At 60.0% G+C, this 54822-nt stretch carries 44 protein-coding genes and 1 other RNA gene; 32 read left to right on the top strand and 13 right to left on the bottom strand.

The features are described from left to right. Positions 1-224: 224 nt before the first annotated feature. From ACQRAQ_RS05560 to serB, 4 genes are all read right to left on the bottom strand, one after another. Entirely contained in the window at positions 225-764 is a 540-nt protein-coding gene (locus tag ACQRAQ_RS05560; protein ID WP_427794181.1) for a TetR/AcrR family transcriptional regulator, read from the bottom strand. Positions 765-766: 2 nt separating this feature from the next. Then, the gene (locus ACQRAQ_RS05555) at positions 767-1696 is read right to left on the bottom strand and encodes a LarC family nickel insertion protein (RefSeq protein WP_427794180.1); all 930 of its coding nucleotides are present in this window, start codon (positions 1694-1696) and stop codon (positions 767-769) included. Between the two features lie 10 nt (positions 1697-1706). Then, positions 1707-2489, bottom strand: a complete 783-nt coding sequence (gene larB / locus ACQRAQ_RS05550) for a nickel pincer cofactor biosynthesis protein LarB (RefSeq protein WP_427794179.1) — start codon at positions 2487-2489, stop codon at positions 1707-1709. A 117-nt stretch (positions 2490-2606) separates the two neighbouring features. Beyond that, on the bottom strand, positions 2607-3242 hold the full coding sequence (gene serB / locus ACQRAQ_RS05545; protein WP_427794178.1) for a phosphoserine phosphatase SerB: 636 nt from the start codon (positions 3240-3242) through the stop codon (positions 2607-2609). A gap of 257 nt (positions 3243-3499) precedes the next feature. Between serB and aspS the strand changes: the two genes are divergently transcribed. From aspS to ligA, 14 genes are all read left to right on the top strand, one after another. Next, on the top strand, positions 3500-5287 hold the full coding sequence (aspS, locus tag ACQRAQ_RS05540; protein ID WP_427719815.1) for an aspartate--tRNA ligase: 1788 nt from the start codon (positions 3500-3502) through the stop codon (positions 5285-5287). 358 nt (positions 5288-5645) lie between these two features. Beyond that, a complete protein-coding gene (locus tag ACQRAQ_RS05535; protein WP_427719814.1) occupies positions 5646-5894 on the top strand; it encodes an HPr family phosphocarrier protein in 249 nt (82 codons plus the stop codon). A gap of 233 nt (positions 5895-6127) precedes the next feature. After that, entirely contained in the window at positions 6128-6370 is a 243-nt protein-coding gene (locus ACQRAQ_RS05530; RefSeq protein WP_427747574.1) for a FeoA family protein, read from the top strand. A 39-nt stretch (positions 6371-6409) separates the two neighbouring features. After that, on the top strand, positions 6410-6631 hold the full coding sequence (locus tag ACQRAQ_RS05525) for a FeoA family protein (RefSeq protein WP_427794177.1): 222 nt from the start codon (positions 6410-6412) through the stop codon (positions 6629-6631). 123 nt (positions 6632-6754) lie between these two features. After that, entirely contained in the window at positions 6755-9082 is a 2328-nt protein-coding gene (feoB, locus tag ACQRAQ_RS05520; protein WP_427794176.1) for a ferrous iron transporter B, read from the top strand. A 201-nt stretch (positions 9083-9283) separates the two neighbouring features. Then, entirely contained in the window at positions 9284-9484 is a 201-nt protein-coding gene (locus ACQRAQ_RS05515; protein WP_427794175.1) for a hypothetical protein, read from the top strand. 102 nt (positions 9485-9586) lie between these two features. Continuing rightward, positions 9587-11536 carry an NAD(P)/FAD-dependent oxidoreductase gene (locus tag ACQRAQ_RS05510; RefSeq protein WP_427794174.1) on the top strand — a complete coding sequence of 650 codons (1950 nt, stop codon included), beginning with the start codon at positions 9587-9589 and terminating at the stop codon, positions 11534-11536. 680 nt (positions 11537-12216) lie between these two features. Then, on the top strand, positions 12217-12744 hold the full coding sequence (locus ACQRAQ_RS05505) for a hypothetical protein (RefSeq protein WP_427794173.1): 528 nt from the start codon (positions 12217-12219) through the stop codon (positions 12742-12744). A 330-nt stretch (positions 12745-13074) separates the two neighbouring features. Beyond that, positions 13075-13767: a GntR family transcriptional regulator gene (locus ACQRAQ_RS05500; RefSeq protein WP_427719797.1), complete on the top strand. Its 693-nt coding sequence runs from the start codon at positions 13075-13077 to the stop codon at positions 13765-13767. Positions 13768-13891: 124 nt separating this feature from the next. Continuing rightward, entirely contained in the window at positions 13892-14914 is a 1023-nt protein-coding gene (locus ACQRAQ_RS05495; RefSeq protein WP_427794172.1) for a LacI family DNA-binding transcriptional regulator, read from the top strand. A gap of 134 nt (positions 14915-15048) precedes the next feature. After that, a complete protein-coding gene (locus tag ACQRAQ_RS05490) occupies positions 15049-16386 on the top strand; it encodes a glutamine synthetase family protein (protein WP_427794171.1) in 1338 nt (445 codons plus the stop codon). 50 nt (positions 16387-16436) lie between these two features. Next, positions 16437-17099 (top strand): response regulator transcription factor, encoded by a 663-nt coding sequence (locus ACQRAQ_RS05485; RefSeq protein WP_427794170.1) that lies wholly within the window; start codon positions 16437-16439, stop codon positions 17097-17099. Between the two features lie 209 nt (positions 17100-17308). Beyond that, positions 17309-18769: a S1C family serine protease gene (locus ACQRAQ_RS05480; RefSeq protein ID WP_427794169.1), complete on the top strand. Its 1461-nt coding sequence runs from the start codon at positions 17309-17311 to the stop codon at positions 18767-18769. A 448-nt stretch (positions 18770-19217) separates the two neighbouring features. Next, the gene (gene ligA / locus ACQRAQ_RS05475) at positions 19218-21446 is read left to right on the top strand and encodes an NAD-dependent DNA ligase LigA (protein WP_427794168.1); all 2229 of its coding nucleotides are present in this window, start codon (positions 19218-19220) and stop codon (positions 21444-21446) included. A 155-nt stretch (positions 21447-21601) separates the two neighbouring features. On the opposite strand, the gene ACQRAQ_RS05470 is transcribed toward ligA, so the two are convergent. Next, positions 21602-22948: an MATE family efflux transporter gene (locus tag ACQRAQ_RS05470; RefSeq protein ID WP_427794167.1), complete on the bottom strand. Its 1347-nt coding sequence runs from the start codon at positions 22946-22948 to the stop codon at positions 21602-21604. A 209-nt stretch (positions 22949-23157) separates the two neighbouring features. Between ACQRAQ_RS05470 and moaA the strand changes: the two genes are divergently transcribed. The 9 genes from moaA (at position 23158) to ACQRAQ_RS05425 (ending at position 33126) form a co-directional block, all read left to right on the top strand. Beyond that, the gene (gene moaA / locus ACQRAQ_RS05465; RefSeq protein WP_427794166.1) at positions 23158-24213 is read left to right on the top strand and encodes a GTP 3',8-cyclase MoaA; all 1056 of its coding nucleotides are present in this window, start codon (positions 23158-23160) and stop codon (positions 24211-24213) included. Positions 24214-24217: 4 nt separating this feature from the next. After that, a complete protein-coding gene (gene mobB / locus ACQRAQ_RS05460; RefSeq protein WP_427794165.1) occupies positions 24218-25522 on the top strand; it encodes a molybdopterin-guanine dinucleotide biosynthesis protein B in 1305 nt (434 codons plus the stop codon). 265 nt (positions 25523-25787) lie between these two features. Beyond that, the gene (locus tag ACQRAQ_RS05455; protein ID WP_427794164.1) at positions 25788-27074 is read left to right on the top strand and encodes an MFS transporter; all 1287 of its coding nucleotides are present in this window, start codon (positions 25788-25790) and stop codon (positions 27072-27074) included. Positions 27075-27373: 299 nt separating this feature from the next. Then, positions 27374-27685 (top strand): Asp-tRNA(Asn)/Glu-tRNA(Gln) amidotransferase subunit GatC, encoded by a 312-nt coding sequence (locus tag ACQRAQ_RS05450; protein ID WP_427794163.1) that lies wholly within the window; start codon positions 27374-27376, stop codon positions 27683-27685. Further along, entirely contained in the window at positions 27685-29199 is a 1515-nt protein-coding gene (gatA, locus tag ACQRAQ_RS05445) for an Asp-tRNA(Asn)/Glu-tRNA(Gln) amidotransferase subunit GatA (protein ID WP_427728665.1), read from the top strand. The genes ACQRAQ_RS05450 and gatA overlap by 1 nt, the downstream gene beginning before the upstream one ends. Next, positions 29199-30875, top strand: coding sequence for an Asp-tRNA(Asn)/Glu-tRNA(Gln) amidotransferase subunit GatB (gatB, locus tag ACQRAQ_RS05440; protein ID WP_427794162.1), 1677 nt, complete (start codon positions 29199-29201; stop codon positions 30873-30875). Before gatA ends, gatB begins: the two co-directional genes overlap by 1 nt. A gap of 821 nt (positions 30876-31696) precedes the next feature. Beyond that, positions 31697-32119 (top strand): hypothetical protein, encoded by a 423-nt coding sequence (locus tag ACQRAQ_RS05435; RefSeq protein ID WP_427794161.1) that lies wholly within the window; start codon positions 31697-31699, stop codon positions 32117-32119. A gap of 143 nt (positions 32120-32262) precedes the next feature. Next, complete coding sequence (locus tag ACQRAQ_RS05430) at positions 32263-32616, top strand: hypothetical protein (RefSeq protein ID WP_427794160.1); 354 nt, start codon at positions 32263-32265, stop codon at positions 32614-32616. Positions 32617-32733: 117 nt separating this feature from the next. Continuing rightward, entirely contained in the window at positions 32734-33126 is a 393-nt protein-coding gene (locus tag ACQRAQ_RS05425) for a hypothetical protein (protein WP_427728675.1), read from the top strand. A gap of 59 nt (positions 33127-33185) precedes the next feature. On the opposite strand, the gene ACQRAQ_RS05420 is transcribed toward ACQRAQ_RS05425, so the two are convergent. Beyond that, entirely contained in the window at positions 33186-33620 is a 435-nt protein-coding gene (locus ACQRAQ_RS05420; protein WP_427719414.1) for a hypothetical protein, read from the bottom strand. Positions 33621-33859: 239 nt separating this feature from the next. Here ACQRAQ_RS05420 and ssrA point away from each other — a divergent pair. The 8 genes from ssrA (at position 33860) to ACQRAQ_RS05380 (ending at position 43223) form a co-directional block, all read left to right on the top strand. Beyond that, positions 33860-34223: a transfer-messenger RNA gene (gene ssrA / locus ACQRAQ_RS05415) on the top strand. A gap of 555 nt (positions 34224-34778) precedes the next feature. Beyond that, a complete protein-coding gene (locus tag ACQRAQ_RS05410; RefSeq protein ID WP_427794159.1) occupies positions 34779-35657 on the top strand; it encodes a patatin-like phospholipase family protein in 879 nt (292 codons plus the stop codon). A 157-nt stretch (positions 35658-35814) separates the two neighbouring features. Continuing rightward, positions 35815-36258, top strand: coding sequence for a 50S ribosomal protein L13 (gene rplM / locus ACQRAQ_RS05405; protein ID WP_370450665.1), 444 nt, complete (start codon positions 35815-35817; stop codon positions 36256-36258). Between the two features lie 2 nt (positions 36259-36260). Next, positions 36261-36656 carry a 30S ribosomal protein S9 gene (gene rpsI, locus ACQRAQ_RS05400; protein WP_022094634.1) on the top strand — a complete coding sequence of 132 codons (396 nt, stop codon included), beginning with the start codon at positions 36261-36263 and terminating at the stop codon, positions 36654-36656. Positions 36657-36779: 123 nt separating this feature from the next. Then, positions 36780-38117, top strand: coding sequence for a phosphoglucosamine mutase (glmM, locus tag ACQRAQ_RS05395; RefSeq protein ID WP_427794158.1), 1338 nt, complete (start codon positions 36780-36782; stop codon positions 38115-38117). A 101-nt stretch (positions 38118-38218) separates the two neighbouring features. Then, positions 38219-38686, top strand: coding sequence for a PTS sugar transporter subunit IIA (locus tag ACQRAQ_RS05390; protein WP_427719420.1), 468 nt, complete (start codon positions 38219-38221; stop codon positions 38684-38686). Positions 38687-38958: 272 nt separating this feature from the next. Next, positions 38959-39687, top strand: a complete 729-nt coding sequence (gene nagB / locus ACQRAQ_RS05385) for a glucosamine-6-phosphate deaminase (protein WP_154517979.1) — start codon at positions 38959-38961, stop codon at positions 39685-39687. Between the two features lie 539 nt (positions 39688-40226). Continuing rightward, on the top strand, positions 40227-43223 hold the full coding sequence (locus tag ACQRAQ_RS05380) for an AfsR/SARP family transcriptional regulator (RefSeq protein WP_427794157.1): 2997 nt from the start codon (positions 40227-40229) through the stop codon (positions 43221-43223). A gap of 61 nt (positions 43224-43284) precedes the next feature. On the opposite strand, the gene ACQRAQ_RS05375 is transcribed toward ACQRAQ_RS05380, so the two are convergent. The 7 genes from ACQRAQ_RS05375 to ACQRAQ_RS05345 all read right to left on the bottom strand — a co-directional run bounded on the left by ACQRAQ_RS05375 (position 43285) and on the right by ACQRAQ_RS05345 (position 52174). Then, entirely contained in the window at positions 43285-43584 is a 300-nt protein-coding gene (locus tag ACQRAQ_RS05375) for a YhbY family RNA-binding protein (protein ID WP_117839974.1), read from the bottom strand. A gap of 157 nt (positions 43585-43741) precedes the next feature. After that, positions 43742-44425 carry a hypothetical protein gene (locus ACQRAQ_RS05370; RefSeq protein WP_427794182.1) on the bottom strand — a complete coding sequence of 228 codons (684 nt, stop codon included), beginning with the start codon at positions 44423-44425 and terminating at the stop codon, positions 43742-43744. A gap of 523 nt (positions 44426-44948) precedes the next feature. Beyond that, positions 44949-46313 carry a PFL family protein gene (locus tag ACQRAQ_RS05365; protein ID WP_427719427.1) on the bottom strand — a complete coding sequence of 455 codons (1365 nt, stop codon included), beginning with the start codon at positions 46311-46313 and terminating at the stop codon, positions 44949-44951. Positions 46314-46421: 108 nt separating this feature from the next. Beyond that, entirely contained in the window at positions 46422-48980 is a 2559-nt protein-coding gene (locus ACQRAQ_RS05360) for a homocysteine S-methyltransferase family protein (RefSeq protein WP_427794156.1), read from the bottom strand. Positions 48981-48998: 18 nt separating this feature from the next. Next, entirely contained in the window at positions 48999-50429 is a 1431-nt protein-coding gene (locus ACQRAQ_RS05355; protein ID WP_427794155.1) for a hypothetical protein, read from the bottom strand. Positions 50430-50501: 72 nt separating this feature from the next. Then, positions 50502-51302 (bottom strand): hypothetical protein, encoded by an 801-nt coding sequence (locus tag ACQRAQ_RS05350; protein ID WP_427794154.1) that lies wholly within the window; start codon positions 51300-51302, stop codon positions 50502-50504. After that, positions 51302-52174 carry a methylenetetrahydrofolate reductase gene (locus ACQRAQ_RS05345; protein ID WP_427794153.1) on the bottom strand — a complete coding sequence of 291 codons (873 nt, stop codon included), beginning with the start codon at positions 52172-52174 and terminating at the stop codon, positions 51302-51304. Before ACQRAQ_RS05345 ends, ACQRAQ_RS05350 begins: the two co-directional genes overlap by 1 nt. Before the next feature lie 494 nt (positions 52175-52668). Between ACQRAQ_RS05345 and ACQRAQ_RS05340 the strand changes: the two genes are divergently transcribed. After that, positions 52669-54756, top strand: a complete 2088-nt coding sequence (locus tag ACQRAQ_RS05340; RefSeq protein ID WP_154517961.1) for a glutamine synthetase III — start codon at positions 52669-52671, stop codon at positions 54754-54756. Positions 54757-54822: the final 66 nt, after the last annotated feature.

Genomic DNA, 54822 nt, shown 5'->3' with positions numbered 1-54822 from the left:
CACTTCGTGCGGCGGGGGTTCTTTCGTCCTGTGGAATGCGCTGGGAAGTCACCCCATGCGGCCAGCTGAGGGGTCTTTGCTGCGTTCGTACAAGCAACCCAACATATTTCTGAATTTGGATGGGAGGGGCTTGTCGCTGTTGGGGGGGGCGTTGAAGTGCGAGTGACACGTTGGGATGCGCGGGCGCCTTGGGTTGGGGCAATGCTCTGGGATGAGCCTCTTACTTAGGTGAAGAGGGGTTTTATGGCTGAGAGGTAGTCTTTGGCTACGTCGGCCTTATCTGCTTGGAAGTTGTGCCAGGCCCACCATTGGACGGTGGCTACGAAGCTTGAGGCTATGTGGTGGAGGAGGAAGTTGCGATCCATGGTGCTGGCGGGGCCTGCGGGGTCGACAGGGACGGTTTCGGCTGCGCGCGACATGATGGTCTTGCGGAGACAGTCGGCGAAGACGCGCGAGCCGGCGCCGGCTACGAGGGCGCGTACGCCCTGACGACGATCCCAGAGGTTGTTGAGGATATGTTCGACCTGTACGAGCGGGTTATTGAGGGGTGTACCGTCGTCGTCGAGGGCATGGGTGCAGATATCGCACACGAACTCAGCGAGCAGGTCATCTTTGCTCTTGAAGAGGCCGTAGAACGTTGCCCGACCCACATGGGCGCGAGCGATGATGTCGCCGACGGCAATCTTGCCGTAGTCCTCTTCGCGCAGGAGCTCGGAGAACGCCGCAACGATGGCAGCGCGGCTTTTTGCCTTGCGGGCATCCATGGCTATGCGTCCGCGTGAACGAGCAGACAGCGGAGCGTGCCGGAGCAACCCTCGTAGGGGCGTTTGCCGGCGCCGTAGCCGACGGCTTCGATGTGGTAGCGTGAGGGCAGTTGGTCGGACGTGCGCAGCGCGGTGACGATGGCGGCGCCCGTTGGCGTCACGAGCTCGCCGGCGACCGGTGCAGGCGTGAGGGCGATATTGCCTGCCTGGCACAGGTTGACGACAGCGGGGACGGGAATGGGCATGAGGCCGTGGGCGCAGCGGATGGTTCCGTGGCCCTCGGAGAGCGACTCGACCACAACATCCTCAATGCCCAGGTCGTCGAGGCAGATGGCGACAGAGCAGACGTCGACGATGGAGTCGATGGCGCCCACCTCGTGAAACAGGACGGTGTCGGGCGTTTTGCCGTGAGCTTTGGCCTCGGCAGCAGCGAGCGCGGTAAAGATGGCGAGGGCACGACGCTTGGCGCCATCGCTTAGCTGTGAGCCGTCGATGATGGCGGTGACGTCCGCCAAAGAACGGTGGTGATGGTGGTGGGCGTGGTGATGGTCCTCGTGGCCATGGCCGTGGGCCTCATGGTCATGCTCGTGCGTATGCTCGTGGCAGTGTTCGTGTTCGTGTTCGCCATGGTCATGATGGTGGTGCTCATGCTCGTGCGTGTGCTCGGCAGCTGTTTCGTTGCCGAAGAGCCAGGCCATATCGTGATCATGGTTCTCGAGATCCTCTGCCAGCTGAACGTCAAAGTCGCAGGCGTCGATGCCATGCTTGTTTGCACGCGTGACGGCAATCGTAAAGCCGTCGACCGGCAGCGTGGCGAGCTGTTCGCGCAGGTGCCCCTCGCTGGCACCCAGGTCGAGCAGGGCCGCGACGGTCATATCGCCGCTGATGCCCGAGGTGCCGTCGATGATAAGCGTATGCTGATGGTTGGACATGGAATGCTCCTTAACGGGCGCAGGGTGTTCCGGCGCTCAGATGATTGATAAGACTTGCCTGGTAGGCGGCACCAAAGCCATTGTCGATATTGACGACCGAAACGCCGCTGGCGCAGGAGTTGAGCATGGCGAGCAGCGCGGCTATGCCACCAAAGCTCGCGCCGTACCCCACGCTGGTGGGAACGGCGATGACCGGACAGCTCACCAGGCCGCCGATAACGCTCGCCAGCGCGCCCTCCATGCCAGCGATGGCGATGACCACCTGTGCCTGGGCAAGTTCCTCGGCATGCGCGAGCAGACGGTGCAGACCGGCGACACCTACGTCGTAGAGGCGGTCGACCTCGTTGCCGTAGAACTCGGCCGTCAACGCGGCTTCTTCGGCGACGGGCAAGTCGCTCGTGCCGGCGCAGGCGACAACGATGCGTCCGTTACCGGTAGGGGAGGGCTTACCGCCCACGAGGGCGAGCTGGGCGTTCGGGACATATCCCAGGTCGATCCCGTTGTCGAGAAGCTCCGAGGTGCGGGCTGCTTTTTCGGCATCCAGGCGCGTAACCAGGGTGCGCTCCTGACCGGCATCGCGCAGCGCTTTGATAATGGCGGCAATCTGCTCGGCGGTTTTACCGGCGCCGTAGACAACCTCACCGGCCCCCTGGCGCACCCCGCGCGAAAGATCGAGCTGCGCAAAACCCAGATCGGCGGTTGGCGCCGTTTGGATGCGCGTAAGGGCGACTGCCGGGGTGACTGCTCCGTCGGCAACATCGCTCAGTAACTGCTCAAGATCTCGCTTATCCATATATCTTCCCTTCGACGGCGCAAAGTCTAGCACTCAAAGGGTATGTTTCCGAACACTAAGACAAAATTGTTCGGAAACTAGATAAAGGGGATTTGATTCTGTTGTTAGATGGATCGGCTAGTCACGCAGGATGATGTCCATGGCGAGCATCAGGTTGCGCTCGTCGATGGCAAACGGGGCGGCTTCGCGCGTCTTGGGCTTGGCGCAAAATGCGATGCCCGTGCCCGCGGCCTGAATCATGGGGATGTCGTTGGCGCCGTCGCCGATCGCCACGGTATGGGCCATATCGACACCGCACTCAACCGCCCAATCCAGTAGCTGGATGAGCTTGGATTCCTTGGTCACAATGTCTGCCGCCAGCTTGCCCGTGAGCTTGCCGTCTACGACCTCCAGGCGGTTGGCCAGGCAAAAATCGATGCCCGCGGCAGCTACGATCTTGTCGGCGACCTCGTGGAAGCCGCCGCTTACCACGCCGACCTTCCAGCCCTTGCTGTGCGCCGAGCGCACAAGCTCCAGTGCGCCGGGGGTAAACGTCACGCGCTCAAAGGTGCGCTCGAAAACGCTCTCGTCCAGGCCGGCAAGCAGCTCCACGCGCTCCTCGAGCGCCTGCTTAAAGTCGAGCTCGCCGCGCATGGCGCGTTCGGTGATCCGCGCAACTTGCCCGCCCACGCCTGCCTCCTCGCCCAACAGGTCGATGACCTCCTGGTTGATGAGCGTGGAATCGATATCCATAACGATGAGGCGTGCAGTCATGGCGGGCCTTTCCGAGTGCAGTTGTATTGTAGGCACATTGTCGCACGTGACAAGCGCGGGCGGGCAGTGCGGTGCGCCAATTGTTTCGTCTCCGTCAAGTCTTTGAGCGGGAGCCACTTTTTCGCGGTACATCGGCGCGGGTGCGATAAGATAGAACGCCATGTCCGGCTGCGCGGTTTACGCAGGCTGGGCAAATCTGTACGACGCCGCCCGGAACGACACGGGGCGGCACAGATCCATAAAGGAGGATCACTGGTATGAGCCAGACCCGTCCCATCGACGAGCATTCCATGCACACCCATACCTGCGGCGAGCTTCGCCGCGAGAACGTGGGCGAAGAGGTCACCCTTACCGGTTGGGTGAGCCGTCGCCGCGACCACGGCGGCCTTATCTTCTGCGACCTTCGCGACCGCGAGGGCATCACGCAGCTCACCTTCGACCCCGAGCACTCCGACGGCGATGCCTTTAAGATCGCCGAGACCATGCGTCCCGAGTGGCCCATCAAGATTCACGGCGTCGTGCGCGCTCGTGGCGAGGAGACCACCAACGCCAAGCTCGCGACCGGCGAGATCGAGGTCCTGACCGACCACGCCGAGGTGCTCAACACCTCCGTCACCCCGCCGTTCCAGATCGAGGACGGCATCGAGACCAGCGAGGACACCCGTCTGCGCTATCGCTATCTGGACCTCCGTCGTCCCGAGATGATGGCCAACCTCAAGCTGCGCTCCGACTTCACCTTTGCCATTCGCGAGGCGCTTCACAACCGTGAGTTCATGGAGGTCGAGACGCCCTCCCTGTTCAAGTCCACGCCCGAGGGCGCTCGAGACTTCATCGTTCCCAGCCGTATTCAGCCGGGTAACTTCTACGCCCTGCCGCAGTCCCCGCAGCTCCTAAAGCAGCTGCTCATGGTCGGTGGCGTCGAGCGCTACTACCAGGTTGCCAAGTGCTTCCGCGACGAGGACTTGCGTGCCGACCGTCAGCCCGAGTTCACCCAGGTCGATATCGAGATGTCCTTCGTGGACCAGAACGACGTCATGAGCGCACTCGAAGAGGTCCTGGCCGATGCTTTCGGTCGCATGGGTGTCGAGATGCCCACGCCGCTGCGTCGCATGGACTACTGGGAGGCCATGGACACCTATGGCTCCGACAAGCCCGATACCCGCTATGGCATGCATCTGGTCGATCTGACCGACATCTTTGCCAACTCCAAGTTCAAGGTCTTTGCGACTGCCGCAAACGAGGAGGGCTCTGTCGTCAAGGCCATCAACGCCAAGGGCGCCGGTGCCTGGGCACGTGCCAAGATCGATAAGCTCGCCGGCGTGGCCTCCACGTTTGGCGCCAAGGGTCTGGCCTGGATCGCTTTCCGCGAGGACGGCTCCATCAACAGCCCCATCGTCAAGTTCTTCTCGGACGAGGAGATGGCGGCTCTGCGCGAGCGCATGAACGTCGAGCCTGGCGACCTCGTGATGTTCGCCGCCGGCCCGCGCCTGCTTTCTGACGAGATCCTGGGCGGCATGCGCTCTCACATGGCCAACGCACTCGAGATCAAACGCGAGGGTCACGACTTCCTGTGGGTCGTCAACTTCCCGCTGTTCCACTGGGATGAGGACCGCAAGGCCTATGCAGCCGAGCACCAGCCGTTCACTCTGCCGACCGAGACCGACATCGCCAAGATCGAGGCCGACCCGTTGGCTGCCGGTTCCTGCACCTACGACTTTGTCATGGACGGTTTTGAGGCCGGCGGCGGTGGCATGCGCATCCATAACGCCGAGATGCAGATGTCCATGCTCAAGCTCCTGGGCTTTACCGAGGAGCGCGCCGAGTCGCAGTTTGGCTTCCTCATGGAGGCGCTCAAGTTTGGTGCGCCCCCGATGGGCGGTTTTGCCCTGGGTCTGGACCGCGTGTGCATGCTGCTTACCGGCTCCGATTCCATCCGCGACGTCATGGCGTTCCCCAAGACGGCCAGCGGCTCCGACCTTATGTCGGGCGCCCCGAGCGCCGTTTCCGGCGCCCAGCTCAAGGACGTCAGCCTGCGCTTGATGTAGGCGAGCGGCTACATATTGTCTCTAACGAGGGAAGGACGCGTGCCTTCCCTCGTTTTTTTGTGCGCGGGCGTTGCGAGGGCATAGGGTGACCGGACGTCGCGGAAAGTGCGTCCCGGAATCTGCGTCCAGAATGGGCCGCGCTTTCCCAAAGGGGGTCCTCTGGGAAAGCGCGGCCCAGAATTCGGCAAAATAATGGGGCACAGTTTCCGGTTGAGCCTTCTGGCGGAAACTGTGTCCCATCGTTAACACTCGAAGTGGGATGTGGTTTCCGTCCCGCTCTCGACAAGCATCTAACGCTACAATAACTACCACGTGGCTGGGTTTGGCCGGCCAAATGTGCGATGCTGCGGGAGGGGACATGGTCGAGTTTACAAAGACGATTAAAGATCCGTTGGGACTACATGCCCGCCCGGTTGCGCTTCTCTATGACATTATCGCCAAGCATCGTAGTGACGTGTCGGTCAGCATCGGCGATCGCCACACGGATGGCCGCGATATCATGGGACTCATGGCCCTCTATGGTGAGTGCGGCGAGAGCGTTGTCTTTCGTGTTTCGGGCGTGGATGAGGCCTCCTGCGTCACATCGATCAGAAATCTCTCACTCTAAGCGGAACAATGTAAAAAGGGGAGAGTCCCCTCTGTTGCATACATTGGTATGACAAGGCACCGCAAAGAGACCGTCTTTGCGGTGCCTTTGTTTAATATGGGAAACTTTTTCGAAAACTGAATAGAGATACTTTCCAAAAAGTTAACCGCGTGTTAGTTTACTAGTTCGAACATAGATGCGGTTAACTTTTATCGCGTCGATGTTGAGGACGAACCGATGTTAGGAGCTCACTCATGTCTTGCGGACCGCAGATGCCGGCCATGCCGCTTTCGATGGTAAAAGCGGGCGAAACCGTGCACGTGTCTCGTGTAAAGGGCAATGAGGACATAAAGCACCGTCTCAAGGACCTCGGCTTTGTCGAGGGCAGCGAGATCCACGTGGTGAGCTCGAGTGGCGCCAATATCATCGTCACGGTGCTGGGCTCACGCTTTGGCATCGATTCCAAGGTTGCCATGCACATCATGACCGTCGGTTAATCTGCAGCATTTCATAAAAACCGAAAGGGGGATAAGAGGATGAAGACGTTGGGTGACGTTAAGGTGGGCGAGAGCTCTACCATCGTCAAGCTTCACGGTGAGGGCGCACTTCGCCGCCACCTTATGGACCTGGGGCTCATCAAGGGCGCTTCGTTCAAGGTCGTGAAGGTTGCACCGCTCGGTGATCCGGTCGAGATCAACGTGCGCGGCTACGAGCTTTCCATCCGCAAGGAGGAGGCGGCCGTCGTCGAGGTCCAGTAAGGGCCCACTGCGTATATTTCTGCAGATTAAGTTAGGCTTTTCTAACTTAATGCAGCAACTTTGAAGCACATTATCTAGCCCGCGCGGAGAAAGCAGCGCGGGCGCACAAGGAAGAAGGATTGAATGGCGGATTCTCAGATCCATGTCGCGCTGGCGGGTAACCCCAACTGCGGCAAGACCACGCTTTTCAACCTGATCACCGGCGCCAACGGCTACGTTGGCAACTGGCCCGGCGTCACGGTTGAGAAAAAGGAGGCCAAGCTCCTAAGCGACAAGAACGTTACCATCACGGACCTCCCCGGCATCTACTCGCTTTCCCCCTACAGCCCCGAGGAGCAATGCTCGCGCGATTACCTCATGAGCGGCGAGCCCGATGTGGTCGTCCAGGTGGTCGACGCCACCAACCTCGAGCGCAACCTGTACCTGGCGCTTCAGGTTATCGAGACCGGCCTACCCGTGGTCGTTGCCCTTAACATGGCCGACTTGGTCGAGAAGAACGGTGACAAGATCGACACGGACAAGCTCTCCAAGAAGCTCGGCTGCCCGGTCATGATGATTTCGGCCCTTAAGAACAAGGGTATTAAGGAGCTGTTCGAGCAGGTTAAGAAGTCCGCTGCTTCCAAGGGCCAGGTGCCGGAGCACAAGTTCGATTCCTCCATCGAGGACGTTCTGGACCACATCGAAAACAACCTGCCGGCGAGCGTTCCCGCCAACAAGCGTCGCTACTACGCGGTCAAGCTGTTCGAGCGTGATGCGGACGCCTGCAAGCTCATCAACCTCACCAAGGAGAAGGCCGCTCGCGTGGAAGAGCTGGTCGCCCAGTGCGAGCAGGACTGCGATGACGACGCCGAGTCCATCATTACCGGTGAGCGCTATGGCGTCATCGCGCACATCATCGACGAGTGCCTCACCAAGGCTCCGGCCAAGATGAGCACCTCCGAGAAGATCGACCGTGTGGTTACCAACCGTATCCTGGGCCTGCCGATCTTTGTGGTCATCATGTTCTGCGTGTACTACATCGCCGTTTCCACCTTAGGCGGCACGGTGACCGACTTCACCAACGACCAGCTCTTTGGTACCGACGGTTGGTATGTGCTCGGTCAGGGCCGCGACGCCTACGATGCAGCCGTCGAGGCTGCGGGCGACGATGCCGACTCGGTTGACCCGGCGCAGTACGGCCCCTATGTCCCGGGTATCACCACCGTGGTGCACGATGCCCTTGTGGCGGGTGGCACCGAAGACGGCGGCCTGGTCGATTCGCTGGTTTGTGACGGCATCGTCGGCGGTTTGGGCGCCATCTTTGGCTTTGTGCCGCAGATGTTCCTGCTGTTCGTCATGCTGTCCTTCCTGGAGGACTGCGGCTATATGGCCCGCGTCGCCTTTATCATGGACCGCGTGTTCCGCCGCTTTGGCCTGTCCGGTAAGTCCTTTATCCCCATGCTCGTGTCCTCGGGCTGTGGCGTCCCCGGCGTCATGGCCACCAAGACCATCGAGAACGAGAAGGACCGCCGCATGACGGTCATGACCACCACGTTTATTCCCTGTGGCGCTAAGCTGCCGATCATCGCCCTGCTCATGGGTTCTATCATCGGTGATTCTTCCACCACCGCGCCGTGGATCAGCCCGCTCTTCTACTTCCTGGGCGTCTTCGCCGTCATCGCCTCGGGCCTTATGCTCAAGAAGACCAAGCTCTTCGCCGGTCGCCCGACGCCGTTCGTTATGGAGCTTCCTGCCTACCACTTCCCGGCGATCCGCTCTTGGGCACTGCACGTGTGGGAGCGCTGCTGGGCCTTTATCAAGAAGGCCGGCACGGTCATCTTCGCATCCACCGTCGTTGTTTGGTTCCTCTCCAACTTTGGAAGCTACAACGGTTCCTTTGGCTTCCTGCCTGCAATGGACGGCATCCCCGAGGAGTTCATGGACTACTCCGTGCTTGCCATGCTCGGTAACCTGGTCGCTTGGATCTTCGCTCCGCTCGGCTTTAGCACCTGGCAGGCAACTGCGCTGACTGTCTCTGGCCTTGTGGCTAAGGAGAACGTCGTCGCCACCGCCGGCTCGCTGCTGTCCGTGGCTGATGCCGCCGAGACCGACCCGAGCCTGTGGACTGCGTTTGCCGGTATGTTCCCCACCATGGGCGCTTGCGTTGCCTTTGGCGCGTTCAACCTGCTGTGCGCTCCGTGTTTTGCCGCCATGGGTACTATCCGCAACCAGATGGACTCCGGCAAGTGGACCGCGATTGCCATCGGTTACGAGTGCGCCTTCGCTTGGGTGATCGGCCTGTTCATCAACCAGTTCTACAACCTGTTTGTGTTGGGACAGTTTGGTATCTGGACGATTGTGGCCATCGTTCTGCTGGTTGCGATGCTCTTCCAGATCTTTCGCCCTATCCCTGCGCATGCATGGACCGACGAGGACGAGACCAACACTGCTTCCGCCGCAGTTTCCGCTTAAGTCCGAATAAGGATTAGCCCCTTTCCACGAGCCCGGGTGTCTCAGCGAAACTCGGGCTTTTTGGTGGTGGGGGACAGATTGCTTTGCTCCAGAAGTAAGATGTGGCGTTTCCGCAGATAAAACCGACCAAAATAAACCTGTCCCTTTTTGGCAGGTGGAAATGGAGTAAAGTAAGTGACGGTTAACTAGAGGAGGCTTGCTATGGCACCTATCGATATTGTTGTGCTGGCTGTTATCGGTATTGCGTTTGTCGCGGTATGCGTGCGCATCTACCGCAAGGGCACCTGCGCCGACTGTTCTCAGGGTGGCGTTTGCACGGGGCATTGCTCCAACAAAAAGACGTGTGCCGCACTTAAGGGCGTGGACAAAATCGCCGAAGACTTGGGCCGCGGTATTCATTAGCCGAACGGCGCTTGGGCATGTATGGCTGCAGATACGGCAGTTGCTGATACGATAGGTGTGTTAGCAACTGCCGCCGAGCGGCTTAAACGAAAGGAAGCCTGTATGGAGTCCTGTGCCTACCCGATGCTCTTTAGCCCGATCAAGGTCGGTACGACCGAGGTCAAGAACCGCGTCTTTATGCCGCCGGTATCTACCAACCTAGCTGATCACGGCTATGTGACCGACGACTTGGTCGATCATTACCGTGCCCGTGCCAAGGGCGGCGTGGGCCTCATCATTACCGAGGTCGTGACGGTTGAGCCTACCTATACCTATCTACCGGGTGACATGTGCTGCTACGACGACACGTTTATCCCCGGCTGGGAAAAGCTCGCCGCGGCCGTCCACGAGTATGGCTGCAAGATCATGCCGCAGCTCTTCCACCCCGCCTACATGGCCTTTAACATTCCGGGCACGCCGCGCCTGATCGCTCCGTCCTTTGTGGGCCCGTCCTATGCCCGCGAGGCACCGCGTCCTATCACGGTCGATGAGATTCACGAGCTCACGCATCAGTTTGGCGACGCTGCCGTACGTATGAAGAAGGCCGGTGTCGATGGCGTCGAGGTCCACGCGGCGCATGCCCACGGCATGCTCGGCGGCTTTTTGACTCCGCTCTACAATAAGCGTACCGACGAGTACGGCGGCTCGCTCGACGCCCGTATGCGCTTCTTGCTCGAGGTCATCGCCGAGATTCGCGAGCGCTGCGGCAAGGACTTTATCATCGACGTCCGCATCTCGGGCGATGAGTACACCGATGGCGGCCTGACCCTCAACGACATGATCTACGTCTCGCGTCGCCTGGAAAAGGCCGGCGTCGACATGATTCACGTGTCGGGCGGTACCACCATCAAGCGCGGCTCCGCGATTCCCGCCGCCGGTACGCAGCAGGCCTCGCATGCCGCCTGCTCGCGCGAGATCAAAAAGCACGTCAACATTCCCGTCGCCACCGTCGGACGCATTAACGAGGCCTGGATCGCCGAGGAGCTGATCGAGGACGGCGCTGCCGACATCTGTATGATGGGCCGCGCCAATCTGTGCGATGCCGAGTTCTGTAACAAGGCAGCCGCTGGCAACGCCGACGAGATTCGTCCCTGCATCGGTTGCCTGCGTTGCCTGAACGGCATTATGTTTGGCAAGCGCATCTCCTGCACCGTCAACCCGGACGTGGAGCGCGACGAGGCTGGCTACGAGCCCGCCGCCGAGGCCAAGAACGTACTGGTTGTGGGCGCCGGTCCCGCGGGCATGGAGGCAGCCTACATTGCCGCCAAGCGCGGTCATAACGTGGTGCTCGTGGATAAGCAGGACGAGCCGGGCGGCGAGATGCGCATCGCGGCCGTTCCGCCGGCAAAGCAGGAACTCACCCGCGTAATCAAGTATCAGTACCGTCGCCTGGCCGAGGCCGGCGTAAAGTGCGTCTTTGGCACCGAGCTTACTGCCGAGGACATTCAGCGTGACTACGCCGGCTACGAGGTCGTCCTGGCCTATGGCGCCGAACCCATCGTCCCGTCCTTTATGCAGGGCTTTAAGCAGGTTATGACGGCTGACGACCTGTTGGGCGGCAAGGCTTTCCCGGGCAAGAAGATCGTCATCGTGGGTGGCGGCACCGTTGGCTGCGAGACGGCCGATTACCTGGCCCCGTTGGTCAACGACCTGTCGCCGGCCAACCGCGATGTCACCGTCATCGAGATGACCAAGACGCTCGCCGCCAACGAGGGTGGCGCCGGCCGCGCGGTGCTCATCACGCGCATGCTCTCAAAGGGCGTTCACGTGCTGACCGAGGCCAAGGTGACCGAGATTACCGAGGACACTATCAGCTACGAGAAGGATGGCGAGGTCCACACCATTGCCGGTGCCGATACGCTGGTGCTTGCCATGGGCTATCGTCCTAACACCAAGCTGGCCGACGACCTGGCGGCAGCCGGTGTTACCACTCACGTGCTGGGCGACGCCAACAAGTGCGGCAACATTCGCGACGCCATCGGCGATGGCTACAAGGTCGCCTGCGAGCTCTAGTCAACCCCTTGTTTCATGGGGACAGGTTACTTTGCACCAACTTGGTGCATGTGAACCTGACCCCATTGCACCATTTGATAAAACGCAAGCGACGGCCGTCCCGTGTTTGGGCGGCCGCCGCTTGCGTTTTATCAAAGAAAGATCATTGCCGAGCCTTAAATGCCTTTTGTCTGTGTGCCTTCCACAATCATGTTGCGGTTGTAGGCCAGGTGCAGATACATCGCATCGTGAGCGGCAGTGGGGTTGTGCGCCTCGATGGCGTCGGCCGCACCGTGGTGCGTGTGGATGGTCTCCTCGACGAGCTTTTTTGCTCGTTACGTCGATAAAAAGGGGAACGGACGCCTTGAACACACCCATCAGACGGGTAACGACGAGGTTGCCGCCATCCCAGGGCGGCTTCATGGAGTAGCGCCCGTACGCATCGAATTTATCCTCTCATAGATGTGCGGCACCAAGAGCCCCGAGTTCATACGAGCTCGGGGCTCTTTTCGTTTGGATTGCAGACGTATTGACAGACGAAAACAGTCTGCGTCCGGTATTGAGCCATACGAAAGCGAAATTATGCATCTTAATTCCGTACGCAAATCAAGACGAAAACCGTTTGCGTCTCGGATAAATCAGTACGCAAACGGTTTTCGTCTTATATCTTGAAGGCCTACAGGCGAAACGATTCGGCAACGGTGGAGGTCGACCGGTTTGAGTATGGCAGGCTGACGCTCGAAGGCAGCAACGTAACGTTCGACGCGCTCACGTCGGCTCGCCAGGACTTGGGTTTTCACACGCTCGAGCATAAGTGTGTTGAACATCTCGGCATTTCTGAGCTAACGCCGGATATTATGCGCACGCTTCGCTTGCTCGGCAAAGATGGCTATACCAACGCTGCGGCGATTTTGGCGGATAAGAATGATTTTCCGGGCATCGACTGCGTCCGTTTTGGTGATACCGAGGATGTGATCTTGGATCGCGAGGCGGCGACAAATGTATCCGCAATTGAGCAGGTGGACAGGGCGGTGGCTATGTTTGCACGCTACTACCGTTATGAGCGTATCGAAGGGATGGAGCGCGTCCAAACCGATCGAATTCCTCTCGAGGCGTTTCGCGAAGCTGTCGCAAATGCTTTGGTGCATCGGACGTGGGACGTTCGAGCTATAGCAACCCGCATAGCGTGCCTTGATCATCAACCGTCCGTATTTCGCAGCAACTTATAACAGGCTCGGGGTGTCAATTTGGGGTGCAGTAGTGCTGCGCCACGAAAAGGGCCTATCTACTACGTTTAAGCCGCAGAGGTCAACCATAGTCGGCTTTTTCGAAAATCGACAAGCTGCCTACCTGCGGTTTTGTTTTCACGGTTTTTGGTATGGCCGAGGCTATCCGTGTTAACGTAGTAGATGGGCCACTTTTGTGGCAAGGGGCCGATCTGCGGGCTAGGGTAGCTAAAAGAGCCCCGTCCCAAAAAGACTGATTGGGAGCTGGGGCGTGTCGATGCGATAGTATTGCATGGTGGTATTCGACTAACCGAGGGTTTATCCGAGGGCTTTATGGAACAGCACCAGCATAATCAAAGCTTGCAAGATCAGGCATACAACGCACTGCGCTCCAAGATCATCTATGCCGAGCTCAAGCCCGGCACGCGCCTTTCGGCGATTGGTCTGGAAAAGGAGACGGGAATCGGGCGTACGCCCATTCGCGAGTCCTTTGTGCGCCTGCGTGAGCAGGAGCTGGTGGAAACGCGTCCCAAAAGCGGCACCTACGTCTCTAAGATCAGCATGGAGCGCGCCGAGAACGCCTGTTTCTTGCGCGAGAAACTCGAGCGAAGCGTACTCATTAAATGCTGCTCGGTCGCCACACCCGAGCAAAAGCATCGGCTCGATCAGATTCTTGCCGAGTCCGAGTCGCTCGACCATGGCGAAACGCGTCGTTTCTTTGACCTGGACAATCTGTTCCATGAGACGTGTTTTGAGATTGCCGGCCGTCACATGTTGTGGGATTGGATGAAGAGCGTCAATACGCATTTTGAGCGATACAACTGGTTGCGTATGGTGTCGCAGGATCTAGATTGGGAGCCGATTCGTCGGCAGCATCGCCGGATTCTCGAGGCCATTAAGAGGGGCGATACCGACGCGGCGAGCTATCTGGCCGAGACACACCTGCACCTGATGCCCGAAGAGCAAGGTCCGGTTATCGCCTTACATCCCGATTATTTTGAGCTGTCCAAAGACTCGGCTATCTAGCCCATTATCGCATCTGCTCGAGACGCAAAAACGATGCTGCTCACCTACAGCGTTTTGCAACCGAGAATTTTAAAAAATGCCTAAAATGGCTCAGACTGCCGACAATGGGGAAACGGGGTGCGCTATGGCGCAGATGAGAATCAAGGACATTGCCGTCGAGGCGGGTGTGAGCCCGGCCACGGTCTCGCGCTATCTCAATAACCGCCCCGGGCAAATGACCGAGGAAACCCGTGCTCGCATTGCGGAGGTTATCGAGCGCACCGGCTATCGCCCACGTGCCGCCGCGCGCAATCTGCGCAGCTCGCGTACCAACCTCATCGGCGTGATCTTGGCCGACATCGCCAACCCGTTCTCTAGCGCCATGCTCGAGGGCCTTTCCGCCAGCGCCGCCGCGCGCGGCTACTCGCTCATGACAGCCATTAGCGGCAACGATCCCGCCAAGGAGGCCGAGTCGCTCACCAGGCTTATCGACGCTGGCGTGGACGGCCTGGTCGTCAATACCTGCGGTGGTAACGACGAGGCGATCGTCGCGGCAGCGGGACGCCTGCCCGTTGTGCTGCTCGACCGCGACGTTGCCGACGGCGGTGTCGATCTGGTGACATCTAACAACCGTGAGCTGGTCGCCGGCTTGGTAGACGCCTTGGCTGCTGCGGGCAGCGAGTGCCTGTGCCTGCTCACCGAAGCAAGCGACGACAGCCCCGTCCGTCGCGAGCGCGACGAGGCCTTTACCGACGAGCTTTCGCGCCGCGGCCTTGCCGGCGAGGTTATCACCTTGGCCGATGGCGGCGCCACGGGCGTCGGCCGCCTAGACGAGACCATCCGCGGCTATGCAGGAAAAGAGCTCGGCCTCATTGCCGTCAACGGCCTGGTTTTCCTGAGCCTGACCGAGGCGCTGGCTCAGCTTGGTCCCTCGCTGCCGGCGGGGCTCAAGATCGCGACGTTTGACGACTGTCCCTGGAACCATGTGCTCTTTGGCGGAGTCACCACGGCCGCGCAGGACACCCTCACCATCGCCGAGCGCGTGGTCGATCGCCTCTCCGAGCGTATCGACGTTGTTACCACCACCGTGGGCGATGCCGCAAAGCTGGCGCCTAAACGCATCGAGGTTCCCGGCCACATCGAACACCGCGCTTCGACCTCGCGCTAGCCGCTCGTTCGTAACTGCCTGTTCGCGCACGTTTTTTGGGCGCTTGATACGCTTTAACCCTGCGGAAACATTTTTCTGCGATAGTATCTGCGATATAGACCAGTCGAAACCCGCCCGAAAGAAAGGGGAGCGACATGAACCAGCAGAACATCGATTACGTACTCCGTTCCGTAGAGCAGCGTGACATCCGCTTTGTGCGTCTGTGGTTTGTCGACATTCTCGGCCGCCTCAAGAACTTTGCCATTAGCCCCGAAGACCTCGAGGTCGCTTTTGAGGAGGGTATTGGCTTTGACGGCTCCGCCATCGAGGGCTTTGCCACGCCCGAGGAAGCCGACATGCTCGCGTTCCCTGACGCCTCGACCTTCCAGATCCTGCCGTGGCGCCCGAGCCATAACGGCGTCGCCCGCGTGTTCTGCGATGTGTGCACTCCCGATCGCAAGCCGTTTGCCGGCGACCCGCGCGACGCCCTGCGCCGCATGTTTTATAAGGCCGAGAAGGCCGGCTACCTGCTCAACGTGGGTGCCGAGCTGGAGTATTACTACTTCCCCGACGAGCACACCCCCGAGCCGCTCGACAACGTGGGCTACTTCGACCTTTCGGTGAGCGATGCCGCTCGCGACCTGCGCCGCAATACGGTGCTCACGCTCGAGAAGATGTCCGTGCCCGTGGAGTACACCTTCCACGCCGCCGGCCGCTCGCAGCACGGCATTAGCTTGCGTCACGCCGAGGCCCTGAGCATGTCCGACGCCATCACCACGGCCAAACTCATCATTAAGCAGCAGGCCTACGAGAGCGGTTGCCACGCCTCCTTTATGCCCAAGCCGCTGGCGGGCGAGGACGGCAGCGCCATGTTTTTGCATCAGTCGCTGTTCGACCACGACGGCAACAACGTCTTTTGGGGCGAGGACGACGAGAAGTACCACCTCTCCGATATCGCCAAGCACTATATGGCCGGCATTCTGGCACACGCGCGCGAGATCAGCGCCATCACCAACCCCACGGTCAACTCGTACAAGCGCATCACCACGGGCGGCGACTCCGTGCCACAGTACGCTACGTGGGGCCTGCGCAACCGCGCGAGCATGGTCCGCATCCCGGTCTACAAGCCCGGCAAGCAGCTGTCCACGCGCATCGAGCTTCGCAGCCCCGATCCCATGGCCAATCCGTACCTGGTCAACGCCGTCACGCTGGCGGCTGGTCTGGACGGCATCGAGCGCAAGCTGGAACTCCCGCCCGAGGCAACGGCCGAGACGCTCAAGCTTACCGACCGTCAGATGGTCGAGGCCGGCTATACGCCGCTGCCGCGCTCGCTCAAAGAGGCGCTCGACGTGTTTGAGGACTCGCAGTTTATGAAGGATGCCCTCGGCGAGCACATCCACAGCTTCTTCCTCAAAAAGAAGCGCGACGAGTGGCATAAGTTTGAGTCCACGATTACCGAGTGGGAGATCAAGCATTATCTGGCGAACTCCTAATCGCGCTGGTTCGTTCCAGTACGATTGAGCTCATTTCCTTGGAGGTCGATATGTCCGAAAAGAGTGCCCTGTTCATGGCGCGCACGACGCGCTTCCACGAGTTTGCCCGCAGCTTGACGACCACCCTGGGTGTCGAGGTGAGCCTGGCAACCCCCGATTCGCCGACTGCGGCGCACGACTTTGACCTGCTGATCCTCGATTCCGATGGCATCCGCAGCGACCGCATCGATCAGATTGCCAAATGGCTCGACGACCGCGGCGGCGTTCCCATGCTGGTGATCGTCGACGACGAGGCGCTCGGCACCCTGCGCCTGCCCAATCACGCGCATGCCGACTTTGTATGCCCCACGGCGACACCCAACGAGCTTAAGGCTCGTGCGCAGCGCCTGATGGGCGAGGAGGAGACCATCACCGCCGACGATGTGCTCAACATCGATAACCTCGAGATTAACCTGGCTACCTACCAGGTGACACTCGACGACGAGCCCATCGACCTGACGCTGATGGAGTACTCGCTGCTGAGCTTTTTGGCGACGCACCCCAACCGCGCCTACAGCCGCGAGGTGCTGTTGCACCGCGTGTGGGGTTTTGACTACTGCGGCGGCACGCGCACCGTCGACGTGCACATTCGACGCATCCGCTCTAAGGTGGGCCCGCAGATCGCGGCGCACATTACCACCGTCCGCGGCGTGGGCTATCTGTTTAAGGACTAGCTTTTCACCGCAAAGGGGGGCAGGCGCCTTCGTGGTGGTTTTGCCGCATGCGTGGATCCCTTTCGAGTTTGCAGCAGAACTTAAGCATTCCTTAAAGATTGCGTTCTCATACACGTTCGCCCGCATATTGGGGTACAACTCAACGTGAACAATGATGGCCCGCCACATGTTTGGCGGGCCTTTGGTTATTAGACGAAAGGATCGCAGTCATGAGCGAGAACGATTCCCAGCGTCCCCAGGATGCGGGCAACGCCGGGGAGACCCAGCAGCAGCCGCGCGTGCAGGTGGAGTCGACGCCTGCCGACGGCAACATTCCCTACGTACAGGCCTACGACACACAGACCGGCCAGCCGCTGGGCGGTCAGCAGGTTGTAAACAAGCACACGGTGGTCAAGACCAAGACCAAAAAGCTGCCGATCTTTATTACGGCGCTCGCCGGCTGCGCCTGCGGCGCCCTGCTGGTCATCGCGCTCATTATGAGTGGCACGCTCAACATTGGCGGCGGAAAGAATGTCGTGACGGCGGGTGCTTCGGGTTCATCGACGCAAAAGATTACGATCGACTCCGAGGACACCACGCTTGCCGAGGCCGTTTCTGCCAAGGCCCTGCCCTCCGTCGTTTCCATCACCGCCACTTCGAGCGGTAGCCAGAATGGCTCGCTTTCGCAGTCTGCCGACGAGTCGGATGGTTCGGGCAGCGTCGGTTCGGGCGTGGTGCTCGATACCGAGGGCCACATCCTCACCAACAACCATGTGGTCGATGGCTATGACCAGTACGTGGTTACCATGGACGACGGTACCACCTACGAGGCCGAGTTCGTGGGCAACGACGCCTCGAGCGACCTGGCCGTCATCAAGCTCAAGGATGCTGACGCCTCCAAGCTCACGCCGATCGAGATTGGTGATTCCTCCAAGCTCAACGTGGGCGAGTGGGTCATGGCGATCGGCTCGCCGTTCGGCAACGAGCAATCTGTCTCCACGGGCATTGTGTCGGCGCTGTATCGCTCCACGGCCATGAGTTCTACCAGCGGCAACACCATCTACGCCAACATGATCCAGACCGATGCCGCCATCAACCCGGGCAACTCCGGCGGCGCGCTCGTTAACGACAATGGCGAACTCGTGGGTATTAACTCTCTTATCGAGAGCTACTCGGGCTCCAGCTCGGGCGTGGGCTTTGCCATTCCGGTCAACTATGCCAAGAACATCGCCGACCAGATTATCGATGGCAAGACGCCGGTTCACCCGTACCTGGGCGCCACGCTTTCGAGCGTCAACGCGCTCAACGCCCGCACTAACAATCTCGGCACCGATAGCGGCGCGTATGTGGCAAGTGTCGTCGAGGACGGTCCTGCCGCCAAGGCTGGCATCCAAGAGGGCGATGTCATCACCAAGCTGGGTGACGATGAGATTACGAGCGCCGATGGCCTGATTATCGCGCTGCGCAGCCACGAGGTGGGCGAGAAGGTCGAGATTACGCTCGTGCGCGGCAAGGAAGAGAAGAAGGTCACGGTCGAGCTGGGTTCTGATGAGGAGCTGCAGAACCAGCAGCAGAACGACAGCGCGACCGACACCGGCAACGGCGGCATTACCGACGAGCAACTGCGCCAGTACCTGGAAGAACTGCTGGGCCAACAGGGTCAGGGGCAAGGCTACGGTCAGGGTTTCTAACGAGCTGTATCGCACATATCGAAGCCAGAGGGGCTGTTCCGCCAGCGCGGGACAGCCCCTCTTCTCTTATTGATCCGTTGGGGACGGAGGAAAACGGATCATTTAGAAATGGCAAGGGCATGGTTCGGAAGGGCTTGGACAGTTAGTTCAGATTTGTATAAAACGGGTGCGGTCTGAGGCGTGTTTTGAGCGGTTTTGAAATGAAAGACGGGCCGAGATGGGTGTCTCGAAGACGGAAGCAAACCTAATTTGCCGTTCAGAACGATTGATTGGGGCGAAAAGCCGATATTTCAGCTCGATTCGGCGCGCGTAATTATACAAATCTGAACTAACTGTCCAACCCTGGTCCGGTCGCTGCCAATTCGGTGCGGTTTGAGACCGCTATTCGGCCCCATCGCGACCGGTGGTACTCTTGTATCCGTTTGAAATCGAGCGAAGGAGTGCCGCTATGGAGCAATCGAGCCTGTTTGGTGACGGCGTGGACATCGATACCGAAACGCCAGCGAGCACGGATACCGCTGCGCCGGCCGATACCCGTGCCCAGGCGGCAGCGCGCGCGGCTGAGTTGCGCCACGAGCTCGACTACCATGCTTACCGCTACTACATGCTCGATGCGCCCGAGATCACGGACGCTGCCTTTGACAAAATGCTCGTTGAGCTGCAGGAAATCGAGGCTACCTACCCTGACCTGGTGACGCCCGACAGCTATACCCAGCGCGTGGGCGGCTACGTGAGCGAGCAGTTTACGCCGGTCAAGCACATGGCGCGCATGTATTCCATGGACGATGCCATGGATCTGGACGAACTCGACGCGTGGCTCCAACGCACCGAGGATGCGCTCGGCGCCGGTAGCGTCACCTATACCTGCGAGCTCAAGATCGACGGCCTGGGCGTCGCGCTTACCTATCAAAACGGCACTTTCGTGCGCGCCGCCACGCGCGGCGACGGCACCACGGGCGAGGACGTGTCGCTCAATGTCCGTACCATCAAGGATGTGCCCATGCACCTATCCGAGCCGGCGCTCGCTCATATGGGCGCCGACCGCGAGCGCACCATCGAGGTACGCGGCGAGGTCTATATGCCCAAGGGCAGCTTTGTTCGCCTGAATGAAGAGGCCGATGCCGAGGGCCGCGACCCCTTCGCCAACCCGCGCAACGCCGCTGCCGGATCCTTGCGTCAGAAGGATCCCAAGGTCACGGCGCGCCGCGATCTGGCCACCTTTATCTATGCCATCGCCGATACCGACCCGCTGCACGTCCACAGCCAGCGCGAGTTTCTGGACTGGTTGCGTAGCGCCGGCTTTAGCGTCAACCCCAACGTGGCTCGTTGTGCCACGCCGGCCGAGGTCCACGAGTTCTGTGCCCAGGCGCTCGAGCACCGCGGCGACCTGGATTACGACATCGACGGCGTGGTCGTAAAGGTTGACAGCTTCCAGCAGCAGCTCGACCTGGGCTTTACCGCTCGCGCACCACGCTGGGCCATTGCCTTTAAGTTCCCGCCCGAGGAAAAGCAGACCATCCTGCGCGAAATTCGCATCCAGGTGGGCCGCACCGGTGTGCTCACGCCGGTCGCCGAGTTCGACCCGGTGACGGTTGCCGGCTCCACCATCGCGCGCGCCACGCTGCACAACATCGACGAGATCCGCCGCAAAAACGTGCGCGAGGGCGATACCATCATCGTGCACAAGGCGGGTGACGTGATCCCGGAGGTCGTGGGCCCGGTGCTCGACAAGCGTCCGGCCGATTCGGTCGACTGGCATATGCCCGAGGTCTGCCCCGTGTGCGGCAGCCCCGTGGTCCACGAGGATGGCGAGGTGGCTTACCGCTGCGTGTCCATCGACTGCCCCGCACAGCTCAAGGAGCGCCTGCTCCACTGGGTGAGCCGCGGCTGCATGGACGTCGATGGCCTAGGCGACGAGATCGTCGACAAGATGATCGCCGCCGGCCTGATTCACGACGTCGCAGACTTCTACCAGCTCACGGTCGATGACATCGCAGGCCTGGACACGGGGCGCACCTATGCCAGCTCCAACAGCAAAAAGGGCGTTAAGAAGGGCGACCCCATTCCGGTAGGCCTCAAGACGGCCGAGAAAATCATCGCCGAGCTCAACAAGTCCAAGAGTCAGCCGCTCGGTCGCGTGCTGTTTGCCCTGGGCATCCGTCACGTGGGCAAGAGCGTGGGCGAGGTCATCGCCGAGCGATTCCTGTCGATTGACAAGCTTATCTTGGCGAGCGAAGAGGATATTGCCGAGTGCGAGGGCATCGGCCCCAAGATTGCGGCGAGCGTCAAGCAGTTTCTGGCCGTGCCCGAGAACCTGGCCGTGCTGGAGCGCCTGCGCCAGGCGGGCCTGTCGCTCGAGGTCGACTTGGGCGCCGCGCACGCGCAGGCCGCAGCCGACGCTGGCGTGGCAGGCGAGCTCGCCGACGCACAGCCACTCGCGGGTCTGACCTTCGTGCTCACCGGCACGCTCGTCAACCGCACGCGCGACGAGGCGGGCGCGGCGCTCAAGGTGCTCGGCGCCAAGGTTTCGGGCAGCGTGTCAAAGAAGACGAGCTATCTGGTCGCCGGCCCCAAAGCGGGTTCCAAGCTTACCAAGGCCGAGCAGCTGGGTGTGCCCGTGCTGGACGAGGACGCACTCGAGCAGATCTTGGCTACCGGTGAGGTGCCCCAGGCTTAAGGCATCAATAGTCAAATTGAAGAACCGCCCGAAAGCGCGATGCCTTCCGGGCGGTTCTTACTTTGTTGGGGAAACCGGCATCGTGATCTGCGTCACGTAGGTCGCGGGGTCGTCGCTGATGATGTCGTCAATGAGGGCGATTTCGCGTTGCCCCGCTACGCTGCTAACTTGTCAAAAGCCCCGCGCCGGTTGAGCACGGTAAACGCGACAACACAGATGACTGCCGACAGAATCGACCCGCACGGCGAGGCGATGCCCATGGGAAACAGCGTGTCGGAATAGGCGTTCGACAGCAGCCACGCGCCCGGCACGCGAATGAGTGCCACGGCCAGCACGTTGTGCGCAAAGCCGATGTAGCTCTTACCATATGCAGCGAAAAAGCCGCTAAAGCAAATGTGGATGCCGGCAAAGATTGCATCGAAAATGTAGCTGCGCATATAGCCGGTGCCGGCAGCGACTACTGCAGCGTCCTTGGCAAAAAAGCCAATAAACGCCGTCGCCACCAGCCACATCAGCACCGTGATCAGGCAGCCGTACACCACCGAGATGGTCATGGCGTCTTTGAGCACCTGACGCGCACGGTCGCCCTTGCCCGCGCCGGCGTTTTGCGCCGTGAGTGCGCTGACGGTGGCGCCCATGGAACTCGGTACAATGAACAAAAAGCTGATCATCTTTTCGACCAGGCCCACGGCGGCGGCGTCGACGAGCCCTCGGTGGTTGGCGATGACGGTGATAAACATAAACGCCACCTGGATGCAGCCGTCCTGCACGGCCACGGGCACGCCGATCTTAAGGATGCTGCCGAGCACCTCGGGCTGGGGGCGCAGGTCGCTGCGCTTAACATGGATGTTCGTGCGGCGGCTCTTAAGCCACACGAGCGCGAGGGCAACGCTTGCCGTCTGGGCGGTTACCGTGCCGAGTGCCGCACCCACGGGGCCGAGCCCCAAGTGGCCGATAAACAGAAAATCGAGCGCGATGTTGATGATGCACGCCACGCCGATCACGTACATGGGCGAGCGCGAATCGCCCAGCCCGCGAAAGATGGCCGAGAGGATGTTGTATGCGGCGATAAACGGAATGCCGACAAAGCAGATGCGCAGGTAGGCGGCGGTTCCTTCGACTGCCTCGGCTGGCGTGCCAATAAGTGCCACGATCTGCGGGCACAGTGCGAGCAGGATGGCTGCCAGCACTACCGAGACACCCATAAACAGCGTGATGGTGTTGCCGATGACGGTCTCGGCGCGATCGAAGCGGCGCGAGCCCACGGCGTGGCCGACGATAACCGTCGTTCCCATGGCCAGACCCACGAGCGTCACGGTAATGATATAGAGCGTCTGTGCGCCATTGCCCACGGCGGTGATGCCGGCGGCACCGCTAAACTGCCCCATCATGTACAGGTCGGCCATGCCGTAGAGCATCTGCAAAAAGTACGAGAGCATATAGGGCAGGGCAAAGACCGCGATGGTCTTAAGGACATTGCCGCGTGTGAGGTCGTGTTCCATAGGTGGGGCTTTCTGGCTGGGTCTGTTTCCGTACCAGTGTAGTGAAAACCCTACAACGATTGTAGCGTCAAGGTTTGCGTGTTGAGGATGGGCTTGGGAAGCCGGTCTTGCTCAAAGCGACCTGTCCTGTCGTACGGGTGTCGGCATGATTCTCTCGTGGGGGTATTATGTTTTTCGAAGAATAAAACGCCGCGTGAGGGGAGGGCTGCGTGGACGGGCACGTGCAGCATGACGGTTTTGGCCGCGATATCAACTACCTGCGCATCGCCGTTACCGACAAGTGCAATTTCCGCTGCATCTATTGCATGCCGGCCGATGGCGTGGCGCCCCGTGCACACGACGAGTTACTCAGCGCCGAGGAAATCGCCCGCTTTGTGCGCTTGATGGCGGGGGAGGGCATTCGCCGCGTGCGCCTGACGGGCGGCGAGCCGCTGGTCAGCCGCCGTATTATTCCGCTTATTCGCGACATCCGCGCGATCCCTCAGATCGAGGACATCTCGCTCACCACCAACGGCGCCCTGCTGCCCAAGCTGGCGCCGCAGCTCAAAGATGCCGGGCTTAACCGCGTCAACATCTCGCTCGACACGCTCGACCCTACGCTCTTTGGAAAGATCACGCGCCTGGGTCGGCTCGAGCAGACCATGGCCGGCATCGACGCGGCGCTGGCTTGGGGCTTTGAGCCCGTTAAGGTCAACTGCGTTGTTGTGCGCCGGCTCAACCAGGATGTGGCGGCCCTCGCGCGGCTCACGCTCGACCGTCCCATCCACCTGCGCTTTATCGAATATATGCCCATCGGCGACGAGCACACGAGCTCGCATTGCGCTGTGGACCCGCATGCGCCCGCGCTCAATCCCGAGCTGTGGGACGCGAGCGATACCGTACCGAGCGACGAGCTGCGGGCACGCATCAATGTCGGGGCCGCCGCGGCGGGACTGGGCGAGCTCGAGCCGCTCGACATCAACGACGCTCCTGCCGGCGCGGGCCCCGCGCGCTATTGGCACTTTCCGGGCGCGGCGGGAACGGTCGGCTTCATTAGCGCCATGTCCAATCATTTTTGTGCGAATTGCAACCGTCTGCGCCTGACGGCCGATGGCAACGTGCGTCCGTGCCTGTTTAGCGATGCCGAGTATTCGGTGCGCGACGCCCTGCGCCGTGGTGATGATATGCAGGTACTTTCGATTTGGCGCGATGCCGTGGCCCACAAACCGCAGGAACACGCGATAATTGAGGGCACGCAACGATTTATGTCCCAAATCGGAGGATGATCATATGGCCAAGAGCAGGTACGCCGATGCCACCAAGGCCGCTCGCAGGGCCGCGATGTCTGCCCACAAAGCCACGGCTGCGGCGAATGCTGGCAACGCCGACGGGTCTGCGCAGCCGTCTGCCAGTGCTGCCACCGAGCCCGCCCGCGACGCCCGTCGCGACGAGCTGACGCATGTGGACGCCAAGGGCGAGGTACGCATGGTCGACGTGTCCGACAAGGCCGAGACCCATCGCATCGCCATCGCCGAGGGCACCATCCTTATGCACCCCGAGACGCAGACCATGGTGCTGCAAGACCGCGCCAAAAAGGGCGACGTGCTCGCCTGCGCGCGCGTGGCGGGCATTATGGCTATCAAGCGCACGAGCGACATCATCCCCATGTGCCATCCGCTGCTTATTACCAAGAGTAAGTGCGACATTGCGCCCATCGCTCCGGCGGGGACGCCGGCCGAGGACGTGCCCGAGGGCTGGGCACCGGCGCGCGCGGACGGGCAGGTTGGCTTTCACGTACTGGTTACGGCTGGCGTGACGGGCAAGACGGGTATCGAGATGGAGGCCCTGACCGGCGCGAGTGCCGCGTGCCTAACGATCTATGACATGTGCAAGGCGGTTGATCGCGGTATGGAGATCGTCGACGTGCGCCTGCTGCACAAGGAGGGCGGCCGCTCGGGCGTGTGGGACCGCGCAGAGCGTCAGGCCGCTGCTGTTGAGGCCGTGGCCACTGACGGTGCCGCACCCGCGAGCGCACCCGTCGCCGTCGCGCCCGCAGCTCCGACACCGGCCGTCCCCGCGATCGCGTTTATCGGCTACCAAAACTCGGGCAAGACCACGCTCGTCGAGAAGGTTATCGCCGAGCTCACCCGTCGCGGCCTGCGCGTGGGTTCGCTCAAGCATCACGGGCATCACGGCTTTGATATCGACGTGCCCGCTAAGGATACCTGGCGCCATCACCAGGCCGGATCCAAGCACGTGGGCCTCATCTGCGCCACGCGCTGGGCGGAGTACGCCGACACGCGCGAGGAGGACGAGATGCCCGCGCGCGAGCTGCTGTCGCGCTACAACGATGTCGACGTGGTGATCATCGAGGGCTACAAGACCGAGGATTTCGACAACATCGTGGTCGCGCGCTCCGGTGTCGACCGTCTGCGTGGCAAGAGCTCGCTCGACCTGGTCGACGGTCACACGCTGGCCCTTGCCTGCAACGAAGCCCTGGCACGCCAGGCATTCGATGCCGGCTTTGCGACCCGAGCCATCAACATCAACGACGCCCGCGCCATCTGCGACCTTATCCAAGACCACCTGGCCTAAAACCTGCCAAAAAGGGACAGGTTCATTTTGGCAGGTTTTATCTGGGCAAACGTCATTTCCACCACAGAGGGGCCAGGCACCTTTGTGGTGGTTTTTGCTTTGGTAGATTTTTGTGACATGCCTTACAATCTACAAAGTAGTTCATGACGGGCGAAAAACGGAGAGAAGGGTCCTGATGCGTCCTTAATGTTTCATGCGGATAGATTGATTTGACAGACGGTGGCGAATGTCCACCGCCCGTATTCGTATGAAACGAGGAGTCTCCGTGCTCGTATCTCTTCTCTCAAAACCTCACCCTTCGTTGTCCGCGCAGGCTAAGCACCTGGTGGCAATGCGCTTCCTCATATATACCGGCTTTCAGACCAGCTACTTCATCGGCGTCATCGGAACGCTCACCTATGCAGACGATGCCTCGGTCGTTGCGACATCGCTGGCCGTCCTGTTTATGAACGTCTTCGTGATCCTGGGATCCTTTGCGGGTGGAGCGGCGCTTGACGCTTGGGGTCCGTGCCGGCATTTCCGGGCGAGTATCTTCGGCACGTTGGCAACCGGCGCGGCGATTATCGCCTTTGGCGGCGCGACCGGAACAGTCCTTGCCGGCGCGGTGCTCCTGGGCTTTGTGATAGGATTCGCCCAGCCCGTCGCCACGTCCTATCCGGCGTATCTCACCGACGACCCCGTCGAGCTCAAAGACATCAACTCCGCCATCGCCATGCTCTCCAACGTGAGCATTATCGTCGGCCCCACACTGGGCGGCTTTGTCGCGGCGGCTGCATCGTCACACGCGGTGTTTTTGCTCATGATGATCTTTACCGTACTGGCGCTCGTCGCCGGTTGGGGCTTTAGGCCGCAAGCAGGTCGCGTCGCCGCGCGCGAAAGTGCTCCCGCGGATAGCAGCACAACGGCAAGTACTGCCATTCAAAGCTCCGACTCCAATAAATCCACCCGCGTCACCTTCGTGACCAGCATCAAGACAGTCTTTACCAACAGCGTCCTCGCCCTGCTGTTCTGCATTATTTTCCTTTCGAACTTTGGCTATGGCGCCTTCGATCCACTGGAGTCATTCTTCTACCGTGATGTCCTGCATGTCGGTGTCGAGTGGATGGGCTGGCTCTCGTCTGCCTGCGGCGTGGGCGCGGTGCTGGGCGCCGTGGTCGCGCTCCGCTTGCCGCCGCACCTGGTCAACCTTAAGACGCTGCTTGTGGCGCTTCTGTCCGTGGGCCTGGGAAGTTTGCTCTATGTGGGGACGCCGTACGTGGGCGTAGCCCTCGTCGGCCAGATTGCCCTGGGCGTGGCCTGGGGCGTCGTCAATCCGCTCCACAACACGATCGTGCAAACGACGGCCCCGCTCGAACAGCTCGGTCGCGTCAACTCGGTCATGGGCTTTGGCAACATGTTCGCCGGCGTGGCGCCGCTGGCGATTGCCCCGTGGCTGGCGGCGACGTTTGGCGTGCAGCAGACGCTCATCGGGGCGGGTATGGTCGTGACGGCGGTTCCCGCGGCACTGCTGCTGTTTGGACGCCGGCATTTGGATCGTGCCGCAAAGCAGTAAAAACCATCACAACATTCGATGAAAATCGCGATTTTGCCGAATAACGTCGAATGTTGTGATGGTTTGCGCCCCGGTCATGCCATCCTGCGGGTCCGGCCACCACAAAGGGCGCAGTTCACAGGCACCTTTGTGGCGGTTTTCGCTATGGACGGTGCGGTTTCGCTGCAGAACCGCCGGCCCGCCGCCTGCCAACCGCCACCCTCGTTACGTTTTCGCTGCATTTGGGTAAAGCGCCTGCTCCAAGCCGGCGTTGCCTTGTATACTAGAGCGGTTTAACTGTTATGCGGAAGGGAGCGCCTATGGCACTCAGCGAGAAAGACGTGCGCGGTATCGCCGAGTACGCAAAGATCGCACTGACCGATGACGAGCTCACCCAGATGACGTCCTACATGAACGATGCCGTCCAGATGCTCGAGCCCGTCTTGCAATATGACTTGCCCGACGTGGAGCCCACGTTCCATCCCATCGGAAGCCTGTCCAACGTGATGGGTGATGACCTGCGCGAGCCCGAGCGCGACCTGCCGCTCGACGTCGCGCTCGAAAACTCCGGCAGCGCGCGCGACCGCTACTTCCGCGTGCCGTCCATTTTGGGAGAGGGGGAGAGCGAGTAATGGCGCAGAGCTTCGATTCCCTTACCGCTGTCCAGATTGCCGCGGGCGTTGCCGCTGGCGACTTTACCGCTACCGAGGTGGCCCAGGCCTCCCTTGCCGCCATCGAGGCGCGCGAGGGCGGGGTCCAGGCATTCCTGCAGGTGGCGCCCGAGCTTGCGCTCGAGGCCGCCGCGCGCGTGGATGCCGATCGTGCCGCAGGCAAGCCGCTGCCCCCGCTCGCGGGCGTGCCGCTGGCCATCAAGGACAACATGAACCTTGTGGGCACGCGCACCACCTGCGCTTCCCGCATGCTCGAGAACTACCAGAGCGTCTACACCGCCACCTGCGTCCAGCGCATGCTCGATGCCGGCTGCCTGCCCATGGGCAAGGCCAACATGGACGAGTTTGCCTTTGGCAGCTCCACCGAGAGCTCGGCGTTCCACCGCACCAACAACCCCTGGGATACCGAGCGCGTGCCCGGCGGCTCCTCGGGCGGCTCCGCTGCCGCTGTCGCCGCGGGCGAGGTCGCGCTCTCGCTGGGCTCGGACACCGGCGGCTCCATTCGCCAGCCGGCGTCGCTGTGCGGCGTGGTGGGCTTTAAGCCCACGTATGGCGCCGTGAGCCGTTACGGCGTGGTCGCCTTTGGCTCGTCGCTCGACCAGGTGGGCCCCTTCGGCCGCACGGTCGAGGATGTCGCGCTGGCCATGAACGCGCTTACCGGCGCGGGCCACGATCCGTACGACTGCACCAGCCAGGATTGCGCCGTCGACTTTACCGAGCATCTCAACGATAGCATCGAGGGTAAGCGCGTGGGTATCATCCCCGCGTTTATGGAGGCCGAGGGCCTGACGTCCGAGGTCAAGGCCGCTGTTCAGCGCGCCGCCCAGGAGCTGCAGAACCAGGGCGCCGAGCTGGTCGAGGTCGACCTGCCGCACCTGGATGCCGCCATCGCCGCCTACTACGTCATCGGCCCGGCCGAGGCGTTCTCCAACCTGGCCCGCTTCGACGGTATTCGCTACGGCTATCAGGAGGAGGGCTGCGCCAACCTGTCCGACCAGAGCTCGCTGTCGCGCGCCCACGGCTTTGGCGCCGAGGCCAAGCGCCGTCAGATGCTCGGCGCCTACCTGCTGAGCTCGGGCGTGTACGACAAGTATTACTACGCTGCGCAAAAGGCCCGCACGCTCATCACGCAGGACTACGACACCGCGTATGCCAAGGTGGACACCATCCTCATGCCCGCCTCGCCGCGCACGGCCTTTAAGTTTGGCGAGATCAGCGACCCCACGCAGATGTACCTCTCCGACCTGTACACCATCTCGCTCAACATTTGCGGCAACGGTGGTATCTCGGTGCCGCTGGGCTTGGGCGAGGATACTCAGCTGCCCGTTTCTGCCCAGCTGGTGGGTCCGGCGTTTAAGGACCGTCAGCTGCTCACGTTTGCCCGCGCCCTGGAGCGCGGCTTTGCCGATGCCGCCACGGGTGCGCCCGCGCTTTCCGTCGCACCCGATTTTGCCGGGAAGGGAGGCGAGCTGTAATGAAGGAGCTTTCCGAGGTCCTGCAGGATTGGGAGGCCGTGATCGGTCTGGAGATTCATACCGAGCTCACCGCACTCGATACCAAGATGTTCTGCAACTGCAAGCTCAGCCACGATGACGAGCCCAACGCCAACGTGTGTCCGGTGTGCTTGGGCCTGCCCGGCGCCCTGCCGGTGCCCAACAAGCGCGCCATCGAGAGCATCGTTAAGGCCGGCCTCGCCACCAACTGCGAGATCCAGCGCCACTCGATGTTCTACCGCAAGCACTACTTCTATCCCGATATGGCCAAGAACTTTCAGACCACGCAGGGTCCGGTCGCCTTTGCCATGTACGGTCACCTGGACCTGGACGTGACTGGTCGCGGCGCTGCAGAGCGCCCCGATTGCGCGTTTGGCGAGGCCGAGGCCCAGAGCCTGGCGAGCGCCTCGGCCAACGCCGAGGGCCTGTCCACGTCCATGACGTCGACCATGCGCGAGGGTAACCAGCGCGCCGGCCATCTGGCCAGCTATGACGCGTCCAACCTGCAGATGCCCGAGCGTCGCGAGGACGGTTCCTACACGGTGCCCATCCGCATTCTGCGCATCCACATGGAGGAGGACGCTGCCAAGATGGTGCACGTGGGCGGTGCCGAGGGCCGCATTACCGCCGCTGCCGAGTCGCTCGTCGACTACAACCGCTGCGGCACGCCTTTGATCGAGCTCGTCACCGAGCCCGACTTGCGTACGCCTGAGGAGGCTCGCCTGTTTATGGAAAAGCTCCGTCGCATCTTTGTGACGCTGGGCATTTCGGACTGCTCCATGGAGAAGGGCTCCATGCGCTGCGACGGCAATGTGTCGCTGCGCCGCCGCGGCGAGACCAAGCTGGGCACCAAAACCGAGCTTAAGAACCTCAACTCGTTTAAGAGCCTGCACGACGGCCTTGCCTACGAGATTTGCCGCCAGGCCGAGGTGCTCGAGGAGGGCGGCATTATCTATCAGGAGACCCGCCACTGGGAGCCCAGCCGCAAGCGCACCGTGGTCATGCGTGTGAAGGAGACGGCCGACGACTATCGTCTGTTCCCCGACCCCGACTTGGCGCCGTTCGATCTGGACGACGAGTTCATCGATCGCTGCCGAGGTGAGATTCCCGAGCTTCCCGATGCCAAGCGCGCCCGTTTTGAGGCCGATTTTGGCATTAAGGCGGCCGATGCCGAGCAAATCGCCGGTGACCCGGAGTTTGCCGAGTTCTTTGAGGCCGCCGCTGCCGGTATGGCTGGCAAGGAGGCCCAGACGGTTGCAAACTTGCTGGTGAACGAGATGATCGCCTACCTTAAGGGCGCGGGCGTGTCGCTCGTCGAGTCCGGCATCGCGCCGGCTCAGGTGGCAGCGCTTGCCAAGCTGCTGGCGACCGATGCCATCAGCTCCAACCAGGCTCACGAGGTCTTTGAGGCCATGGCCCAGACCGGCGACGACCCCAACAAGATCGTCGACGAGCGCGGTATGCGTCAGGTGAGCGATGCCGGCGCGCTGCAGCCGATTGTGGACGAGGTGCTGGCAAACTGTGCCGAGCAGGCACAGCAGTATCGTGACGGCAACCAGAAGGTCATCGGCTTTTTGGTGGGCCAGTGCATGAAGGCGAGTCGCGGCAAGGGTAACCCAAAGCTCTTCAACGAGTTGCTGAGAACCTCGCTCTCGTAAGCGGGAACCGAGGGGCCGGGCGCAGGGCCTTGCCTCTCAATTTCGGACAGTCCTGACTCACGACGGAGGCGCCACTGGCGCCTCCTGTTCGTGCGGAACTCATTGAGAGGCAAGGCCCTGCGCCCGGCCCCTCGGTTCCGTGGCGACTCGGCCGTTCTGGTCAGTCGTGCTGAATGGAAATAGAGTGAATGGGCGCGCCGTTGGCGCGCCCATTGTTTTTGAAGGGAACTCATTTTGAGCAAGCGCCCGCCCTGCCGGGGCTCCCGGGTTCCGTGGCGACTCAGCCGTTCTGGTCAGTCGGGCTGAATGGAATTTGGTGAATGAGGGTGCCGTTGGCACCCTCATTTTTTTGTGGATGTGGCGCAGGGACGGTCCCTTGGTCACATTTTTGGGCTGTGGAAAGCGAAGCTTAATACTTTTCCCGAGAAGTGAACGACCTTATTTGGACCTCTGAAGCATCGACACTATTTGGACGCTGTTTCCTGCGGTTTTGCCGAGTTTTCCCTGCGGTTTTGTTACTAAAAAATGCGGATGCTTCAGGGGTCCGATTTTGCTCGTTCACTTCTCGGGAAAAGTATTAGACCTCGATTTGCTGGGACGGGGGGGGGAGAGTCTTTCTTGGATGCCGGAGATGTACGTTGCGGCAGACCGATTGTCGAAAGTCGGCCGGTCTGCACCCTAAGATTTCCAGAAAGTTAACCATTTTTGACCTTAATAGCTAGTCCTTCTTAACTATTATCCAAAAGGGTGCTCATGCAAACTTATTCACTTGGGTGCTGAGGCACCGTGCCGTGTCCAATGCGGCAAAAGGGAGAAGCAACATGAAGAAGCCGACGTTTAACACCCTGCTTGTCGGTGGCGGTTTTCTGCTTGGTACGGCTGGCATCAAGCTGCTCGCCAGCGCTCCGGTAAAGAATGCCTGCGTGCAGGGCATTGCGTGCGGCATGCTGCCGTCGAGTACATCGTGGCGCACGGCATCGCTTCGTCCATCGAAGGGCGTCGCGCCATCATCGGTTCCGAGCACTTTGACCGATACGGATCTTGCTGCGATCGTGCGCTTGCGCCGTATGAGCCAGGGCCTCGTTGATCGTCTGACGAGCTCCTACTCTAAGGTGATGCTCACCAACTCGGCGCTCTTGGTACTGGGCATTACCGGCGCGATTGCCCCGCAGGCATCGTCGCTGCTGCACAACGGCTCGACGATCGCCTACAGCCTGAGCAACGCGAAGGCTTACCTGCGTTAGCAGACGTGTTTGCCCACGTTATCTGGCATGCGCCCAGATGGCATCGGTGTCGTCCGGACGCAGGCCTTTTGCATTTGACCATTTGATAGCGTCTCTATATAGAGTTGCTATCGAGGCTAGCAATTGAAGGGAGCGAGATCGACGTGGGTGCTGCTAGCGGCATGGCGCAGGTGAACGTTCGCGTGGATCGCCAGGTCAAGAACCGCGCCGAGGAGGCGCTGCGGCTTTCGGGCGGGCCACTGCCCGAGCTCATCAAAAAGGTGGTGGCCAAGGTTGCGCAGGGTGGCGGTTCGTGCGAAGAGGTGTTGTCGGCCGTTGACGACCAGCCGCCTAGCGCTGGTGCCACCTCGCCGCTTGTCGCATCATGGGCGGCGGTGGATCAGATTTACGCGGACCTGGGCATCGCTACGTCGCCCGTATCCGACGATCGCGATTGGGACACAATCTATTCCGAAGCCATGGATGAGCATTATCGCCAAAAGGGGATGATCCTGTGAGTGGAGGCCCCCTTAAGATTATGGTGGACGCCAACGTATGGGTCGATTCATTTTGCGCCGAGCATACCGAGTCGCTTGCCGCGCGCGTTTATTGGACAGGCGACGGAGACGGGGGCGTTGCTGTTCTTTCCGGTGCATATCGCCAAGGACGTGCTGTGCGTTGTCCAACACGAGCTGAAGCGTAGCGTTCTTGCCGGCGGGGGAGCGCTCGACGAGGCATCTGTCCGTGCAATTGGCGATGCGGCGTTGGCGTTTGTTCGGAACGTGACCGAAAACGCCACGGCCGTGGGTGCAGATGCATCGGACCTTTGGCTGGCCGACAAATACTTAGCGCTCCATCGCGATTACGAGGACAACTTGGTACTCGCCGCGTGCAAGCGCGCGCAGATCGATTACTTGGTGACCAACAATCGCAAGCTGCTCGAACATGCCGATCTTGCAGCAAAGACCCCGCGCCAAATGATGCCGATTCTAGCTTTGGCCGAACGTGGTGGCGCGGCTATCGGTTAGCGCGAACTGTTTGCGTGGCCTTCGGAACGTCGGCGCTCAGAAGGCCACGCATCCTTTAATTACAAAAGCGCTGCCTTGATGACGGGAGCTTCGACGAGCTTCTCGGCGGCCTTTTCGTCGGAATCGTTTAGTGCTGCTAGACTGCGGTAGACCCACTCGTTGACCTGGGTGTTCTTGACGCCTGCGGTCTGCATAAGGGCGCCTACCTCGCGGATTGCTGCGAGCAGATCGGCTTTGGGACCCGCGAGCTCGACCTCGATGCCGTGGTAGGCGGCCACGCCGCGGTTCTCGCTCACGTGGTCGATAAAGCCCGCGACGGTCTCAAACTGCTGGGCGAGAGCTGCATCATCGTCAGCGTCCAGCGCGACGAGTGCGTTTGATACCGTGAGGGCGGGATGTCCGCAGGGGACAAAGCCTTCGATGACATCCATAGCTTCGGTAATGGTTGAGCCCAGGCCTGCGAGGGCATTGACGAGTTGCTGCTTGGTATCCATAACGGTCCTTTCGACGGGTCAATTTTGCTTGGCGAAAATATACGTGACGCGTTCAGTGGCAAAAATGCGAAGTATGGTGCACATTAGGGTCTTCACAGCTCGTGCATAGAGCAGCTGTCTGCCTTTAGAACGTGGTAAGATAGCTATCCACGAGCGGGGTTTACCCCGCGTGTTCCTTGAAAAGTCGACGGTTATCGGGTGTTTGCAGGCCCGATACCATCCAGACTTTCCCAACATTCGGGGGCGACTGGTTTCGACACGATAGCTCTGAGAGAGGAAGCAAGCCGAGGTCTCCTCGCCTCGTTAAACAGGGGTACCGTCAAATTGAATTGACAACAACTCTTCTTTTGAGCCTATGGCTCTCGCTGCTTAGTTTATAGCGGCGCGTCAACCCGGTGATTTCCCCGACACCGGCGCGACGCCATGTTAGGGGAATGCTCCCGCGCACGTAATCGGTATGGCGCGGGCTAAGACCGAACCGGTTGGGATGCCGCGAGCGTGTCGCTGCGCGCAAAGCGTCCGAGACTAAACCAGCGACTGAGCTTGGAGATGCCAATCAGGGGGCTTTCGTGGACCGGAGTTCGATTCTCCGCGCCTCCACCAATAGCTACAGGCAGGTAGGTAAACGCACCTACCTGCTTTTTTATTACATATAGATACCGCGGAGAACCGAACTCTGTGCAGGGCGCGGGCGTAAAGAAAACGCGTAAGCGTTTTTAGCCCGCGGGCGAGGACGCCGGCAGGCGGCCGAAGCCGGTGCGGATTTGCGAAGCAAATACGCGGATTCTCCGCGCAAAGCCTCTACAAGGTGGAGTAGTCAATTTGGGACGGGGCTATTTTAGCTGCCCCTATAAGCCAGTCGATATTAGTTCCGGTCCCCAATAATTCGTCGACAGTCAAAGGGCAGCTAAAATAGCCCCGTCCCAAATTGACTACTCACGTTGACGCCTCAAGCGGAAGTTGCATCCCAGAATCTACGCTCAGAATGGGATGCATTTTCCGGATGGGTTGTTGGCGGAAAGTCCATCCCGGAATCGCCCCCCCAGAACGGGACGTGCTTTCCGCCAGTCGCCCCGTCCTACTCAACTCCAAAACCCATGCGCTCTCCATCTCAAAACTGGGTAGAAGAAGGCCAAAACGAAACAGTAGGAGGTCAACATGACGGCAGAAGATAAGGCAAAGAACGCCGGCAAGGTCGCGCTCGTCTTGGAGGGCGGCAGTTTTCGCGGGCAGTTTACCGCGGGCGTGCTCGACGTCCTCATGGAGGCTGGCGTCGAGATTCCGGCTGTCTACGGTGTATCGGCCGGCGCCCTCAACGGCGTGAACTACAAGTCGCACCAGATCGGCCGTGCCAACCGCATCAACCTGACTTTCTGCAACGACAACCGCTTCATGGGTGCCGCATCGTTTGCGTCCACGGGCTCCATCGTGGGTTACGACTTCATCTTCAACGATGTCCAGGACCGCTTGGATCCCTTTGATAACGAGGCATTCGACGCGAGCCCCATCGAGATGTACGCCGTCGCGACGGACATGCTCTTTGGAACCGCTGCATACCTGCCGGTCAAAAGCGCCGTGCTCGACCTCGATGCCGTGCGCGCCTCGACGTCGCTGCCGCTGGTGACGCCGCCGGTCGAGATCGACGGGCACAAATACGTCGACGGCGGCGTAGCCGATTCGGTCCCCATCGAGCACGTGCTGGAGGAGGCCGGCTTCGATCGCGCGGTTGTCATTGTCACGCAGGACCGCTCGTACGAGAAAAAGCCCTACGAGTTTATGCCTGCCGCACGCGCCCGCTATGCCGACTACCCCTATCTGCTCGAGGCTATCGAGACGCGCCACGACCGCTATAACATCCAGCGCATGCATCTGTGGAAGTATGAGCGCGAGGGCCGCGCGCTGGTCGTTGCCCCGCAAAAGCCTGTCGAGGTCGGTCACGTCGAGCACGATCCGGCAAAGCTTCTCGACCTGTATATTCAGGGTCGTCAGGAGGCAAAGCATCTACTGAGTGATATCGAGGCATTTGTCGAGCGCTAGCGTCGCGACATCATTACCGATGGACGACATGTGCAGAAAGTCTGGTCAGAGCCAAAATACCTGTTGACTCGGGCGACGAGCGGGGTAATATAGACGGGTTACTTGCAGAGCCCCGTGAATCTCTGTAACAACACGTACTGTACATGGAGGAGTCTAAGTGATTTCGAAATCGACTCACTACGCCAAGCAGGGCGAGGTCCAGCGCAACTGGGTTCTCGTCGACGCCGATGGTGCTGTCCTGGGCCGTCTTGCCACCCAGATCGCAATGATTCTGCGCGGTAAGAACAAGCCCCAGTTCACGCCCAACAGCGACTGCGGCGACTTCGTTGTCGTCATCAACGCCGATAAGGTCCAGCTTACCGGTAACAAGGCCGACACGAAGACCTATTATCGCCACAGCGGCTACAACGGCGGCCTCAAGGCTGAGAGCTTCCACCAGGCTATGGAGAAGCACCCGGAGAAGGTCATCGAGCGCGCCGTTCGCGGCATGCTGCCCAAGACCACCCTCGGCCGTGCCCAGATGACCAAGCTTAAGGTCTACGCTGGTGCCGAGCATCCGCATGCTGCCCAGAACCCCACGAAGATTGAGCTGGAGGCTTAAAGATGGCTGAGAACACCGTTGTCTACCAGGGTACCGGCCGTCGTAAGAACGCCGTCGCCCGCGTCCGTCTCGTCCCCGGCACCGGCAAGGTGACTATCAACAAGCGTGACGCCGAGCAGTATTTCGGCCGTCATCAGCTCGTTGAGAACGCCCTTGCTCCCTTCAAGGTGACCGATACCGCCGGTCAGTTCGACGTTATCGCTCTGTGCGATGGCGGCGGCATCTCCGGTCAGTCCGGCGCTCTGCGCCTGGGCATCGCTCGCGCTCTTCTGAACGCTGGCGACTACCGTGCTGACCTCAAGAAGGCCGGTTTCCTTACGCGCGATGCTCGCGTGGTCGAGCGCAAGAAGTACGGCCTCAAGAAGGCCCGCCGCGCTCCCCAGTTCTCCAAGCGTTAAGGTTTTATCTCCTTACGAGATACAATGTACAAGCGGGGCCTGCCGATTGCTCGGCGGGTCCCGCTTTTCTTTTTCGACTAGGGTGGGCGAGTGCGTTTTGCCCACTTGGGAAGGAGCGATCCTATGCCCCAGAACATCTTTGGCACCGACGGCGTCCGTGGCGTCGCCAACGCCGACCTCTCGTGCGACCTCGCGTTTCGCCTTGGCCGTGCGGCGACCAAGTTCCTTGGTCCGGACATTTGCGTTGGCCGCGACACGCGTCTTTCGGGCACCATGCTCGAGAGCGCTCTGACCGCTGGCATTATGGCCGAGGGCGGTCGCCCGCACTGCTGCGGCGTTATCCCTACGCCGGCCGTGGCGCTGCTCACTGTCCAAAACGATCTCGACGGCGGCATCGTCATCTCCGCTTCGCACAATCCGCCGGAGTTTAACGGCATCAAGTTCTTTAGCCGCAAGGGCATGAAGCTTCCCGATGCCGTTGAGGAAGAGATCAGCGCCTGGGTCATGTCCGAGGAGGCCATGGCTGCCGACACGCTGCCGACCGGCGCCGGTGTGGGCCACATCATCAAGATGAAGGACGCTCGCAAGGCATACGTCGACCACGCTATCAGCACCCTCGACGGCCTTAAGCTCGACGGCCTGGTCGTTGCCGTTGACTGCGGTCACGGTGCTTCCTGCCAGACCACGCCTGCCGCGCTTCAGCGTCTGGGCGCCACGGTCCACGCCATCAATACCGACTACTGTGGCACCGACATCAATGTTGAGTGCGGCTCCACTCATCTTGAGCCCCTGCGCGAGCTCGTGCTGCGCACCCACGCCGACATCGGCCTGGCCCACGACGGTGACGCCGATCGCGTGCTGTTCGTGGACAGCGAGGGCAACGAGATCGATGGCGACTATATCCTGGCCATCTGCGGCTCTGACCTGGCCGCTCGCGGCAAGCTCGCCAACTCCGAGATTGTCTCGACCGTTATGTGCAACCTAGGCTTCTCCATCGCCATGAAGGAACAGGGCTTTGAGATGGTGCAGACCGCCGTGGGCGACCGCTACGTGCTGGAGCGTATGCTCGCGGACGGCGCCGTTATCGGCGGCGAGCAGTCCGGCCACATCATCTTCCTGGAGCACAACACCACCGGCGATGGCCTGGTGACGGCGCTGCAGCTGCTGGCCGTGCTCAAGCGCACTGGCCGTACCCTCACCGACCTCGCAGGCATCATGAAGAAGTACCCGCAGGTGCTCGTCAACGTGCATTCCGACAACAAGGCCGGTCTGGACGATTGCCAGCCCATTTGGGACGCTGTCGCTGCCGCCGAGAAGGAGCTTAACGGTCGCGGCCGCATTCTGGTGCGCCCGAGCGGTACCGAGCCGCTGGTTCGCGTGATGGCCGAGGCCGAGACGCACGAGCTGACTCAGCGCGTCGTTGACGACATCGTCGAGGTTGTCAAGCGCGAACTCCCCTAATGGTCAAAAACCAATGCCAAGTGGTAAACTAGTAAAACTGGTTTTGATTATTGGTATGTCCAAGGGGGAGCATGTTCACTAAAGTCCTAAGGTCTTTTGGTATGCGTGGTCGAGTCCTTACGCTGGATGCTCCCATCTCGGGCGATGTCATTCCGCTTTCCGAGGTTAACGACCAGACGTTTGCCACTGGCCTTTTGGGCCAAGGCGTTGCCATTCGGCCTACGGGCACGCGCGTGATTGCACCTGCGGATGCCAAGATCGAGGCGATTTTTCCAACGGGACACGCCGTTGCGCTCAACACGGTCGATGGCTTGGATGTTTTAATCCACGTTGGACTCGATACCGTTCAGCTCGAGGGCAAACACTTTACCGTGCATGCACAGGTGGGCGATATCGTCCATAAGGGCGATGTGCTTATCGAGTTTGAACGCGAGGCAATCGAGGCCGAGGGCTACGATGTGACGGTTCCCATTTTGGTGTGCAACTCTGTTGAGTTCTCGAGCATCAAGGGCTCCGTTGGCGAGCATGTCGAGGAGATGGATCAGCTCATCGTCGCTCGCGAGCGCTAACTCGTTCGCTTGCCCTTTGGCCTACAATTCAAACACGTTTACGGAGGGCGCCCTTGAAAGAGGGCGCCCTTCGTGGCAAGATGAAAAATGTCCGAGGCTAAAAGGCTTCGGGTCACCGTGGACGGGCAGGGGCCTCGACGCGGCTAGACACGAGATACATACATTACGCGACCTCGCCCTGGTGGCCGCACACGTTGGTTGCGGCCGACGCAGGCCGCGGGCAAGTGCTTGTAAGGGGAGCCTTGCCTCTCTTCTACGAGAAAGGATGCGTAATGAAGATCATTAAAGCTAAAGACTACGAGGATATGAGCCGCAAGGCCGCCAATATCATCTCGGCGCAGGTTATCCTTAAGCCCGATTGCGTGCTCGGTCTTGCCACCGGCTCCACTCCGATTGGCGCCTACAAGCAGCTCGCCGATTGGTACAAGAAGGGCGATATTGACTTCTCCGAGGTCAGCACCTATAACCTGGACGAGTATCGCGGCCTTTCGCACGATGATCCCCAGAGCTATCACTACTTCATGCGCGAGAACTTCTTCGATCACATCAACGTCGATCTGAATAACACGCACGTGCCCGATGGCTCCAACCCCGATGCCGCCGCTGCCTGCTCCGAGTACGACAGAATCGTCGCTGCCGCCGGTTACCCGGATCTGCAGCTGCTCGGCATTGGTAATAACGGTCATATTGGCTTCAACGAGCCCGATGACCACTTCTCCAAGGGTACGCACTGTGTCGATCTCACCGAGAGCACCATTCAGGCCAACAGCCGCCTGTTCGATAGCATCGACGACGTTCCCCGCCAGGCTTACACCATGGGTACCCAGACCATCATGTATGCCCGCATGATCCTGGTCGTCGCCAACGGCGAGGCCAAGGCTCAGGCTGTTCACGATATGTGCTATGGCCCGGTTACGCCCGAGTGCCCGGCTTCGATCCTGCAGCTGCACACCAACTGCGTCGTCGTTGCCGACGAGGCTGCCCTTTCGCTCTGCGAGTAGTACAATCCGAGCGATTTGTTATTACTTTGTTACAGGCTCCCGTTCTGCGGGGGCCTTTTTTATTATGCATATGCGGGATGGCGGCTAGCTTATAGACTCATGAGCCCTTATACTGCGTCCGTCCGCAATATCTGCCAGCGGAACCAGAATGAGCGCGGACTTTATGGTGTGCATAACATTAGCTTGCCAAAAGCTTGACGGTGGTGCCTCGTATAGCGTGATGCATTCTCTAGCATAGTCTATTCAAAAATGCTACTAATGAGTCGCAAACGGTAGCAGCGCGTAGGCGAGTTGCGCAACAAAATATTACAAGCCCCATTGCGTTACACTGCCAAATGAGTGGGACATGCTGGCAAGCGCATTGACCTGCGCAAAGACCGGTTGGTTGGGGGAGAAGTTTCAATCGGCGCTCGCTGAACAAAAACTTGCCAAATGCGAACCGAAAGACAACCTAAAACTCTGCGTCGTTCGATTTACGGGATGGCTTGGGCTGTCTTGCGATTACGGTGTCCATGTGGTCGAGGTAAGGAGCGAGCATGATGAACGGGCTGAACGATACGGACGATCTCGAATTGGCGCCGTTGGGCACAGGTTATATGGTCCGACGTGATCGCCTGATGAGCGAGTTGATTGTCAAGGGCCGCAAGGCGGGCATTGTGTTGCTCTATGCACCAGATGGGTTTGGGAAAACATCGATATTGCTTCAGTACACTCAGGAAGTCAAAAGCGACCCGACGCGCGGTCTGGTACGAATCATCGAGGCTGACCGCGCGATTGCCCGCGAGGTGTTTATACAGCTCGAAGTGGTCACAGATGAACTTGAGGACAAACCGCGATCGTTGATTGCGATCGATAACGTCCCCAACCTCGATCAGCAAGATACCGAGGAGCTTATCGATCGAATTCGAGGCCTGCGCACTATGGGGATCGGGGTCTTTGTCACCTGCCGTCCCTCAAATCGCCAGTTGATTCGCGGGCTGGGTGACTCGGTCAAGATCAATGCGCAGATGCTCAAGGTGCATGCCTATGAGTATTCGGCTTGGGCATCGGCGTTCTCGATTAGCACGTCGCTCGATTTTTACCAGCTCACACAGGGTGTTCCCGAGTTGGTTTCGGCTATGCAGACGGGGCTGTACGGAGAGGGCGACGTTGCCAGCTTGCTCGAAAACGAGATTGTCAACGTGTACGGTGCGGCACTTGCCGATATGGCATCAATCGATAACGGCGCCCTATTTAACGTGGCGTGCGTGATGGCCCTGATGGGCGAGGGCAAGATTGCGGAACTTGAGGCATGCGGTGTCAGGCTCTCCATGATCGATCAGTCCTATCTTGTTCGTGATTATCCGATTTTTGGTGTCGATCCGGTCGACCGAAGCTTTACGTGTATGGGCACCGAGGATAACGCGCGCCTGAGATTACGAAAAATGGTTGCGGAAATTCGTCCAGAGCTCGTTATGCGCGCGGCACGCATTCTGCTCAAGGCGGGCCGATGCGATGCTGCGATGGATTTGGCAGATGCCTTTTTGGATCGCGACGCCGTCCTTGAGCTTGCTGGACAGTATGGTGTCGATTTGGCTCTGACTGGGCATGGAGGGGATGTCTGTCGCGCGGTACTGAGGACGACGGATGCAGACAAGCCCGCGTTGGAGCCGACGCCCACCGAGGCACTTGGTGTCTATTTGGCGGCGGTAAGCGTTTCGAATACTAAACTGGCCCGGTATATGGCCTCGATTGTCGAACATGCGAGCGCACAGTCGGTCCGCGAGATTGATTTGGTTTCTTGGAAAGTCGCCCAGGTGCTTACGGTCGTCTGTTATGGAGATTGCGAGCTTGGGCTTCCAGCCAATCCTGCGCTTCCAAAAAATGAGGCATCTTGTGCTGCGCTCGATATGCTGTCGGCGCATATCGAGGTTAAGAGCCGGTTGACCGAACAGGCGAAAGACGGCGCAGCGCTTTCGGAACTCAAGGCGAACAAGGTATATGATTGCGAACTCGATATTGCAGAGATTCTCATACGGGCAGATCGGATGTTGGTGGAGCTCTTTGATGGGTCCTTTATGGGAATCGATGAGCGTGACGACGAGATGTCTCGAACACGGGAGGCACTCGATGCTCGTGGGCTTAAGGCACCGGCTGTCTGGGTGCGTATGGTGCTGGCGGCACGGCGTCTGCTTGCAGGCCTGCCAATGACTGACGATGCGGCGTTTAATGAGCTCGATCGCTTTGCCGTGCGCGTGCGTGACAATCAAATCCAGCTGTTTGGCCTGCTACTCGAAGGCTGGCAGGCGCTCGCCGAGGGGCGCCCGGTCAACGCGAAGTTCCGCGCGGTCCAGGTGCTCAAGCTTGCTGACGAGTCGATCGCATACATGCGCGACAACGCGTTGCTGTTGGAGCGTGCATCAAGCCTTCGCAATACGTCGATGGTGTCGGTACGAGAAGAGGCAGAGCTGCTCGACCTAAGTCGGACACAAGTCGGCGGCGCGGAGGCTTGGGTCGTAGCGCTGCATTTGGCGTCTGCGGGCCGCGACAGCGATCTTGCCGCCTGGATGTCTATGAATCGTTCTGGGATTCTGGAGCCAGCGTATCGGCTGTTTGCACGCCTTGCGATGCATTGCCTGGGCGAGCCTGCTGCCAAGATTCGAAAGAAGCTCCCGGTGCGTGAGCTATCGCGATATTCGCTGCGCGACGATTTGGAGGGAGAGAGCGAGCGGCTGTTCCAGGTCGGCGAGGTCGAACCCGTCGACGCTATCGATCATATCGAGATTCGCATGTTTGGCGCGTTTCGTGCCGAGCGCGACGGATTCCCCATCACAGACAAGATGTGGCGTCGTAAGAAAGCGGCAACGCTTGCCGAGCGGCTTGCGTTGGGTATCGATTCGTTTGTCGATCGCGAGACCTTGGCTATGGAACTGTGGCCACATGCCGAGTACAGTAGCGCCCGTAACAACTTGTATTCGACTGTGTCACGCTTACGATCCGCTTTGGGACCCACGCCAGATGGCAAGTCGTGCGTCCTGATTCAAAACGACTGCCTTGGCCTCAACAGGGATTACGTTAAGACCGATGTGAAGCTATTTGAGCAGATAAGCCGCGAGATTTTGGGTAATCGCACAAGAGTGCGTGGGCCTCACCTGGTCGAGCTGTGTCTTAAGATCGAACAGCTCTATACCGGACCGCTGTATATCCCCAACGGTTGCAATCCGACGTACTTTTTGCGCATGCGCCGCATCATGCAGTCGAAGTTTATCGACTGCATGATTGTGGGAGCAAGCGCTGCCTTGGAAGAAAACGACCTGCAGTCGGCAATCTGGCTAGCAGAAGCGGGGCTACGTCAGGAGACCGCACGCGAGGACATGGTGCGATGCGCCATGCGTGTGTACGGAGCGGCGGGGAGACGCCGCGATATCGTCGAGCTCTATAGCGGGCATATCCATCATCTTAAGGAACAGGTCGCAGGCGTTCCCGAGCCCGAGACCAAGCGTCTCTACGAGCGTCTGGTCGAAAGCAGGGTCAACCGACCGTTCATTGAGCGATAAAAAACGGGCGCCCGCATCATTCGGACGCCCGCAGGCTTGCTCTGTGTGAACCGATTGGCCCTTAGACGAGCTTGATCTTCTCGATATCCTTGCGCGAGGACTCTCGATACAGCGAGAACTTGCGGCCGATAACCTGAACGACGTCGGCGTGGCAGCGCTCGGCGAGTTCCTCGGCGGCCTCGCGGGCAGAAAGGCTGGAGCCGTCCAACACGGAGCACTTAACGAGCTCGTGCTTCTCCAGGTAGGCGACCGTCTGCTCGACGGTACCCTCGTTGACATCGGACTTACCGATGATGATGGCGGGGTTGAGGTGATGGGCCATGCTGCGAAGCTGCTTGACCTGGGCTCCTGTCAGTGCCATGGGTTCTCGCTTTCTATGTATGGGGCGCCCCGCGATGGGGCCTTAATCTACGTGAGCTGTCCCACGATAGCGCAGGAACGGCGCGGTGTGGAGCGCGTTTGCCAGTTCGCAAAGAATGCGGATGCCGGGCGGGTAGACGATGCATACTTTAGATGGGCTACGGTCGGGGCGCAGAGACCGGCTCCCAGGCGATAAACGCCCATCGGACCTTGCGGATGTGGTCGAGCATGTAACGTCCCTGCGGCACGCCCTTGGATCCCGGCTCGCCGGCATGGGGGTTCTCGATCATATGTTGGGCGATATAGTCGTGCAGACGATCGATCTTATCCTCGTTGCCATGCTCGAGCATACGGGAGAAGTCCGCCACGCCGGCCTCGAGGCTATCGAAGGTGTCACGACGGGGCGATTCAAAATACGTGACCTGCGGTAGTGCACCCATCTGAATAAGGATGTTAAAGGCGTACACAAAACCATTGCTACGGGTAACCGGGGCGCCGATGGCATTCATCACGTGCGGGTCATAGCGCGGGCTGGAGTTGGCGACCATCGTGACAGCACAACGCCGCCGAGCCGTACGGTCGAGCTTGGCAAGCGCGCCTTTTAGGTCGTTCGTAGTAACCGAGCGACTCGCAAAGGCAACATCTACCGCTTTCGCGACCGGTCCAACCAAATCCCAGTCATCATCCCAAGCAAGCTCAAGCGGTGTAATGCGATCCTCGAGCCCATAGTACTCAATGCCGGCATCAAGCGTGCCCAACATAGCAGGGGAAAAATCAGCGGCAATCACGGGATGTCCAGCCTGAGCAAGCGGAATAGCAATCGACCCAGCCCCACACCCCATATCGAGCAACGACTCGCCGGGCTCAAGCGCCAGCAGCTTTATAAAATCTCGGGCGTAGGGGGCAGTCTCAAGCGGCCGAAAATGCCGAGCCCGCTTATCCCATTCAAAAGAATCATCAGCCCGCCGCCGACCAGCCTGCAAGCGCATCCATTCGCCATTCCAATCCGCAGAAAGAAGCTCAGATTGAATTACACCATCAGCCACGGGCCATCCCCCTTACAACAAAAAAGCGGCCCCTCCCAAAAGAAGAGCCGCAACAAGCATATATCAGAAAAAGAACCGTTCCAACGCCAAACCGCCGCACCAGCCAAGTGGTGCAGGAGCGAAGCAACTGCAACCGGGATAGAACCCAACTGAGGTCCCGTTGTGCGGGAGCCCCGGTGAGGGCAAATATATAAGGTCAATCGCGAGTTCCGCACGAGCCGGAGAGCACTTAATGTGCTCTCCGTGCGAGTCAGGACTGTCCGAGCAGGCGACCTTATATATTTGCCCTCACCGGGGCTCCTCGCCCTGTAACTCCCTGCTAGTTCTTGAGCGAGTTCAGCGGCGCCGGGAAGCGTCCACCGCGGTGGGCAAGCACGGTGCCGGCGTTGGGGTTCACCGGCATGATGGGCGCACGGCCAAACAGGCCGCCATACTCGACGCAGTCGCCCACGCCCTTGCCGATGGCGGGGATCACGCGCACGGCCGTGGTCTTATTGTTGATGACGCCGATGGCCATCTCGTCGGCGATAATGCCGGCGATAGTCTCGACCGGGGTGTCGCCGGGAATGGCGATCATGTCCAGGCCAACGGAGCACACGCAGGTCATGGCCTCGAGCTTCTCGAGCGAAAGCGCGCCGGCCTCGACGGCGGCGATCATGCCGGCGTCCTCGGACACGGGGATAAAGGCGCCCGAGAGGCCGCCCACGCTGGAGCTGGCCATGACGCCGCCTTTCTTGACGGCATCGTTGAGCATGGCGAGCGCGCAGGTCGTGCCGGGGCCACCGCAGGTGCCCACGCCGATGATCTCGAGGATGCGCGCGACGGAGTCGCCGACGGCAGGCGTAGGCGCCAGCGACAGGTCGACAATGCCCTTCTCGACACCTAGGCGACGGGCAGCCTCGCGACTCATGAGCTCGCCGGCACGGGTGATCTTAAAGGCGGTCTGCTTAATCTTTTCGGCGACTTCCATCATCGATGCGGAATCGGGCAGCTTCTCCAGGGCTGCGGCCATAACGCCGGGGCCCGAGACGCCTACGTTGATGACGGCGTCGGCCTCGCCACCGCCGTGAACGGCGCCCGCCATAAACGGGGAGTCCTCGACCATGTTGGCAAAGCAGACAAACTTGGAAGCACCGACGGAATCCTCATCTGCCGTAAGCTTGGCGGCATCGATGATGGTCTGAGCCGCCATGAGCACGGCGTCCATGTTGATGCCGGCGCGCAGGCTGGCGACGTTGACGCTGGAGCAGACGCGGCTGGTGGTAGCGAGCGCCTGGGGGATGGACTGGATGACGCGGCGGTCGGCGTCGCCGATGCCCTTCTGGACGAGTGCGGAGAAGCCGCCCAGGTAATCGATGCCGAGCGTCTCGGCCGCGCGGTCGAGGGCATGCGCGATGGGGGTGAGGTCCTCATCCTTGCAGCATGCGGCGATCTGCGCCACCGGGGTGACGGAAACGCGCTTGTTGACAATGGGGATACCGTACTCGCGCTCGAGGTTCTCGGCGGTCTCGACCAGATGCTCAGCCGTGTGCGTCACGTGGTCGTAGATCTTCGTGCACATGCGGTCGAGGTTCTCGTCGCCGCAACCCATGAGCGAAACACCCATGGTGATGGTCCTGATGTCGAGGTTCTGCTCCTCAACCATGCCGCGGGTTTCCGCGATTTCTGCGGGCGTGATCGCCATCCTTGCACTCCTATCTGCCAAAACGAGCATAGCCTTGTCTATTCTAACGTGCCGCACGTGCCAAGTGGCGCATGCGGCACGTTTTGGTGCTCGGTTGTTTCCGTTGTGTTACTGCCCAAAGACCTCTTCGGCGATACGAGCGCTTTCGGCGGCGTCCTTGGCGTAGTAGTCCGCGCCGATCTGCTTGGCGTATTCGGGGGTGAGTACGGCGCCGCCTACGATGATCTTGACGCCCGGCACCTCGGCATGAAGCAACTTGATGGTCTCCTCCATAGCGACGACCGTGGTGGTCATAAGCGCCGAGAGGCCGACGAGCTTGATGTCGCGCTCCCGTACGGTCTTGAGCACCTCCTGCGGGTCGACGTCGCGGCCTAGGTCAAAGACGGTATAGCCGTAGTTATCGAGCAGCATCTTGACGATGTTCTTACCGATGTCGTGGATGTCGCCTTTGACGGTGGCCACGCAGATTTTGCCCTTGTCGGCAATCTCGCCGGCGGGCATCAGGCGCTTGATGGTGTCAAAACCCACGCGCGCGGCCTCGGCCGAGGCCATGAGCTGCGGCAAGAAGAACTTTCCCTGGTCAAAGAGAACGCCAACCTCGTCGAGGGCGGGGATAAAGTGGTTGTTGATGAGGTCCATGGCGTCGTGGTCTGCCAGCAGACGCTCGGTCTCGGCCGCAATCTCGCCTTTGCGGCCCGAGACGACCATGCGACGAATCGGATCGTCGTTGCCGTCGGTGCCGTCGGTGCCAGCGGCGGGCACAGTGTCGGTCGATACTGTCTGAGCCGCCGCCGGGTTCGCGGCGATCTTGTACGGATCGGTCCAGCCGGCGTAGCGCTCGATGTATCCGGTTGAGCCCTCGTCCTCAACGCTCAAGACGCGATAGCTGTAGACGGTATCCATAAAGCGCTTGGAGCCCGGGTTCATGATGGGGGCGTCCAGACCCGCGCCAAAAGCGGCAGCCAAAAAGACCGAGCCCAGCAGCGGGCGGGCGGGCAGACCAAAGCTGATGTTCGACACGCCGAGCGCGCATTTGACGCCCAGACGCTCCTTACACAGGGACATGGCGCGCAGAATCTGTTCGGCTTGGCGTTGATTGGTCGAGGCGGTCATGACCAGACAGTCGATGAGGATGCGGTCCGGTCCGATGCCGTAGCGGGCGGCCTCGGCCACGATGCGCTCGGCGATGGCGAAGCGAGCCTCGGCGGTATCGGGAATGCCGCCTTCGTCGAGCGTGAGGCCGACGACGTTGGTGCCGTAATGGGCGACCAGCGGAAAGATCTCATCCATGATCTGCTGCTTGCCATTGACCGAGTTGATGATGGGCTTGCCGGCGTAGCGGCGCACGGCGGCCTCGACGGCTGCGGGGTCGGTGGAGTCGATCTGCAACGGCAGCAGCGTGGAACCCTGGAGCTGCTCGGTGGCCTGTTGGATGATCTTGACCTCGTCGATCTCGGGCAGGCCCACGTTGACGTCCAGGATGTCGGCGCCTTGCTCCTGTTGGCTGATGCCCTGGCTTACGACGTAGTCCAGGTCGCCGTCGCGTAGGGCCTGCTGCAGGCGCTTTTTTCCGGTGGGGTTGATGCGCTCGCCGATGACGGCGATCTTGTGGCCGTCACAGGGAAGGTTAACCACGGTCTGGGCGCTCGTGACCGACATGCTGGGCTTGCGGTGGCGCGGGCTGGGCGTGTGGTTGTCGATAAGCGTGCGCAGCGCTGCCATGTGCGCCGGCGTGGTTCCGCAGCAACCGCCCACGACGCTCACGCCGTCGGCGATCATGCCGGCGACGGCCTTGGCGTATTCGGGGGCCTGGATGTCAAAGACGGTGTTACCGTCGTCGTCCACGTGAGGGAGTCCCGCGTTGGCCTGCACCATAACGGGCTTGTCCGTAACGGCGAGCATACGTGCGGCGAGTCCTCGGAGCTCGGCCGGTCCCTGGCTGCAGTTAATGCCCAGGACGTCGGCGCCGATGGCGTCGAGCGTGATGGCGGCAACCTCGGGACTCGTACCCAGGAAGGTGCGGCCGTCCTCCTCAAAGGTCATGGTGGCAAAGACGGGCAGCTCGGAGTTCTCGCGGCAGGCAAGGACCGCCGCCTTGATCTCGGCAAGATCGGTCATGGTCTCGATAATAAAGAGGTCCACACCCGCCTCGACGCCAGCGCGCACTTCCTCGGCAAAGAGGTCATAGGCCTCGTCGAAGCTGAGGGTACCCAAGGGGCGAAGCAGCGCACCGATGGGGCCGATGTCGCCGGCGACGTAGTGGGCGCCGGCCGCGCGGGCGCAGGCGACGGCGGCGGCAAAGACATCTGCCACGGTGGCGGCACCGTCGAGCTTGTGGGCGTTGGCGCCAAAGGTGTTGGCGGTGATCACATCGCAGCCGGCCTCGACATACTGACGCTGAATATCGGTAATGACCCGGGGCTCCTCAAAGTTGAGCAGCTCGGGCAGGGCGCCGGCCTTCATGCCGGCCGCCTGCAGCATGGTGCCCATGCCGCCGTCGAACAGCAGGTGCCCCGTGCCCTCGATGGCGGCGCGCAGGCGATCGTCCTTAATGTAAAGGTCGTCGATCGTGCGCGTCTTGTACGTGGCGCCCTTGCGGCGGGCAGCATCAACGGGCGCCGCCAGCGCGGCGCCGTCCAGATCATGAGTGATAAGCGGGGTGAACATTAATGAACTCTTCTTCTGCTAGTAATTACTGATTTTCTTTACGGTGATCGAGGACAGGTATTTATCCTTTTTTGCTTTATAGGTTGCTGCTTTGTCCAGCGATTGCTGACATTCGTTCCAGATCGAATAACCGGATATAAGGAAGATAATTCCCAAGACAATGAGGATGGCGCCTATAACGAAATGGCTGAACAGGCATGCTAAAAGACCGATTCCGCAACATATATATCCAGGTAGAACTTCCTTTGACGAGGCAATACGCAATGTTTCCGCCTCTTCTTCGACCCCTTTAATGGCGCGTTCAAATTCTTGGTCAAATATGGGCTTAACATCTTCTGCAGATGGGTCTTGCTGTGATTCGAGCCACTTTAGGTTGCTCTTTTCGTATGAAAGGCTTCGTTCGAATATCTCTCGATCCTGCTTTAATGCTGAGCTGTACTTTTTGCTTGAAAATAGCTTTCGGGATATTTTGTATAGGGTATTTGCGTTGCTCGATGAAGTCCCATACTGCCAATCTTTAATATTTAAGTTGATGGCCATTTTTGGCAAAAGGTCTAATTCGTCTGTAGCGGCTTTTTCTTTCCGTTCAAGTTTTTGATATTCATCTTCAACGAAAACAAGGGGTACAGAAGGTAGGGCAGACGGGAACGTTGATGTAAAGACCGCTAGTCTTGATATATCAGAAAAAACGATAGCTTTTGATCCTGAGAGAAGAGACTGTATTTCCTTTCGATAATTGGACGCCTCCGGCTGGTTTTTAACGTCTTGCCAGTGAATTCCGTGCTGGCAGAGTGTTTTTTGCCAGCGTTTTCTTGTCGGCGGTTTGAATAAATGATCGAATAGCCTCGTACCGTCAGAGGTTTCAACAATAAGAGACAGCATTTCCTCACCGAGCTTGCTGCTTCCTGTTGTCTCTATGCTTAGAATTAGAACATCGCTAGGGGCGTTTCTAATAAGAGAGAGAATATTACGACTATCAAAATCGGATAAAAATTCTTCTGTCTTTTTAATCTGCAGCTGCGCTTCCTCTATGGCTTTATTTCTCTGACTCTGTGTTTCCCTCTGCTCAATTTCCTGTATGAGAGCGAGAGCAGATGAGCTAATTTCGAAGGGGAGGTCGTAAGTGATTTCATAGTTACGTTTGAGGTAGTAGTTTGAAGACACGGCTGAATTGTCATCAAAGAAATCTACGCAAGTTGATTCGTAAGTATGGCTTTTTGACCGTTGCGATGAACGCGTCTTTTTGCTTGAACAGAACGAGTCGTTAATTCCAACAGTGGTTTTGTTGTAAACGCGATTGTATAGTGCGCGAGAAGGATCTTTAACTATTCCGGTCTCTCGTTGTCCATATCCAGGAATGAACGCACTTTTTGCTGAGCGAGTAATCCTTCCTTTTGTTCGGGCGGAAATGGACTTTGAAACACTGGGGGTTCTGATTCCAAATTTCATTTCTGACCTCGTAACTTAACATCGGATTCAACTTTGGCATTTAGTATAAGTCAAGCGCTAAATCTGCCATTTCTACCCCGTCCCCAGGTGGCTGGAATAGCAGGTGGTGTGGGCGGCGCGGAAGCGGCAGTGCTCGCGCATGCGGCAGATATTGCAGGTGGGGCGACTCTGGGCGTCGTGGACCTCGCCGTCAAACAGACCGATCACCGCGGTCACGCTCTTGGTGGGCATGAGCAGGCTGGTAGGTGTGACGGTAAGCCCGATGAGCCGCGTGGCGTTGAGTGCAGCCACGATTGAACGCTGAGCCGTAAGCGGGCAGTCGCCGTAGCCGGGACTGAAGCGCCAGTTACCGGCGAGTCCGTGTGCGGCGGCCGCAGCCTTGACCTGCTGGTCCATCTGCTCGACGGCAGCTTCCACATAGGCGGAGCACGCGGCATCGAGCACGGCTCCCTCTAGGGGCTGCTGGGCTCCCGTGGTGCGCAGACGACGCTCGGCGTCCATGCCGAGGGTGCATGCCATGAGCGCGGCAAAGCGGGCGTCTTTGAGATGTCGATAGATATCGCGACCGCGCAGCTCAACGTTGGTTCCAACCAGACGGATGTTGGGCTCTCCCTGCTCGTCCACGCCCATGGCATCGACGGCAAATACGCGGCGCACGCCACGGGGCTCAATGTCCAGCTCAAGGCGCTCGACCACAAGCTCAATACGCTGCGACAGCTCGGGCTCAATCTGCTGGCCGTCGTAACCCAGATACCGCAGCATCTCGGCACGATCGACGCGGGGATGGTGGGTATCATCGATACGGTAGAGCGCCGGCGACGCAAGGTCGGCCGGCACTTCACCAAAAGCTGTATCGATGTGCGGTTTTTCCATTACCCCAGGCGCTCCATAATGGTTGCGGCGATCGCAGGACGATTCATAGTGTACAGGTGCAGGCCGTCGGCGCCGTGCTCCTTAAGGTCGCAAAGCTGGCGGGCGGCATAATCTACACCGGCTGCCTGCAGGCTCTCGGGGTCATGCTCGTACTTGGCGAGAATCTTGATGACGGGGGAGGGCAGCGACGCGCCGCACATAAAGACCATGCGGCTGATCTGCGACTTGCCCATAAACGGCATGATGCCCGCGGTAATGGGCACAGTGATACCGGCCTTGTCGGCAAGCTCGCGAAAACGGTAGAAGCACTCGTTATCAAAAAAGAGCTGCGTCACAAAGAAGCTCGCGCCGGCGTCCTGCTTTTGCTTGAGGTATTCGACCGAAGCGTTGAGATTCTCACAGGCAATGTGGCCCTCGGGGTAGGCTGCGGCGCCCACGCAAAAGCCGGCGTCGACGAGCTCGGGGATGAGGTCCCGGGCGTAGGCGTAGTCCGAGGCGGGTTTGTCATCCTCGCTCGCGCCGGCGGGAAGATCGCCACGCAGGGCCAGCACATTTTCTACGCCGGCGGAGCGGTATTCGTCGATCTTGGCGGCGATATCGGCATGCGTGCGGCCAACGCAGGTGAGGTGCGCCACCGAGGACGTATCGAATTCGCTCGTAATCATATGCGCGATGGGGGCGGTGGCGGAGCCGTTGCCCGAGCCGCCGGCCGAGCAGGTGACCGAGACAAAGCTCGGCGAAAGCTTGCACAGATTGCCAGCCACCTCGCGAGCCGTGTCGAGGGTAAGCTCGCCCTTGGGCGGGAACATCTCAAACGAAACGGGCGTGGTGCCCTGGGACGCTGCCTGCTTAAAAACCTCGTCGACGCGCATGTCGTGCTCCTTTAGATACATTAGCGTGATGTGTTGTAAGGATTCTACAGCACCGCTGCGCTACGGTGGAGTTTTACTCGCTATTTGGAAATATCAATCGAAGATGTTTCGCTATCGGCATTCCCTATAACAGCGTAGCTAATTTGGAGCTTTTTTACCCCATCACCAGGTACGCAGGGTAGTCTTTTTGGGACGGGGCTTTTTTAGCTACCCAATCCGGCGCCTCCAAAGCTTGAGACCATATTTAAATAGGGCAGCTAAAAAAGCCCCGTCCCAAAAAGACTACCCGTAAACCATGCGGAGAAGTCTGCAATTTATACAGTTGATTGACTGTTGAGGGTGGCAACATTGCCGCGATGCGGTAACCTCATTGATTAGTTTCGCGACGGCAACATAACGGTAATGTCGCGGAAACACGGCGAGTCTAAGCTATGACTCGTTCGTTAGTAATCAACACCGCTTCTCACGCGGTGCCGATACGAAGGGAGTTCCGTATGGCCGAACTTACTGACCGCTTCGGGACCATGGTGTTCTCTGAGGAAGTCATGAAGGACTACCTCCCCAAGGACATTTGGAAGCGCCTTGCTGCAACCCTCGAGGACGGTGAGCCACTCGACCTGGATGTGGCCAACGCCGTTGCCCATGCCATGAAGGTTTGGGCCATCTCCAAGGGCGCGACGCACTACGCGCACTGGTTCCAGCCGCTTTCGGGCATTACTTCCGAGAAGCACGACAGCTTCCTCGAACCCAACCACGACGGCACCGCTATTACCAAGTTTACGGGAAAGAACCTCATCCAGGGCGAGCCGGACGCATCCAGCTTCCCCAACGGCGGCCTGCGTGCCACCTTCGAGGCCCGCGGCTATACCGCTTGGGATCCCACCAGCCCCGCCTTTATCAAGGACGATGTCCTGTGCATCCCCACGGCTTTCTGCTCCTACACGGGCGAGGCCCTGGACAAGAAGACCCCGCTGCTGCGCTCCATGACCGCGCTCTCGCGTGAGTCCAAGCGCGTTTTGGCGCTGTTTGGTAAGACCCCCAAGAAGGTCGTTCCTTCCGTGGGCGATGAGCAGGAGTACTTCCTGATCAAGAAGGACGCTTACCGCAAACGCAGGGACCTGGTCATCACCGGCCGCACCCTCTTTGGTGCTGCTCCCTGCAAGGGCCAGGAGCTCGAGGAGCACTACTTTGGCGCTATCCGCCCCACCGTCTCGGCCTATATGAAGGACCTGGACGATGAGCTGTGGGCGCTTGGCATTCCCGCCAAGACCAAACACAACGAGGTCGCTCCCTGCCAGCATGAGCTCGCCCCCGTCTATGGCGAGGTCAACGAGGCCATCGACCAGAATCTGGTCATGATGGAGAAGATGAAGCTCATCGCCTCCCGCCACGATTTGGTCTGCCTGCTGCACGAGAAGCCCTTCGAGGGCATCAACGGTTCGGGCAAGCACAATAACTGGTCGCTTGGCACCGAGTCCGAGAATCTGCTCGATCCGGGCGACACCCCGCTCGACAACCTGCAGTTCATCGTCTTCCTCACCGCGGTGATCGAGGCCGTCGATAACTATCAGGAGCTCCTGCGTGCCTCCGTTGCCTCGGCCGGCAACGACCATCGTCTGGGCGCCAACGAGGCTCCTCCGGCGATTATGTCCATCTTCCTGGGCGACCAGCTTACCGAGGTCGTCGAGAAGATCATCGATGGCAAGGCTTCCGTCCATGCCACGCGCGGCGTGCTCGACCTGGGCGCCGATACCCTGCCCAAGCTGATGCAGGACAACACCGACCGCAACCGCACCTCTCCGTTCGCCTTCACCGGCAACAAGTTCGAGTTCCGTGCCTGCGGCTCCGAGCAGAACGTCTCCGACTCCAACCTGGTGCTCGATGCCGCCGTGGCCAAGTCGCTCAAGTCCTTCGCCGATGCACTCGAGGGTACGCCCGAGGATAAGTTCCAGGACGCCGCGCTCGAGTACTGTAAGAAGGTGCTGACCGATCACCAGCGCATCCTGTTCTCCGGCGACGGTTACTCCGACGAGTGGCCCATCGAGGCCGAGAAGCGCGGCCTTGCCAACAACAAGACCACGGCCGACGCTCTTCCCGCTTTTGTTTCCGATAAGGCTATCGCGCTCTTTGAGGAGACGGGCGTCCTGACCAAGGCCGAGGCTCAGTGCCGCTACGACTGCAAGCTCGAGAAGTACAACAAGCTCATGAACATCGAGGCTACCACGATGATTCGCGAGGCACGTCGTACCTATCGTCCGGTCATCACCGCCTATGCCACCAAGGTCGCTAAGGGCCTTGAGACAATTCGTGCCGCCGGTGCTGAGGCCGCCATGCAGTGCGAGCAGAACACGCTCAACAAGCTCTGCAACGGTATCACCGCCATCAACGACTCCATCAAGGCACTCGACGCCGTGCATCAGAAGGCCGAGGCTCTCGATGGCCAGGAGCAGGCCAATGTGTATGCACACGAGGTCGTTCCCGCTATGGATACGCTGCGTGCCTCCGTGGATGCCATGGAGGAGATCGTGGCCGCCGACTACTGGCCGGTTCCGACCTACGACGACATTCTGTTCTACGTGTAGGGCATAGCCAACATATCGTCACAGTATTAAGCCGGAGTCCGCATCGCGCGGGCCCCGGCTTTTTGA

This window comes from Collinsella sp. SGI.178 (assembly GCF_050313495.1).
Taxonomy (GTDB): domain Bacteria; phylum Actinomycetota; class Coriobacteriia; order Coriobacteriales; family Coriobacteriaceae; genus Collinsella.
This window is presented reverse-complemented; position numbering and strand designations above follow the sequence as displayed.

What these genes read in the sequence shown, in the direction of transcription:
- ACQRAQ_RS05420 (WP_427719414.1), bottom strand. Translation starts at nt 33,620, where the DNA reads ATGGATACCAAGCAGCAACTCGTCAATGCCCTCGCAGGCCTGGGCTCA.
- ACQRAQ_RS05490 (WP_427794171.1), top strand. Translation starts at nt 15,049, where the DNA reads ATGAACCAGCAGAACATCGATTACGTACTCCGTTCCGTAGAGCAGCGT.
- nagB (WP_154517979.1), top strand. Translation starts at nt 38,959, where the DNA reads ATGAAGATCATTAAAGCTAAAGACTACGAGGATATGAGCCGCAAGGCC.
- larB (WP_427794179.1), bottom strand. Translation starts at nt 2,489, where the DNA reads ATGGATAAGCGAGATCTTGAGCAGTTACTGAGCGATGTTGCCGACGGA.
- ACQRAQ_RS05375 (WP_117839974.1), bottom strand. Translation starts at nt 43,584, where the DNA reads ATGGCACTGACAGGAGCCCAGGTCAAGCAGCTTCGCAGCATGGCCCAT.
- ACQRAQ_RS05355 (WP_427794155.1), bottom strand. Translation starts at nt 50,429, where the DNA reads ATGAAATTTGGAATCAGAACCCCCAGTGTTTCAAAGTCCATTTCCGCC.
- ACQRAQ_RS05500 (WP_427719797.1), top strand. Translation starts at nt 13,075, where the DNA reads ATGGAACAGCACCAGCATAATCAAAGCTTGCAAGATCAGGCATACAAC.
- ACQRAQ_RS05345 (WP_427794153.1), bottom strand. Translation starts at nt 52,174, where the DNA reads ATGCGCGTCGACGAGGTTTTTAAGCAGGCAGCGTCCCAGGGCACCACG.
- ACQRAQ_RS05360 (WP_427794156.1), bottom strand. Translation starts at nt 48,980, where the DNA reads ATGTTCACCCCGCTTATCACTCATGATCTGGACGGCGCCGCGCTGGCG.
- ACQRAQ_RS05495 (WP_427794172.1), top strand. Translation starts at nt 13,892, where the DNA reads ATGGCGCAGATGAGAATCAAGGACATTGCCGTCGAGGCGGGTGTGAGC.
- ACQRAQ_RS05470 (WP_427794167.1), bottom strand. Translation starts at nt 22,948, where the DNA reads ATGGAACACGACCTCACACGCGGCAATGTCCTTAAGACCATCGCGGTC.
- ACQRAQ_RS05350 (WP_427794154.1), bottom strand. Translation starts at nt 51,302, where the DNA reads ATGGAAAAACCGCACATCGATACAGCTTTTGGTGAAGTGCCGGCCGAC.
- ACQRAQ_RS05525 (WP_427794177.1), top strand. Translation starts at nt 6,410, where the DNA reads ATGAAGACGTTGGGTGACGTTAAGGTGGGCGAGAGCTCTACCATCGTC.
- serB (WP_427794178.1), bottom strand. Translation starts at nt 3,242, where the DNA reads ATGACTGCACGCCTCATCGTTATGGATATCGATTCCACGCTCATCAAC.
- ACQRAQ_RS05480 (WP_427794169.1), top strand. Translation starts at nt 17,309, where the DNA reads ATGAGCGAGAACGATTCCCAGCGTCCCCAGGATGCGGGCAACGCCGGG.
- feoB (WP_427794176.1), top strand. Translation starts at nt 6,755, where the DNA reads ATGGCGGATTCTCAGATCCATGTCGCGCTGGCGGGTAACCCCAACTGC.
- ACQRAQ_RS05365 (WP_427719427.1), bottom strand. Translation starts at nt 46,313, where the DNA reads ATGGCGATCACGCCCGCAGAAATCGCGGAAACCCGCGGCATGGTTGAG.
- ACQRAQ_RS05340 (WP_154517961.1), top strand. Translation starts at nt 52,669, where the DNA reads ATGGCCGAACTTACTGACCGCTTCGGGACCATGGTGTTCTCTGAGGAA.
- ACQRAQ_RS05530 (WP_427747574.1), top strand. Translation starts at nt 6,128, where the DNA reads ATGTCTTGCGGACCGCAGATGCCGGCCATGCCGCTTTCGATGGTAAAA.
- glmM (WP_427794158.1), top strand. Translation starts at nt 36,780, where the DNA reads ATGCCCCAGAACATCTTTGGCACCGACGGCGTCCGTGGCGTCGCCAAC.
- ACQRAQ_RS05435 (WP_427794161.1), top strand. Translation starts at nt 31,697, where the DNA reads ATGAAGAAGCCGACGTTTAACACCCTGCTTGTCGGTGGCGGTTTTCTG.
- ACQRAQ_RS05555 (WP_427794180.1), bottom strand. Translation starts at nt 1,696, where the DNA reads ATGTCCAACCATCAGCATACGCTTATCATCGACGGCACCTCGGGCATC.
- ACQRAQ_RS05510 (WP_427794174.1), top strand. Translation starts at nt 9,587, where the DNA reads ATGGAGTCCTGTGCCTACCCGATGCTCTTTAGCCCGATCAAGGTCGGT.
- ACQRAQ_RS05390 (WP_427719420.1), top strand. Translation starts at nt 38,219, where the DNA reads ATGCGTGGTCGAGTCCTTACGCTGGATGCTCCCATCTCGGGCGATGTC.
- ligA (WP_427794168.1), top strand. Translation starts at nt 19,218, where the DNA reads ATGGAGCAATCGAGCCTGTTTGGTGACGGCGTGGACATCGATACCGAA.
- ACQRAQ_RS05535 (WP_427719814.1), top strand. Translation starts at nt 5,646, where the DNA reads ATGGTCGAGTTTACAAAGACGATTAAAGATCCGTTGGGACTACATGCC.
- ACQRAQ_RS05370 (WP_427794182.1), bottom strand. Translation starts at nt 44,425, where the DNA reads ATGGGGTGTGGGGCTGGGTCGATTGCTATTCCGCTTGCTCAGGCTGGA.
- aspS (WP_427719815.1), top strand. Translation starts at nt 3,500, where the DNA reads ATGAGCCAGACCCGTCCCATCGACGAGCATTCCATGCACACCCATACC.
- gatA (WP_427728665.1), top strand. Translation starts at nt 27,685, where the DNA reads ATGGCGCAGAGCTTCGATTCCCTTACCGCTGTCCAGATTGCCGCGGGC.
- mobB (WP_427794165.1), top strand. Translation starts at nt 24,218, where the DNA reads ATGGCCAAGAGCAGGTACGCCGATGCCACCAAGGCCGCTCGCAGGGCC.
- ACQRAQ_RS05515 (WP_427794175.1), top strand. Translation starts at nt 9,284, where the DNA reads ATGGCACCTATCGATATTGTTGTGCTGGCTGTTATCGGTATTGCGTTT.
- ACQRAQ_RS05380 (WP_427794157.1), top strand. Translation starts at nt 40,227, where the DNA reads ATGAACGGGCTGAACGATACGGACGATCTCGAATTGGCGCCGTTGGGC.
- ACQRAQ_RS05485 (WP_427794170.1), top strand. Translation starts at nt 16,437, where the DNA reads ATGTCCGAAAAGAGTGCCCTGTTCATGGCGCGCACGACGCGCTTCCAC.
- gatB (WP_427794162.1), top strand. Translation starts at nt 29,199, where the DNA reads ATGAAGGAGCTTTCCGAGGTCCTGCAGGATTGGGAGGCCGTGATCGGT.
- rpsI (WP_022094634.1), top strand. Translation starts at nt 36,261, where the DNA reads ATGGCTGAGAACACCGTTGTCTACCAGGGTACCGGCCGTCGTAAGAAC.
- ACQRAQ_RS05450 (WP_427794163.1), top strand. Translation starts at nt 27,374, where the DNA reads ATGGCACTCAGCGAGAAAGACGTGCGCGGTATCGCCGAGTACGCAAAG.
- ACQRAQ_RS05410 (WP_427794159.1), top strand. Translation starts at nt 34,779, where the DNA reads ATGACGGCAGAAGATAAGGCAAAGAACGCCGGCAAGGTCGCGCTCGTC.
- ACQRAQ_RS05560 (WP_427794181.1), bottom strand. Translation starts at nt 764, where the DNA reads ATGGATGCCCGCAAGGCAAAAAGCCGCGCTGCCATCGTTGCGGCGTTC.